We start from the raw sequence: 57117 nt of genomic DNA on the forward strand, positions 1-57117 counted from the left end.
TCGGTGTGCTCGCCACGCTCGTCGTAGCGGCGGGGGAAGTGGTAGATCAGGTCACCCGCGGTGTGCAAGTCGAGGTGGCCGGCCAGCGCCTTGGCGGTCTTCTCACCGACCAGCTTCTTCAGCGGGGTGTCCAGACCGGACGGCTCGGCGGTCATTCGACACCGACCAGCAACGGATGGTGCGGTTGCCCACCCGGGTACGCCTGCACCTCGACGAAGGGCCAGCGGGCCGTGATGTGCGTGCGCACCGCGTCGAGCAGCCCGTCGGGGGCGTCGGCGCCGACGAGCAGGGTGACCAGCTCGCCACCACCGCCGAGCATCCGGTCGACAAGTGCGACGCAGGTGTCCACCAGGTCGACGCCGATCAGGTTCACCTCCCCCTCGACCAGGGCGAGCACGTCACCGGCGTGGCACGGGCCGGCGACGGTGAGCGCGTCCCGGCCGGCCCGGCACACCTCGGCGTACCGGCAGGCGCCGGCCGCCTCGGCCATCGCGATCACGTCGTCGGCGAAGCGACGCCCCGGATCGCGTACGGCCAGCGCCGCCAGCGCCTGCACCGGTGAGCGGGTCGGCACCACGGCGACCTCCACCCCCAGCCGGTGCGCCTCCTCGACGACCTGGTTCGCCACCGCCTGCGCGGCCGGGTCGTTGGGCAGCACCACCACACGGGCCGCGCCGGTGGCGCGTACCGCGTCGAGCAGTTCACCGGTCGACGGATCACCGGGCACCACCACCGCTCCCTCGGCGGCGAGCAGCTCGGCGATCCCGGCACCCGCGGCCACCACCACGGCGGCCCGCCCCTCGGACGACCGGGGCGGTACGGGCTCGGTTGGTCGGCGAAGCGCGTCACCGCGATCTGGTGCGGGCGGCCGGCCACCACGCCCGCCTCGATCGCCGCGCCGACGTCGTTGACGTGCACATGGACCTGCCAGGTGCCGTGGTCACCGACGACCACCAGGGAATCGCCGAGGCCGGCGAGGGTGGCCCGCATCCGCTGCACCGCGGCGGGCTCGGCGTCGAGCAGGAACTGCACCTCGTAGGCGTACTCGGTCGAGCCGGTCTCCCGCGCGACGGTGACCGGCGGCCGCACCGCCGAGAAGCTGGGCGCCGGCCGCACCGGGCTGTCCCCGCCACCACCTCGACCAGCGCGTCGAGCAGCAGGCACAGCCCCTGCCCACCGGCGTCGACCACCCCGGCCCGGGCCAGCGCCGGCAACTGCTCGGGGTACGGGCCAGCGCGCCGGCCGCGGCGTCGGCCGCCGCCCGGGCCACCACGCGCAGCTCGTCGCTGCCGGCCCGCTCGGCCGCGTCGGCCGCGGCCGAGACCACCGAGGCAGGGTGCCCTCGACCGGGCGGGCCACCGCCGTGTACGCCGCGTCGGTCGCCTCGCGCAGCGCCGCCGCCAGCTCCCGGCCCCGTACCTGCGGGGCGGCGGCCAGCGCGTCGGCGAGGCCGCGCAGGATCTGCGACAGGATCACCCCCGAGTTGCCCCGCGCGCCCAGCAGGGCACCCCGGGCCATCAGGCGCAACGCGTGCCCGTGCGCGGTCGCGACGCCGTCGGCGTGGGTGTCGAGATCCATCGCGAGCGCCTGGTGTGCGGAGGTGAGGGTGAGCACCAGGTTGGTGCCGGTGTCACCGTCGGGCACCGGGTAGACGTTCAGCTCGTCGATCTCACCCTGATGCCGCTTGAGCGCGGCCAGGCCGCTGGCGCACCAGCGGCGCACGGCGGCGGCGTCGAGGGTGTCCAGCACGGTGGCAGCCTACTGGCGTACGCTGACACTCGCCCGGCACCGGGTGGGTGCGCCCCGGTCGGGTTTTCCGGCATGGTGCTGCCCGCGTCGGATGCCGAGCCGTCTCGGTGGCCGAGCCCGGTTGGGCGGGCGGTTCCCCCATCGGGTACCCTGGCCAGGTTGCCCGGGCTGCGCCTGGTGCCGACTTCATGAACGTTTCAATCCCAGGAGTATCCCGTGGCTAGCGTGTGCGACGTCTGTGGCAAGGGGCCGGGCTTCGGCCACAACGTGTCCCACTCGCACCGGCGGACCAACCGCCGCTGGAACCCGAACATCCAGTCGGTGCGCACCCCGGCCGGTGGCGGCACGACCAAGAAGCTGAAGGTCTGCACGTCCTGCATCAAGGCCGGCAAGGTCGCCCGCGCCTGACGCGGTAGCACCCGGACATCACGACCGTCACACCGGCGGGCCCCGACGGGCCCGCCGGTGTCGTCGTGTCCGCGGGAGCCGGGGGCTCAGAGCGTGCGGCCGAACGACAGGCAGCCGGGCTCGTCGGCGTAGAAGCCGAAGTTGGGGATCCGCTCGTAGCCGGCCGCCTTGTACAACGCGATCGCCTCGGGCTGGCGGTCACCGCACTCCAGGATGATCCGTCGGCGGCCGTTTTCCCGGGCCGAGCGTTCGATGGCCGCCAGCACCGTGCGGGCCACCCCCCGCCCCCGCGCCTGTGGCGCGGTGTACATCCGCTTCACCTCGGCGGCCTGGTCGCCGTGGCTGCGCCAGCCGCCGCAGCCCACCGGCTGCCCGTCGATCCGGGCGACCAGGAACGCCCCGGCCGGCGGTACGAACTCGCTCGCGTCGACCGGGGTCTCGTCGCCGCTGCCGCCGTAGCGGGCGCCCAGATCGGCCAGGGTCGCAGTGATCAACCGCTGGGCCACCGGAGAGTCGAACGGCACCATGTGGATCTCAATTTCGGGCACCCGTGCAGGGTACGACGCGACCGGCGGCACCCCGCCGGGTGGCCGATGGTCAGCGAAAATGGTCCCAACCGGGCGGGCCGTCGAACGGTCGGCCGTCCACGGTCACGCCGGCACCCTCGGTCACCCGACCGATCGCCCGCCAGCCCGCTGGCAGGGCCGTCGCCGGGGGAAAGGTCGCCGCCAGCGCGTGGTCGTCGCCACCGGCCAGCAGCCAGGCGTACGGGTCGACGCCGAGCGCCTGCGCGGCGTCGCGCATCTGCGGCGGCACCTCGAAGGCGTCCCGGGTGATGTCGACGGCCACCCCGCTGGCCTTCGCCACGTGCCCCAGGTCGGCGAGCAGCCCGTCCGAGACGTCGATCATGGCGGTGGCGCCGAGCCGGGCTGCCTGCGGTCCGGCCCGGTAGGGCACCTCCGGCCGTCGATACGCCTCGACCAGCAGCCGGGGCGTCCGGAAACCACGGGAGAGCACGGTGAACCCGGCCGCCGCGTACCCGGTGCGACCGGCCAGGGCGAGCAGGTCACCGGGTCGGGCACCGGCCCGGGTGACCGGTGACCGACCGCCCAGGTCACCGAGCGCGGTGACCGCGATGGTGAGCGTGGGGCTGGCCGACATGTCCCCGCCCACCACGCTGGCCCCGACCCCGGCCGCCTCGGCGCCGAGACCGTCGGCGAGCTGCTCCATCCATCCGGTCTCCATGTCGGCGGGTACGCAGAGCGCCACCAGCAGGGCCGTCGGCTCGGCCCCCATGGCCGCCACGTCGGCTAGGTTCGCCGCCGCCGCCCGCCGACCGATGTCGTGTGCGCCGGACCAGTCGCGGCGGAAGTGCCGTCCCTCGACCAGCACGTCGGTGGTGGCGACAACCCGGGCGTCCGGCGCGGCGACCACCGCCGCGTCGTCCCCCGGGCCGAGCAGCACCGTCGCGCCGTACGACAACCGGGCGGTCACCCGGTCGATCAGCCCGAACTCGCCGACACCCGCGACGCTCACCACGACACTCCCCCGCGCTCGCTGCGCTCGCTCACGACGGCACTCCGCTCCGCTGCGTACCGCCGTGAGGCACCACCGCCCTGAGCCTGATGGCTCGCTCGCTGCGCTCGCTCACGACGGCACTCCGCTCCGCTGCGTACCGCCGTGAGGCACCACCGCCCTGAGCCTGATGGCTCGCTCGCTGCGCTCGCTCACTGCTTCTCCTTGGCCACCGATCGGGATCAGCCCTGGTCCGTAAGGTACTTTCTCCCTTCGGGCCGCCTTGCCGGCGGCGACGGAGGGAGGTCGAGCGTGGTACAGGCGTACATCCTCATCCAGACAGAGGTCGGCCGGGCACGTGACGTGGCCGGTCTCATCGCGGACCTCGCCGGCGTGGTCCGCGTCGACGCGGTCACCGGGCCGTACGACGTGGTCGTGCTCACCGAGGCGAACACCGTCGACGAGCTCGGCAAGCTCATCGTCAGCAAGGTGCAGATGGTGCCCGGCATCACCCGCACGCTCACGTGTTCGGTGGTGCGCCTGTAAGTGGACGAGCACTCGAACTCCCCTGTCGCCCAGGTCGACCGGCCGGACGCGAAGGCACCCGACCGGACAAACCGCAGCGCGGCGCTGATCGCCACCGCGGTGGCGCTGCCGGTGACCCTGCTGGTGGGCGCGCTCGCGCTGAACCGTCTCTCGCCGGAGGAGCCGGCCGCCGCGCCGCAGCCGTCGGCGAGCACACCCGGCCCGATCTCCACCGCGCCGGTCGAGATGGCCGCTCCCCAACTCGGCGAGCGCCCGACCGTCGTCTGCCGTGCCCTGTTGTCGCAACTGCCCGACTCGATCCGCGACCTGCCGCAACGACCGGTGAGCGCCGGTCCCGAGCAGAACGCCGCGTACGGCGACCCGGCGGTCACGGTGGCCTGTGGTGGTGCCGAGCCGCAGGTGCGGCCCGACGACCACCTCTACCTGGTCAACTCGGTCTGCTGGTACGCGGTGGAGGGGCCTGACGCGACGGAGTTGACCACGGTCGACCGGGAGACGGCGGTGACCCTGCGGGTACCGAACTTCCACGGCGAGGCGTTGCAGTGGGCCTCCCCGGTCTCCGCCACCATCGTCGAGTCGATCCGGTCCTCCGGCACGGCACCGTCCGGCTGCACCTCCTGACGCCCCGGGGCCGGCCCCGTCCGGTGCCGGGGCTGCGCGTCGAGCAGCGCGGCGGGGCTCAGTACTGCCCGGGCCCCCGGGTCAGCGCCGTCCGGATGAGCCGGTCGACCAGCTTCGGGTACTCCAGCCCGGCGGCCGCCCACATCCTCGGGAACATCGACGTCGGCGTGAAACCGGGCATCGTGTTGATCTCGTTGAGGTAGACGTCGAGGTCGGGCGTGACGAAGAAGTCGACCCGGGCCAGGCCGGCGCAGTCCAGCGCGGTGAACGCGCGTACGGCGTAGTCGCGTACCTGCCGGGTGACCCGCTCCGGCAGGTCGGCGGGGATGTCGTACTCGCAGGCGGTCTCCGCGTCAATGTACTTGGCCTCGAAGTCGTAGAAGTCGTAGTCGCCGACCACCCGCACCTCGGCCAGCACGGACGCCTCCGGCGCGCCACCGGCCTCGCCCTCCAGCACGCCGCACTCGATCTCCCGACCGACGATGGCGCCCTCGACCAGCACCTTGCCGTCGATCTGCCGGGCGGTGGCGAGGGCCGCGTCCAGGTCGTCCCAGTCGGTGACCTTGGTGATGCCGAAGGAGGAGCCGGCCCGGGAGGGCTTGACGAAGACCGGTAGGCCCAACCGTCGCTTGTCCGCCTCGCTGAGCGTTGTCCCGCTGCGGAGCACCGCGTACGGACCGACCGGGATGCCCTCGGCGGCGCAGAGCTTCTTGGTGAACTCCTTGTCCATCGCGGCGGCCGAGGCGAAGACCTTCGCTCCGACGTACGGGATGCCGGCCATCTCCAGCATGCCCTGGATGGTGCCGTCCTCACCGTAGGCGCCGTGCAGGACCGGGAAGACGACGTCCACGTCGGCGAGCGCCCGGGGCCCCTCGGTCGGGTCGAGCACCAGCAGTCCACCGCCGGTGGGGTCGGCACGCAGCACGATGTCCGTGCCGGACGCCGCGGTGATCTCCGGTAGCCGGCGGGCGTTGATGGCCAACTGACCGGGGTCACCGCTGGTGAGTACCCACTGGCCGGCTCGGGTGATACCGACCGGTACCACCTCGAACTCGTCCGGGTCCAGCGCGCCGAGCACACTGCCGGCGCTGACGCACGAGATGCCGTGTTCCGGGCTGCGGCCGCCGAAGACGATCGCCACGCGGGTCTTGCCTGGGGTGGTCACTGTGATCACCTTTCCGGGACGCACTGCTGGCGCTCTCCCGGATGACCTTACTGTGCGTGGCGGGTGGAGGTAGTCGATACCCTGCGGCAACGCAGCACGGCCGCAAACGGTCAACCAGTCATATACGCAACGTAACCACACCAGGGTGGTCAGCCGGCCAGCTCGCGCTCGCCGTACGCGTGTCGGCGACCGATGGCGAGCACCTTGACCCGCTGCCGGCCGGCCCGCACCATGCCCAGCGCCATGAAGGCCCCGGCGATCCGGTCGGCCGCCTCGCGGCTGCTCGCGCCGACCACCTGGCGGCGACGCTCGGGTGCCAGCCGCTCGTTGCGGCCGTCCACCTCGTACGGGCGCACGTCGGTCAGCACCACCAGGAAACGTGTCATCGCCGGCCGCCCCGGCGCTCGCCGAAAACCCGCTGACCAGTCCGCACGTCGATTCCCTTCCGGTGGCCGACCAACTGGCGTGGCACGCGGCGGTCAGGTACGGGGGAAAACCCGACCGCCGCGCGCCCCATCCCCTCCGGTCGCTCACCACCACCGTCGCCACGACAACCGGCGGTGAGGACGCGCTAACAGATTGACAGCCTCATGGGCATGAATGCAACTCTCACTGGCGTTCTCTCATGTACAGCTTCCCAAATACGTGCGACTATCTATGTATGGCTCCGAAGACCGCCCGCGCCCGCCGGTTGGGCATCGCCCTGCGCCACCATCGCGAGGCCGCCGGCCTCACCCTGGAGACCGCGGCTGACGAGATCAACAGCACCCGCAGCACGCTCTCCCGCTACGAGAACGCGCAGACCCTGGTCAACCCGGCCACCGTGCGCGCCCTGCTCACCCTCTACGGGGTCGGCGCGGACGAGGTCGCGGCCGCCGTCCAGCTCGCCAAGGACGCGCGCAAGCCGGGTTGGTGGGTTTCCTACTCGTACCTGCTCGACCGGCGCACCATCGACTTCATCGCGTTGGAGGCCGAGGCGGTGGCCATCGCGAACTTCGAGCCGTCGGTGGTGCCGGGGCTGCTGCAGACCGCCGACTACATCCGCGGCGTGATGCGCGGCGGGCCGCACACCCTCAGCGACAACGACGTCGAGGAACGGGTACGCATGCGACTGGACCGGCAGCAGCGGGTCTTCGAGGAGGACCCGCCGATCTTCGACGCGATTCTCGACGAGGCCGCGCTGCTGCGCCCGGTGGGTGACGACGCCGCGCAGCAGGGCCAGCTGAGCCACCTGCTCAAGATGAGCGAGCTGCCGAACATCACCGTGCAGGTGATCCCGTTGGCCGCCGGCTACCACCGGGGCACCCGGGGTTCCCTGCACATCCTCGAATTCGCCGACCCGGAGGATCCGATCATCGCCTCCGTGGAGACGGTCGCCGGACAGATGATCCTCGATCGTCCCGGCGACCTGCGTACCTGCACCAAGATCATGGAACACCTGCGCACCGTCGCACTCAGCCCGACGGACAGTCGCGAGGCAATCTTCGAACTCCTGAAGGGACGGTAACGCGATGACACCGGAGATCAGCGCGGCGGTGGCCGTGACGGGATGGCGCAAAAGCAGCCACAGCGGCGACGAGGGAGCCTGCGTCGAGATGGCGGTCGTCCCCGGCATCGTCGCCGTGCGCGACTCCAAGGACCCGCACGGCCCCCTGCTGAGCTTCCCGCCGGCCGCGTGGCGCGCCTTCACCCAGGCACCGCCAACCCGCTGAGCCTCGGAGGAACCGCACCCCAGTGCCGCTGACCGGGCCGGTAAGGGCACCGCCGGCCCGGTCAGCCCCTCCGCCGTCGCCCGCTCAGTCGCCGACCAGCGGCGGCGGCGACGGCAACGCACGGATCGCCTCCAGCGCCGCCAGCGCCACGCCCCGCGCACCGGCCATGTCGCGGTCCGGCACCAGGGCGAAGGTGGCCAGGGCGGCCTGCTCCGCCCGGAGCAGCGTGTGCTCCCGCACGGCGGCCAGGAACCAGTCGCGGAACGCCGGGTCCGTCTCCACCACCCCGCCGCCGACGAAGTACGCGTGCGGATCGGTGAAGTTCGCCGCGATGGTGAACAGGGCACCGAGCGCCCTGGCCTGCTGGGCGAAGATCTCCCGGGCCAGCTCGTCGCCCCGCTCGCCGTAGCCGCGTACCAGCTTCGCCGCCCGCTGCGGCGACTCACCGGCCAGTGCATGCCCCGGGAAGCGGGTCAACCAGTACGGCAGCAGATTGTGCTCGATCGCGGTCAACGACACGACGCTCTCGACGTCACCGGCGAACCCGCAGGCGCAGGTCGGCACCGGCTGTCCCGGTGCCAACACGGTGGTCAGCGGAATCTGCACGTGCCCCAGTTCGCCGGCCATCCCCGCCGCCCCGGAGATCACCCGGCCGTGCTCGACCAGGCCACCACCCAGTCCGGTGCCGACGATCGCCGACACCGACGAGCGCCGCATCGCGTCGGTCCCGAAATGAACGTGATGGGCGTAGAGCGCGGCCGCGTTGCCGTCGTTGTGGTAGATCACCGGCAGCCCCAACCGACGTTCGAGGGCACCCCGGACGTCGTAGCCGCGCCAGGCCGGCTGGGAGAAGTTCGTGGACCCCTTCGACGAGATGACGCCGCTGGCACTGGCCGGGCCGGGGGTGTCCAGACCGACCGCGCCGACCTGGCCGCGGGACACCCCGGTGAGGGCCAGCACGCCGTCGAAGGCGTCCGCCATCGCCGCCACCGCCGCCTCCGGGCCCTCCTGCACGAGGCTCGGCGTCTCCACCAGGCGATCGACCAGGAACCGTCCGTCGAGCGTGAGCACGGTGGCGTTGTTGGTCGTGCCACCGTTGTCGATCCCGACCACCACCGTCGCGCCGTCCACCCGAGTTCCGCCTCCCACCGTCACAGCCTGACGTGAGGCTAGTTCTCGTACCGCCCGCCCGCCACGTCGTCCGGGCATCGGCCCGTCATCGCGGTGGCGTCGGCGGCGTCGTCACGCACCACCGACGGCACCAGGCCGGCCTCGCTCAGCACCGCCCGGAACCGCTCGACCTGCGTCTGGCCGACCTCGACCACCAGATGCCCGCCCGGCGCCAACCACTGCGGCGCGGCAGCGGCCAACCGGCGCAGCACGGCCAGCCCGTCCGACCCACCGTCGAGTGCCGCGGCGGACTCGTAGCGGCGAGCCTCGGGGGGCAGCAGAGCCATCGCGACCGTCGGCACGTACGGGGCGTTCGCCACCACCAGATCGAGCCGGCCACGCCAGGCCGCCGGCAGCGGATCGAACAGATCCCCGGCGAGGACCGGCACCCCCACCGCCGCGAGGTTCCGCCGCGCACAGGCCACCGCCGCCGGATCCACGTCGACCGCGGCCAGCAGCCGGGGCGCGGCGAGTCGACGCGCCAGCACCCGGCTGATCGCACCGGAGCCGCAGCACAGCTCCACCACGGTCGCCGCCGGCCCGGTCACCGCCACGGCCGTCGACACCAGCAGAGCGGTACGCGCCCGGGGTACGAAGACGCCCGGGTCGACCTCGATCCGCTCGCCGCAGAACTCCGCCCAGCCCAGCAGGTACTCAAGCGGCTCGCCGGCGACCCGCCGGTCGACCAGATCCGCGAGCGTCTCCGGGCCGCCGTCGACGGCCAGCAGCAGGCGAGCCTCCTCCTCGGCCCACACACAGCCGGCCTGCCGCAACCGGGCGACCAGGGCGTCGTACCCGACCGGGAAGACCGACGCCCCCATCAGGCCGCGGCGTCCAGCGCGGCCGCGACGTCGGCGACCAGGTCGGCGGTGTCCTCCACCCCGCAGGAGAGCCGGACGAAACCGGGCGCGGTGTCGTCGCCCCACTGCGCCCGCCGGTCCGCCGTGGTGTGCAGGCCGCCGAAGGAGGTGGCCGCGGCGACCAGCCGGGCCGCGTCGAAGCGGGCGACCCGGTCGGCGCTGCCGAGATCGAAGGAGAGCACGCCCGGCATCCGCCGCAGTTGCCGCACCGCCACCGCGTGCGCCGGGTCGTGCGGCAGGCCGGGCCAGCGCAGCCCGGCGACGTCGCCGCGCTCGGCCAGCAGCCGGGCCAGCGCCTGCGCGTTCGCCGTCTGCCGGGCCAGGCGCAGGTCGAGGGTGGCCAGCGACCGGTGGGCCAGCCAGGCGTCGAACGCGCCCGGCACGGCACCGGTCGCGGTACGCCAGGCGGTGACCGTCGACAGCAGCTCCGCCGACCGGGTGGCGACGTAGCCGAGCAACAGGTCGGAGTGCCCGGTCAACGCCTTGGTGCCGGAGGCCACGACCACGTCGGCACCGAGGTCCAGCGGTCGCTGCCCGAGCGGGGTGGCGGTGGTGTTGTCCACGGCCAGCAGGGCACCGGCGGCGTGTGCCCGCTCGGCGAGCGCCGGCAGGTCCACCACGTCGAGTCCCGGGTTCGCCGGCGTCTCCACCAGCACCAGCCGTACCCCGTCGAGGTCCGGGTACGGGCCGGCGGTCGGTGCGAACAGCACCCGTACGCCGTTGCCGGCGAGGGTGTCGGTGGCGAACGCGCGTACCGGGAAGTACCCGTCGGCGGGCAGCACCACCACGTCACCCGCCCGCAGCACCGCCAGCAGCAGGCCGGTTATCGCCGCCTGGCCGCTGGCGAAGACCCGACAGTCGCCGCCCTCCAGCTCACCGATCGCTGCCTCCAGCAGCCGGCGGGTCGGGTTGTCCGGACGCCCGTACCCGTTCGGGGCCGCCGCCGGGCCCTGCCACGGGTCGAGGTGGTACGGCGCGGCGAACACCGGCCCGGGCAGGAACGGCGCGCCGGGGGTGGGCTCGGGCAGACCGGCGTGCACGCACCGGGTGCCGTCCCCCGTCGACGGGTGGTCATGCGGCTGCGGGGCGTCGCGCTCGCTCATGGTGCTGCTCACTCCGGCTTCGTGGTGCGGCTCATCAGGGCCTGGACCGCCAGGCGCGGGTCCACCCCCTCGTGGCAGACCAGCTCGACCTGCTCGGTGATCGGCATCTCCACGCCGTGCGCGCGGGCCAGGTCCCGGATCGCCAGCGCGCTCTTGACCCCCTCGGCGGTCTGCCGGGTGGCCACCCGCGCCTCCTCCAGGGTGGCACCCCGGCCGAGGTGCTCGCCGAAGGTGCGGTTGCGGGCCGACGGCGACGAGCAGGAGGCCACCAGGTCACCCATCCCGGCCAGGCCGGCGAAGGTGAGCGGGTCCGCGCCGAGGGCGACCCCGAGCCGGGCGGTCTCGGCCAGGCCACGGGTGACAAGCATCGCCCGGGTGTTGTGGCCGAAGCCCATCGCGGTGGCGATGCCGTACGCCAACGCGATCACGTTCTTGACCGCGCCGCCCAGCTCACAGCCGATCACGTCGTCGTTGGTGTACGGGCGGAAGTAGGGCGTGGTGATCGACCGCTGCACCAGGGTGGCCCGATCGGAATCGGTGCAGGCCACCACGGTGGCCGCGGGTTGCTCCGCGGCGATCTCCGGTGCCAGGTTGGGGCCGGAGACCACCACCACCCGATCCGCCGCGACCCCGGCGGTCTCGACGATCACCTCGCTCATCCGTTTGGTGGTGCCGAGTTCGATGCCCTTCATCAGCGACACCAGGGTGGCCTCGGGGTGCAGGTGCTCCACCCACTCGGCGAGGTTGCCGCGCAGGGTCTGCGACGGCACCGCCAGCACCACCATCTCGGCGCCCTTGATCGCCTCGACCGGGTCGCCGGTCGCGGTGACCCGCTCCGGCAACACCACACCGGGCAGGTACTCCGGGTTACTCCGCTCGGCCCGGATCGCGTCGGCGATCGACTGTCGCCGCGCCCAGAGCGTCACCTCTCGGCCGGCGTCGGCGAGGATCTTCGCGAACGCCGTACCCCACGACCCCGCCCCCAGCACCGCCACCTGCCCACTCACGCCGCCGCCTCCCTACGGTCGGCGCCGCCGTGAGGCACCACCACACAGCACCGATGATTCACTCGCTGACGCTCGCTCATGCCGGCACTCCGCTGACGCTCCGTGCCGCCATGAGGCACCACCGCACCGCACCGATGATTCACTCGCTGACGCTCGCTCATGCCGCCGCCTCCGGGCGCTGGCGGTCGGGCTGGGGGCGGGTGGTGCGCTGCCACAGCGGCGGGGGTGTCCCGCCCCGGATGTCGGCGAGCATGTCCCGCAGCCGCAACATGATCACGTCGGTCATCTCCTCCAACACCTGGCGGCTCGGGGTGGCGCCGGCCCAGCGACTCAGGTCGATCGGCGGCCCGGCCACCACGGTCACCGGGATCCGGGGCCGCAGGTTGATCCGGGCCCGACGCGGATCGAAGATCCGCTCCGGTCCCCACATCGCCAGCGGCACCACCGGTGCGCCTGTGGCCAGCGCCAGCCGGGCCGCGCCGGTCTTGCCCTTCATCGGCCACAGGTCCGGCTCCCGGCTGGTGGTCCCCTCCGGGTAGATGATCACGGCGCCACCCGTGTCCAGCGCCTTGATCAGGGCGTCCAGCGACTTCACCGCGTCGACCGAGCCCCGCTCGACCGGAATCTGCCGGCACCGGTGCAGGATCCAGCCGATCACCGGCACCTTGAACACGCTCGCCTTGCCGAGGAACTGCGGCCATCGCCCGGCGTCGTAGACGAAATGCGCGGAGACCAGCGGATCGGCGTGCGAGATGTGGTTCGGCACGATGATCACGGGACCGTCCTGGTCCAGATGTTCCATACCCCGCCAGGTACGCCGGGTCCAGACGGTCATCACCGGCTTCACCAGCACCACGGCGAACCATTGCCAGAATCCCAGCCTCCGCCGACCCACCGTGCCTCCTCATGCCCACCCCGACCCGCCACCGGAGGAGCCCGGTGAGGTCCGCAGCGGAAATCATGCCTGCTCGCCCCGGGTACGGCCAGTGAGGGTACCGCCGCCCGGCTGGCAGGATGGCAGGCGTGACACAGCCCTGGACCGTGGTGGTGCCGGTCAAGCGCCTGGCAGCCGCGAAGACCCGGCTGCGTGGCGGGCTGCCGGGCGTACCCCACCAGGATCTGGCTCTGGCGCTGGCCGCCGACACCCTGGCGGCGGTGCGGGCCTGCCCGGTGGTGTCCGAGGTGCTGGTGGTCACCGACGATGCCCGGGTCGCCGGCGAGGCCCGGTCCGGTGGTGCCCGGATACTGCCGGACGTCGCGGACGCCGGGCTCAACGCCGCGTTCCGGCACGGCGCGGCGGGCGTCGTCGGCTGGGTGGCCGGGCTGACCGCCGACCTGCCGCCCTGCGGCCGGCCGAGCTGGCGGCGGCGCTGCGTGCGGCGTTCACCGGACCGCGCGGGGTACGCCGGTTCGTGGCCGACGCCCCGGGCACCGGCACCGTGCTGCTGGCCGCCCCGCCCGGCGTACCCCTGGACCCCCGCTTCGGACCCGACTCGGCCGCCGCGCACGCGCCAGCGGCGCCCGTCCACTCGCCGGTGACTGGCCGAGCCTGCGGCGCGACGTGGACACCGCCGACGACCTGGCCGCCGCGGCGCGGCTCGGACTGGGGCCGCGCACCACGGCGCTGACCGTCGGCTGCCTCACCGAGTCCTTCTCCACCTGACGGTGCGGGCGGACACGCACCGCCGGAGGATTCGGTACGGTGCTGGCATGCAGGGCACGGTGGCGACCTTCGACGCGGCGACCCGCAGCGGACTGCTGCTGCTGGACGACGGCACCGAGCTGCCCTTCCCGTCCCGGGCGTTCGATGCCTCCGGGCTGCGCCTGCTCCGCCTCGGCCAGCGGGTCCGGGTGGAGACCGACGCCGCCGGCGACGTCGTACGCGTGACGCTGCCGACGATGTCCTGACAACCCGCCCCAAGTTCATTTTGCGTTAACCGAGTTCGGGTGATTATGGGCGGGTGAGCACCCCTCGCGAACACCCCGCCAGCCCCGCCGCCACCGACGACACCACCAGCCGCAACGGAGGTCGCCCCCGGGGGACCGACGGCCGGTTCCGCAGCGCTCGCCCAGCCCCCGAGGACGTCTCGGACAACGAATTGGCGGCGGCCTCCGCCGGCCTGGAGGAGGTGCTGGACCCGGTCTCGGAACCGGGGCTGCCGCAGCCCGCCGACGAGCCGCCGTCCGCCCACCCGCTGCCCGAGGACCGGTTCCTCAACCGGGAGCTGTCCTGGCTCGACTTCAACGCCCGGGTGCTCGCCCTGGCCGAGGACCCGCACACCCCGCTGCTGGAACGGGCCAAGTTCCTCGCCATCTTCGCCAGCAACCTGGACGAGTTCTACATGGTGCGGGTGGCCGGGCTGAAGCGCCGGCTCTCCGCCGGCCTACCCGTGCGGGGCGGTGACGGACTGCCCCTGCGTACCCAACTTGCGTTGATCTCCGAGAAGGCCGCCGCGCTGGTGGCCCGGCAGGCCGCCTGCTACGTCGACGACCTGCTGCCCAAGCTCGCCGCCGAGGACATCCGGGTGCTGCGCTGGTCCGACCTCGGCGATGCCGAGCGGGAACGGCTGCGTACCTACTTCCGGGAGAAGATCTTCCCGGTGCTCACCCCGCTGGCGGTCGACCCGGCCCACCCGTTCCCGTACATCTCGGGCCGATCGCTCAACCTGGCCGTCGCGGTACGCGACCCGGACGGCGGGCCGGAGCTGTTCGCCCGGGTGAAGGTGCCGAACAACGTGCCCCGGTTCGTCCGGGTCGACCGGGACCGGCCCGGGGTCCGCATGCTGCCGGTGGAAGATCTCATCTCGGTGCACCTCGGTCAGCTCTTCTCCGGCATGCAGGTGGTCGAGTGCCACCTGTTCCGGGTCACCCGCAACGCCGAGGTGGAGGTCGACGAGGACCGGGACGAGGACCTGCTCCAGGCGCTGGAGCGGGAACTGGCCCGCCGCCGTTTCGGCCCGCCGGTACGTCTGGAGGTGGCCGCCTCCATCTCCGACCACATGCTGGAACTGCTCGTTCGGGAACTGGACATGGACACGCAGGACGTGCTGCGGGTCCGTGGCCTGCTGGATCTCTCCGCGCTGTGGCAGCTGTACGGCGAGGCCGACCGGCCCGACCTGAAGGACCCACCGTTCGTCCCGGCCACCCATCCCCGTCTCGCCGAGGGCGAGGTGCCGAGGAGTGTCTTCGCCACCCTGCGCGACGGCGACGTGCTGGTGCACCACCCGTACCACTCCTTCGCCACCAGCGTGCAACGGTTCATCGAGCAGGCCGCCGCCGATCCGAACGTGCTGGCGATCAAGCAGACGCTCTACCGCACCAGCGGCGACTCACCGATCGTGGACGCCCTCGTCGACGCCGCCGCCGCCGGCAAACAGGTGGTGGTGCTCGTCGAGGTGAAGGCCCGCTTCGACGAGGTGGCGAACATCGGCTGGGCCCGCACGCTGGAACGAGCCGGCTGCCACGTGGTGTACGGCCTGGTCGGTCTGAAGACCCACTGCAAGACCGCCCTGGTGGTACGCCAGGAGGGCAACCAGATCCGCCGCTACTGCCACATCGGCACCGGCAACTACCACCCGAAGACCGCCCGGCTCTACGAGGACTTCGGCATGCTCACCGCCGACCCGGAGATCGGCGCCGACCTGACCGACCTGTTCAACGTGCTCACCGGGTACAGCCGGCAGACCGCGTACCGGCGGCTGCTGGTGGCGCCACAGGGCATCCGCAGCGGGCTGATCGAGCGGATCGAACGGGAGATCAACCATGTCCGGTTGGGCATGCCGGGACTCGTCCAGTTCAAGGTGAACTCGCTCGTCGACGAGGAGATCACCGACGCGCTGTACCGGGCCTCCCAGGCCGGCGTGCACGTGGACCTGATCATCCGGGGGATGTGCACGCTGCGACCGGGGGTGCCCGGGCTGTCGGAGAACATCCGGGTGCACTCGATCCTCGGTCGCTTCCTGGAACACTCGCGGGTCTTCCGCTTCGGCAACAACGGCGACGCGGAGTTCTGGATCGGCTCCGCCGACCTGATGCACCGCAACCTGGACCGGCGGGTGGAGGCACTGGTCCAGGTCACCGACCCGGTGGCCCGGGCCGAGTTGGACCACGTGCTCGGTGCCGCGATGAGCCCGGACGTGGACGCGTTCGAGCTGGCCGGCGACGGCACCTGGAGCCGCCGTGCCGGCCGGCCGGAGGCACCGCTGAGCCACCTTCAGCACCTGCTGCTGCGTCGCGTCGGCAGCACGGCCGGTTGACCGGGTCGGAATAGGCTGGGCAGATGGTCGAGGAGGAACGGAAGTTCACGGTGGAGGCCGGGTGGCTGCTGCCCGACCTCTCCCCCGCCGTGCCGGCCTCGGGGAGCGTCCGGGCGCTGGCACCGGCGACCCTCGTGGCCACGTACCACGACACCGTCGACCTGCGGCTGGCCCGGGCGGGTGTCTCGCTGCGCTACCGCGAGGGCGACGAGGTGCCGTGGACGGTGAAGTTGCCGACCGGCAGCCCCGGCGTCCGCCACGAGATCTCCCGTGCCGGCCCGGCCGACGTGCTGCCGGCGGAGCTGGTCGAGCTGGTCACCGTGTTCCACCGGGGTGCCGCGCTGACCCCGGCGGCGGTGGTGCGTACCGTCCGGCACGCCCAGGAGATCGTCGACGAGGCCGGCCGGGTGCTGGCCGAGGTGGTGGACGACCAGGTCACCGTGCTCGACGCCGAGGGCGCCACCACCGGTGCCTTCCGCGAGGTGGAGGTGGAACGCAAGGCCGGTGACGGCGCTCTGCTCGACCGGCTCACCGAGTTGCTGCGCGACGCCGGTGCCCGGGGTGGCGACTTCACCCCCAAGCACGTACGCGCCCTCGGCCGGGCGGCCACCGCCGAACCGGACCTGGTCGCCCCGGACGAGTTGCCGGCCGATCCCAGTGCCGCGGCGGTGGTCACCGAGGCGGTACGCCGCGAGGTGGCCCGGTTGTTGGCGCACGACCCGCTGGTCCGGCTGCGCGCACCGGTCGGCGACGACGACACCGCCGTCCACCAGATGCGGGTGGCCTGCCGGCGGTTGCGCAGCGACCTGAAGACCTTCGGCCCGCTGGTCCGCCCCGCGTGGGCCCGGCCGCTGCGCACCGAGTTGAAGTGGCTGGCGGACGCCCTGGGGGCGGCCCGGGACGCGGAGGTGCTGCGGGAGCGGTTGCGCCGCACCGCCGCCGCCGACCCGGTCAGTCCGGTGGATCCGGCGGCGGTCGACCGGCTGGACGTCGTCCTCGCCGAATGGCAGGAGGAGGCGCTGACCCGGGTGGACGAGGCGCTGCGCGCACCGCGGTACCTCGCCCTGGTCGACGCGCTGGTGCTGGCGGCCCGGGCACCGCGACTCACGCCCCGGGCGGACGCGCCGGCCAAGCGGGTGCTGCCTCGACTCGTGGCCCGCCCGTGGCGACGGCTGGCCGGCACACCGAAGAAGCCGGGCGGCGTCGCGACGCTGCACCCGGCCGGGCCCGACGAGCAGTGGCACACCGTACGCAAGCAGGGCAAGCAGGCCCGCTCGGCGGTGACGGCGGTCGCGCCGGTGCTCGGCGGGGACGCGGCGAAGCTGGCCCGGGCACTGGCGAAGGTGCAGAACCTGCTCGGTGAGCACCAGGACGCGGCGGTGGCCGCCGAGACCTGGCGCGCGGTGGCCGAGGCTCGGCCCGACGACCACCAGTTGGCGATGACCGCGGGCCGGCTGTTGGAACGGGAGCGGGCGGCCGTACGACGAGCGCGGGCGGACTTCCCGTACGCCTGGCGGCGCGCCAGCCGGCGACGCCGGACCCGGTGGCTGGCGTGACCGCGATCCGGGCGGCCGGCGGGGTGGTGTGGCGTCCCGCCGGGGTGGACCACGTCGAGGTGTGCCTGGTGCACCGGCCCCGGTACGGGGACTGGACCCTGCCGAAGGGCAAGCTGGAGCCGGGCGAGCATCCGCTGCTCGCCGCGGCCCGGGAGGTCGCCGAGGAGGCCGACGCGCAGGCCGCGCCGCAACTGCGGCTGCCGTCGGTGCGCTACCTCAGCGAGGGTCGGCTCAAGGTGGTCGACTACTGGGCGATGCGGGCGGTGGGCACCGGCGGATTCCAGCCGGACACCGAGGTCGACGAGGTCCGTTGGTTGGCCGTCGACGACGCGATGACGCTGGTGAGCTATCCGCACGACGTGGAGGTGCTGGCCGCGTTCGCGGCGCTGCCGCCGGTCACCGCGGCCCTGGTGCTGGTGCGGCACGGCCACGCCGGTAAGCGGCTTACCTGGCCCGGCCCGGACACCGGGCGGCCGCTGGACGCCCGGGGCTGGTCCGAGGCGCAGGCGTTGGCACCGCTGATCGGGCTGATCCGCCCGGCCCGGCTGCTCTCCGCGTCACCGCGCCGGTGCGTGCAGACCCTCGATCCGGCGGCGGCGCTGCTGGACCTGCCGATCGAGATCTGCGGCGACCTGGACGAGCCGAACGCCGGCCAGCAGCCCGACGAGTGCGTACTGGCCGCCGCCGCACGCCTGGCCGCGCTGGCCGCCGCCGGGGAACCGGCGGCGGTGTGCAGCCAGGGAAAGGTGATTCCCGGCGCCCTGGAGCGGCTGGCGGGGCGGTGTGGTGACTGGGCCACCGGCAAGGCGGCGGCTGGCTGCTCGCCTTCACCGGCGACCGTCTGGTCGCCGCCGACCGTCTCTGACCGGGTGCCGCACCCGTCAACGGTCGGGCAGGGTGAGGGTGACGGCGACCGGCAGGTGGTCGCTGGCGGTGCCCGGCACCGCGACCGCGTCGGCGGCGACCAGGTCGGGTGAGACGAGGACGTGGTCGATCTGCTCGCGCGGATCGTCCGCCGGGCTGGTCGGCAGCGGGCGGGCGGCGGCGAGCGCGTCGACCAGCCCGGCATCGGTGAACGCGGTGAACGCCGGGTCGCCCGGCTCGGTGTTGAGATCACCGGCGACCACCAGCGGCGCGCCGTCGGCGTACCCGGTGGCGAAGTCCGCGACGGCGCGGGCCTGCACCACCGGGTCCGCACCCGGCGGCGGTTGCAGGTGGTGCTCACCACGGCCAGGCGTACGCCGGCGCTGAAATCGACCGTCACGCCGAGCGCCTGCGCCCCGGTGGGCGCGCCGACGGCGGGCAGCGCACGCGTTCGGGCCCGCTGCACCGGCCAGCGGCTGAGCACCGCGTCCCCCACAGCGGGTCGGCGGCCGGCGCGAAGACGTACGGCATCCCCAGCCGGGCGGCGAGCAGGCCCAGCGTGTCGTGGCCACCGTTGAGCAGCCAGCCCCGGTCCACCTCGCTGAGCACCACCACGTCGGCCCGGCCGACCATCCGGTCCAGGGCGGTGAGGTCGAAGCGGCCGTCGAGGCCGAAACCCATCCGGATGTTGTACGCCACCACCCGCACCCGCTCCGGCGGCCCGGGCCGGTTGCTGGCCACCAGCCATGGCCCGTGCAGCCAGGCGGCGGCGAGGGCGACGACGGCGGCCAGCACCGCCAGCCGCCACGGGGTAGCTCTGGCGAACGGTCCGCCCGTGGTGGCCGGTGCCCGTCGGACGCGGCCGCGCCGCGCATCGCGACCACCCCGGTCAGGGCGGCCACCACGGCCGGTACCCACTGGTTGGGGTAGCCGAGGTCGTAGGCGGCGTAGTAGACGAGCGCGGCGACGGCGAAGACGAGCATCCCGCCCACCGCCGCGTACGCCGGTCCGGTGCCGCTTCGGCCGGTCGGCTGCGGCGTCGCTCCGCCGCTGGCCAGGGCGAGGCAGCCGCCCAACCCCGCCGCGCCGGCCAGGATGGCGACGGTGAGCAGCGTCGGCGGACCGTATCCGAACAGCAGCGCCCCGGCCACCAGCAGCACCGGCGGCAGCGCCCGCCAGCGCGGGTGCCACGGGGTCAGCGCCCCGAGCAGGAACAGCGGTGCCGCGGCACCAAGCGGCGCCAACGCGAACGGCGGCGGCGCGGCGGTGCCCGCCTCGCCGTACCAGTAGGACATCGCGCTGATCGCCACCGCGGGCGACAGCGCCACCATGTTGCCGAGCAGCAGGGCCGGACCGACGAGCAGCCAGCCCCGGCGGTTCGGCGACGGCCGGTCGTCGACCGGCCGGGCGGCGACACGGCCGGAGACCGTCTCGGCGGCCAGCAGCGCCGCCACCACCGTCACGCTCGCCACCCACGCCGGCCAGCGCTGCCACCACACCAGGTCGTACGTGCCGAGCAGCGCGTGACCCAGCGCGCTCGCGGTCATCCCCAGCACCAGCCCGGGCACCGGGTACGCGACCCGGGCGGCGGTGGCGGCCAGCCAGACCAGACCGGCGAGCAGACCGGCGCTGGCCAGCCACAGTTGGGCCCGCCCGCCCGGCGCGGCGGTGAGCGACAGCCGGGCGGCACCGAGCACCAGCACCGCCGCGACCCCGACGGTGGCGGAGCCGACGCGCGCGACGAGGGCCGGCGCGACGAGCGCCAGCACGAACCAGCCGACCGCGAACGCGCCGAGCAGCTCGGCCGGGGTCGACGCGGCCTGACCGAAGATGGTGATGACCGACGGCAGGAAGACCCGCAGCACGTCGGTCAGGACGACAAGTCCCAAGGCCAGGGTGGCGGTGCCGAGACGGCGCTGACTCAACACGGTTCTCTTTCCGGCGAGGGGTGGTGCGGCGATTCTGCTGGCCGGGTCCCGGGCCGGTCAACGGTTCACCACCGTCGGGGTGGACCGTCGGAGGCAATGGCGAGGGCGCCCGCCGTGCCGGCGGGCGCCCTCGTCGTACGACCGGCTCAGCGCCGGGTCGCGGTCTTCCTGGCCGACGCCTTCTTCGCCGGCGCCTTCTTGGCCGTCGCGGTCTTGCGAGCCGCCGTCGCCTTGGTCGCCGCGGCGGTCTTCTTCGCCGGGGCGGCCTTCTTGGTGGCGGCCTTCTTGGCCGGAGCGGCCTTCGCGGTCGTCTTGGTCGCGGTGGTCTTCTTGGCCGCCGCGGTCTTGCTCGCCGCGGTCTTCTTGGCTGCGGTGCTCTTCGCCGCGGTCGTCTTCTTCGCCGCAGTCGCCTTGGCACCGGTGGTCTTGGCGGTGGCTCCGGCGGTCTTCTTCGCCGCAGCCGTGGCCTTCGGCACCTTGCCGCTGGCCACCATCTCCTTGAACCCGGCACCGGGGCGGAACGTCGGCACCGAGGTCTTCTTGACCTTCACCGCCTCCCCGGTACGCGGGTTGCGGGCTGTTCGTGCGCCCCGGACCCGCTTCTCGAACGCTCCGAAACCGGTGATCGCCACCTTCTCGCCCTTGGTGACCGCCGCCTGGACCTCAGCGAGGACCGCGTCGAGCGCGGCCGTCGCCGTTTTCCGGTCCCCCAGGCGAACGGCGAGCGCCTCGATGAGCTCGGCCTTGTTCACGACTTCCTCCTGATTGTGCAACTGACTCGACGCGAGCCATTCTGCGCGCACGGTATGCCCTGTGCTGGCGGGACACAAACATTCGGCGGAAAAAAGCCCTTGTGTCGTAACGGATTCGCCCCCACCGGTGGCACCGGTGGGGGCGAAATCGGCTGCGGATCGGGGCGTTCGGGCTACGCGACCCGGGGCAGGAAGGTCGGTCGGTCGGCCTCGAAGGCACTGATCCGGTCCTCGTGGCGGAGGGTGAGTCCAATGTCGTCCAAGCCCTCCATCAGCCGCCACCGGCTGAAGTCGTCGAGCGGGAACGACCAGGTAGCGGTGTCGACCCGCACCTCACGCGCGGTCAGGTCGACGACCACCGGGGTGGCCGGGTTCTCCTCGACCAGGCTCCAGATTTCTTCGACGGCTTTCAATTCCAGCTCTACCGGAAGCAGCCCTTCCTTGAGGGCGTTCCCGCGGAAGATGTCACCGAAGCGCGGTGAGATCACCACTCGGAAGCCGTAGTCACGCAACGCCCACACGGCGTGCTCCCGCGATGACCCGGTGCCGAACTCGGGACCGGCCACCAGAATCGACGCTCCCGAATAAGCTTGATCGTTGAGCACGAATGCCGGGTCCTCCCGCCACGCGCTGAACAGCCCGTCGGCAAAACCGGTACGGGTCACCCGCTTGAGGTACACGGCGGGGATGATCTGGTCAGTGTCCACGTCGGAGCGACGCAGCGGCAGGGCGGTGCCGGTGTGCACGGTGAACTTGTCCATGTCGCAGCCCTTCTACAGGTCGGCGGGAGCGGCCAGCCGGCCGACGACGGCGGTGGCGGCGGCCACCGGCGGGCTGACCAGGTGGGTACGCCCACCCCGGCCCTGGCGGCCCTCGAAGTTCCGGTTCGAGGTCGAGGCGGCGCGCTGCCCCGGCGAGAGCGTGTCCGGGTTCATGCCCAGACACATGGAGCAGCCGGCGAAGCGCCATTCGGCGCCGGCGTCGGTGAAGACCTTGTCCAGCCCCTCCGCCTCGGCGGCCTCGCGTACTGCGGCCGAGCCGGGTACCACGAGCATGCGTACCCCGTCAGCAACCCGATGGCCGCGCAGCACGTCGGCGGCGGCGCGGAGGTCCTCCAGGCGCCCGTTGGTGCACGAACCCACGAACACCACGTCGACGGCGAGGTCGCGCAACGCGGTGCCGGGGTTCAGGTCCATGTACGCCAGGGCGCGGCGGGCGGCGGCCCGCTCCGGCTCGGTGACGAACTCGTCCGGGTCCGGCACGACCGCACCCAGCGGCGCACCCTGCCCCGGGTTGGTGCCCCAGGTGACGAACGGCGTGATCTCGGTGGCGTCCAGGGTCACCTCGGAGTCGAAGGTCGCGCCCTCGTCGGTGGGCAGGGTCCGCCAGTAGGCGAGCGCCGCCTCCCAGTCGGCGCCGCTGGGGGCGTTCGGCCGCCCCTTCAGGTACGCGAAGGTCGTCTCGTCCGGCGCGATCATGCCGGCCTTGGCGCCCCACTCGATGGACATGTTGGCGATCGTCATCCGCCCTTCCATGGACAGCGCCCGGATCGCCTCGCCCCGGTACTCCACGATGTGCCCGCGTCCGCCGCCGGTACCGACCTTGGCGATCAGGGCGAGCACCAGGTCCTTGGCGGTGACACCGGGGCCGAGCCGGCCGTCGACGGTGACCGCCATCGTCTTCGGGCGAGCCTGCGGCAGCGTCTGGGTGGCCAGCACGTGCTCCACCTCACTGGTGCCGATGCCGAAGGCCAGGGCGCCGAACGCGCCGTGGGTGGCGGTGTGCGAGTCGCCGCAGACGATCGTCATGCCGGGCTGGGTGAGGCCGAGCTGCGGGCCGATGACGTGGACGATGCCCTGGTTGGCGTCGCCGAGCGGATGCAGCCGTACGCCGAACTCGGCGCAGTTGCGCCGCAGCGTCTCGATCTGGGTACGGGAGGTGGGGTCGGCGATGGTGAGCAGGTCGCCGCGACGCTGCTGGAACGAGGGATCGGCGTACCCGGTCGGGGTGTTGTGATCCTCGGTGGCCAGCGTGAGGTCGGTACGCCGCACCCGACGGCCGGCCATGCGCAGGCCGTCGAACGCCTGCGGGCTCGTCACCTCGTGCAGCAGGTGCAGGTCGATGAAGAGCAGATCGGGCTCACCATCAGCGGACCGGACGATGTGTGCGTCCCAGACCTTCTCGGCCAAGGTTCTCGGCTCTGGAGTGACTCCCACCATCTGGACATCCTAAATTCTGGGAGGTAAATTTCGGCTTGTGGGACACAGTATGAGCGGTGTCGGCGTTCTCGACAAGGCGGTGGTCATCCTGGCCGCCTGTGTCGACGGCGCCAGCCTTGCCGAACTTGTTGAACGCACGAAGCTGCCCCGAGCCACCGCGCACCGGCTGGCACAGGCGCTGGAGATCCACCGGATGCTGGTCCGGGACACCCAGGGTCGCTGGCGTCCCGGCCCACGCCTGGGCGAGTTGGCGAACGCGGCGCCGGATGTGCTGCTGACCGCGGCCGAGCCACTGCTGGCCGCCCTGCGGGACGCCACCGGCGAGAGCGCCCAGCTCTACCTGCGTCGGGCGGACGAGCGGATCTGTGTGGCGGCCGCCGAGCGGGCCAGCGGGCTACGCGACACCGTGCCGGTCGGCTCGGTGCTGCCGATGACCGCCGGCTCGGCGGCGCAGATCCTGCTCGCCTGGGAGCCGCCGGAGGCGGTGATGCCGCTGCTGCCCCGGTCGAAGTTCACCGGCCGCACCCTCGCCGAGGTCCGCCGTCGAGGCTGGGCGCAGAGCGTCGCCGAACGCGAGGCAGGTGTGGCGAGCGTCTCGGCCCCGATCCGCGACCGCACCGGCCGAGTCATCGCGGCCATCTCCATCTCCGGCCCCATCGAGCGCCTGGGCCGCCGCCCCGGCGAACGCCACGCCATGGCCGTGGTCCGCGCCGGCCAACGCCTCTCCGGCCTCTGACCCCCCACCCACCCCACCCCCACCCCCGCTTCACCCGTTGATCATGAAGTTATTGTCACGCCACGCCGGACGGCCGGACAACAACTTCATGATCAACGCGGCGGAGCGGGCCGGGCGGAGGGGGAGATGGGAGATGGGAGATGGGGAAAGCCCGTCTCGGCGGGGGAGACGGGCTTTGGTGTGTGGTAGCCCCGACCGGATTCGAACCGGCGCTACCGCCTTGAGAGGGCGGCGTCCTGGGCCGCTAGACGACGGGGCCAGGCACTTTTCCAGTTCACCAGCCCTTGTGGGCGGTGCGGCAGTAGTCTAGCGGCGCCGCCGCCGAGTGCCGCACAGGGGTGGCGCGTGGGTGACCCAGCCGACCGGACCCCAGTGCGGGGAGTCGGCGCGCGGGCCCGATCCACGGGCGACAGCTGCGGTAAAGCAAACGGCTCGCTCCGCAGCAGCGGAACGAGCCGTGAACATCTGTAGCCCCGACCGGATTCGAACCGGCGCTACCGCCTTGAGAGGGCGGCGTCCTGGGCCGCTAGACGACGGGGCCAGAACACATCGCGGCACCACCCTTTCGGGCGGTGCCGCCGAACTCTACCAGACCCCGCCACCGGAGCCCCTCGCGGTGCCTCGGTGCCGAACTCCACCAGAATCCAGCGGCCTCGATTCGGGACGAATCTCGGCTGCGCTGGGGTACCAGGACTCGAACCTAGACTAACTGAACCAGAATCAGTCGGGCTGCCAATTACCCCATACCCCATTGGCCCCTTGCGGCGCCGGGAACAAACTCTACCCTCCCGGCACCGACAGGCCAAATCGACTTCCCCAAACCACTCCTGAGCTGCCAAAACGGCGATCAGGTCGCCGACACCACCGGGTTCGTCAGCTCGCCGATCCCCTCGATCCGGACGCTCACCGTATCCCCGTCCGTGAGCGGGCTAACCCCTGCCGGCGTACCGGTCAACACGACGTCGCCGGGCAGCAACGTCATCACGTGTGACACATACGACACGAGGGCCGGCGGGTCGAAGACCATGTCGCCGGTGCGGCCGAGTTGCCGCACCTCCATCTCCTCCGGATCGCGACCGACCTCGCAGCGGATCTCCAGGGCGGTGACGTCGAGCCCGGTGGTGATCCACGGCCCGATCGGGCAGAACGAGTCGAACCCCTTCGCCCGGGTCCACTGGCTGTCGGACCGCTGAAGATCCCGGGCGGTGACGTCGTTGGCGCAGGTGTAGCCGAAGATGGCCCGTTCCGCGGCGGCGCGGTCGGCCCGGCGGGCGCCGGGTGCGCCGATCACCACCGCCAACTCGGCCTCGTGCTCGACCTGCTTGCTGAACTCCGGTAGCCGGATCGCGTCCCGGGGACCGATCACCGAGGTCGAGGGCTTCAGGAACAACAGCGGCTCCTTCGGCACCTCGGCGCCGTGTTCGGCGGCGTGCTCGGCGTAGTTACGGCCGACGCAGACCACCTTGCTGGGCAGGATCGGCGAGAGCAGCCGGACGTCGGACAACGCCCAGCGGACCCCGCTGAACGTGATCTGGCCGAACGGGTGGCCGGAGATCTCGGCGATGGTGAGCCCCTGGGGCCCCGCCTCCGGCTCTCCCTCGACGACACCGAACGACATTCCCTTGGCATGAGCAAAACGAGCGATACGCACCAGGCCAACTGTAGTGCGGCCGGCGCACGGTCGGCGCAGCTTACCCGCGCCGCGCACCGTCCGGGCCGGATTCACCGCTTCGTACCCACCCGGCGCGCGCCCGCACCTAGCGTCGGCTGCGGAGGTTCGTTCGTATGCCTGCATCGACACGACACCACAGGACCCTCGCGGCGATCGTGCACTGCGTCGGTCTGCTGACCGCCCTGCCGGTGCTGCCGACCGCCACCGCCCCGCAAGCTCCGGCGGTCACCGCCCCGCACGCTCCGACGGCTGGGCTCACGCCGGCGGCGGCCGCACCTGAGCCCAGCATGCCGGCGGCACCACCGGCGGTACCGACACCCACCCGGGTGGTCTCGCCGGCCGCCAGGCCGGAGGTGAGCGTACGGGTCGCGCCGGAGCAGAGCAGTGCGCCCGGGTACCGGATCGAGGTCCGTAACGCCGGCAGCACCCCGGTGGAGACGACTGTGCGTCAGGAGTTGCCCCAGGGGGTCTCGGCGACCGCGGTGAGCGACGGTGGTCGGGTGCTACGCCCCGGCGGTTCGGCGGCGACCGAGGTGACCTGGCGGCTGAGGCTGGCGCCGGAGAGCACCACCACACTTGGCACCACGCTCACCACGACCGGCTCCCGACAGCCGGTGACCGCTCCGACGTGCGCCTTCGCCAGCGACGGCCGACAGCCGTACGACTGTGCCAGCGCCACCTGGACGGCGCCGGGGATGGCGGCGTCGCAGTCGCCGGAAGCCACGGGCTGGCGCCGCCAGACACCCGCGCTGGTGGCCGCCGGCGCCGGCTGCTGGTGCTGGGCGTGGTGGGCCTGCTCACCTGGAGACGCCGCCGACGGCCGGTCGCCGCGGCACTGGCCTCGGACGGGCCAGGCACCATCTACCCACGCCCGGCCGCGCCCCGGCCGCCGGCCCGGCGCCGCAAGCCGCCGGTGTGGGTCGTGGTGCCGGTGGCCGCGATCGTGCTGGCCGGGACGCTGGGCGCCGCCGCGTGGTCGGCCACCCGCCGGGTCACCGCGATCGACACGGACAGCCAGCCGACCAGCGGCGCCTGGACCGGCACCGGGGTCAGTGGCGCCTTGGGGATGCCGCTACGCGAGGACGCCTTCGAGTTCACCGTCTACCGGATGAGCTGCGAACCGGGCCGGGGCGCGCGGCAGTGTCAGGCGACCGTCGGGGTCCGCAACCTCACCCGGGAGCACCAGAGCTGGCACGGCAAGCTGCAACGGGCGTACCTGGCCGACGGCAACTGGGTCACCACCGACGAGCCGGCCACCCGCCGGGCGAACCAGGGACGCGACGTGTTCGCCGACCCGCTGGCCGCCGGCAGCCGGGTGGTGCTGCCGCTGGTCTTCACCATCACCGGGCGTGAGGCGCCGCAGCGGCTGGAGCTGCGCAGCGGGGTCTTCTCCGCTGGTGTCCGCGTCGACGTGCCCTGACCGGCTACCGGACGGCGGTCGTACCCTTGGCTCCGTGAGCACCGTTCCCGCCTCCGTCGTCGGTGGTGTCGACGGCGGACGACCGGCCAGCCTGCCGGCCACCGCCTGGCGGCCCCTGCTGGCGGGGCACGAGCGACGCGCGGATTCGCTCACCGCGGGACACCGGGCCCGCCGGGCCGCCGGGGCACGCCACGCCATCGACGACTTCCTGTACGACTACTACGGCACCCGACCGTCGGTGCTACGCCGCTGGCACCCGGGCGTCGGTGTCCGTCTGGAAGCCGGTTCGGACGGTCCGGCGCCGCAGCACCGGTGGCGCTGGTACGCGACGGACGCCGACGGCTCGGTACGCCTCGACGTCGACGCGTTCCTGACCGACCGGGGCGACTCGGTGCGCTTCATCCACCGACTGCTGACCGCGATCGCGTCCCGACCGGCGTTCACCGGCTGCTTCGGGCTGCACGAGTGGGCGATGGTGTACCGCCAGGCTGAGCACCGGCACCCGCTGCCCCTTCGACTCGGTCAGCGGGGCACCGACGCGGTGGTCGAGTCGCACCAGATCCGGTGCACGCACTTCGACGCGTACCGGTTCTTCACCCCCGACGCGGTCGAACTCAACCATCTCCGACCGACCCGGGCCGGTCAGGTGGACCTCGACCAGCCCGGCTGTCTGCACGCCTCGATGGACTGCCACAAGTGGGCCACCAAGCTGGGTCCCGCCGTTCCCGGTGCGCTGGCGCTCGACTGCTTCGAGCTGGCCGGCGAGATCCGGCTGCTCGACATGCGGGCGTCGCCGTACGACTTCTCCTCCTACGGTGAGCCGCCGGTGGCGATCGAGACGCCGGAGGGCAAGGCCGAGTACGTGGCGCGGCAACGCGAGTTCGCGCAGCGGGCCGGTCGGCTGCGGGCCCGGCTGATCGAGGTGTGCTCGGCGCTGCTCGACCGCGGTTGACGGGGCTACTCGCCGTCCACCCGACGGTCGCGCTTGCGCTGCCCCCGACGCTTCTTCTCGGCCAGCCGCCGCTCCTTGGCCGCCCGCGACGGGCGGGTCGGACGACGCGGTGGCGGTGGCGGGGCGACCGCCTCGCGCAGCAACGACACCAGGCGTTCCCGCGCCGCCTCACGGTTGGCCAACTGGGCCCGGTGCTCGCTGGCCGCGATCGTCAGCACGCCGTCGACCAGCCGTCCGGCGAGCCGGTCCAGCGCCCGGGTACGCAGCGACTCGGGGATGCTCGGTGAGCCGGCCAGGTCGAAGCTCAGCTCGACCCGGGAATCGGCGGTGTTGACGCCCTGTCCGCCCGGTCCGGACGATCGGGAGAACCGCTCCCGCAGTTCGGCGGCGGAAACCACCCACCGGTCGGTCACCCGCAGTCCGTCGTCCACGCCCTGAGGCTAGCGCGGGGTCCGCAGCGCCTTCGCGCCAACGCCGCGAGCGCACATCCGGCTCGGCGATCCGGTGGTCAGCGGTCGGGCCGCTCGTCGGCGGTGCTGCTCGGCGTCGGCGTCGACGGTGCCGGATCGTCACCGCCGCCGGTGGCGGCGTACGCGACCGCTCCGATCAGGAGCAGGGCGATGACGCCGACCTTCGTGGTGACGACTTTGATCAGCATCCAGGCTGCGCGACGCGCCCCGGGCACGGTCTTCTTCGCCGCCTGGTAGTCGTTCCAGCCCCGTCGGGCGCGCGCGTACGACGACCCGACGCCACTTCCGATGATGAGGCCCACCAGCAGGAGGGCCGCGATGAGAGGACGCTCCACCCACGCCAGTATTCATACCGAGCGTAATATTTCCATTCTCCGATCATCGGGCGCCGGAATCCGACAGTTGCCCCGATCTCCCCGTAATCGGACAGTCACTCTCAGCAATCAGCCACCTTTTCCGATGATCGTGTCGGCGGTCTGCTGCACCTGCTCGATCGGGATGGCGAACCCGATGCCGATGGAGCCGTTGCCGTCGATCGTCGCGATCGCGGTGTTCACCCCGACCACCTCGCCCCGGGCGTTGACCAGGGGTCCCCCTGAGTTGCCGGGGTTGATGGAGGCATCGGTCTGCACCGCACGGTGCCGGTTGTCACCGAGGCGCACCTGCCGGTCCAGCGCGCTGACGATGCCCGCGGTGACGGTGCCGGGCAGCCCCAGTGGCGATCCGACGGCCAGCACCGGTTCGCCGACCCGGGTCGCACCCGGCTTGGCCAACGGCAGCGACGTCAGGTTGGCCGACGACGGCACCTTGAGCACCGCGAGATCACTGTCCGGCTCCCGGCCGACCACCTCCGCCGCGTACCGCCGGCCGTCCGGCAGTTCGACGGTCACCGGCCCGCCACGGCCTCTGGCGATGATGTGGTCGTTGGTGATGATGTGTTGTTCGGAGTCCACCGCGAAGCCGGAACCGCTCGCCGAACCCCCCGCCGCCCCACCCACCAGCACCGACACCACACCGGGCACGGTCTTCTCGGCAGCGGTCACCAGCTCGGCCGGTACCGGGGCGGCGGACGCGGCGGCCGGCCCCGGGATGCCGTCGCGACCGGCCACCCAGCCACCGGCGACCGCTCCCGAACCGGCGGAAATCGCGATCATCGCCAACCCGGCGAGCAGCCGGCGCCGCCAGCCGCCCAGCAACCGCTCCCGCTCCCGCGCCGCCGGGTCCGTCCCGCCCCGCCCGTCCGGGTCGAGGTCGGGCGAGACGAACCAGGGTCCACGCGGCTCACCCAGTCCGGTCTGCACTGCCATACGTACGCTCCTCACGTGTGTGGCCTCGGCTGCGGCCGCCGTCGCGGATCGGACGGTCGGAACTCAGGGCAGGCGGGAGAACCAGCGCATCGAGCCGACCGCCGCGCCCATCGCGAAGACCAGCCCGAGCCCGATGAACCGGGCCGAGACGTCCTGCCGCACCGTGCGCCAACCCACCGAGCTGCCGATGTCGTCGTAGACGGCCCGCAGTTCGGCGCTCGTACCCGCCTCGTGGAAGCCGCCCCCGGTCTGCTCGGCCACAGCCCGCAGCGTCTCCCCGTCCACCGGCACCTGGATCGGTCGCCCGCCCCGGTCGACGAAGCCACCCGGCGTACCGAACGAGATGCTGTGCACCGGCACGTCGAGGGCCACCGCCTCGGCGGCGGCGTCCACCGGATCCATGCCCGAGGTGTTCGCCCCGTCGGAGAGCAGGATGATCCGGGCCGGTGGTGGCTCGGTCGAGGCCTTGTCGTCGAGCGCCTTCACCGCACCCAGCGAGGTGCTGATCGCCTCGCCGATCGCGGTGCCCTGCACCCCCGTCGCGCCCTCGGCCAGCCGCTCGATCCCGTCGTGCAGCGCTTCCCGGTCGGTGCCCGGTGGCACCAGTACCGCCGCACTACCGGCGAACGCGACGAGTCCCACGTTGAACTCGCGGGGCAGACCGTCGGCGAAGCGCCGAGCGGCGCTCTTGGCCGCGCTGAGCCGGTCCGGCTCGACGTCGCCGGCGAGCATCGAGGTGGAGACGTCCACCGCCACCATCACGGTGGCGCGTTCCCGGGGCACCCGGACCTCGGCGGTGGGTCGGGCGAAGCCGACCACGAGCAGGGCCAGCATGGCCAGGAAGAGGCCGGCCGGCAGGTGCCGACGCCAGGTCGGGCGCCGGGGCGCCACCCGGTCGAGCAGCCGCAGGTTGGTGAAGCGGACCGCGTACCGGGTGCGGCGCCGCTGCGCCACCAGGTACGCCGCCGCCAGTGCGAGCACGCCGAGCAACAGCCAGAGCCGCACAGGTGACTGCCAGATCACGCCGTACCTCCCCGGTGCGACGTGGCCGCGGCGGCGACCAGCCGGCGTTGCGCGTGCACGTGCCGGACGATGTCGACGGTCCAGTCCCGGTCGGTGCGTAGCGCCAGATGGGTCGCACCGGCCCGGCGCAGCGCGTCCCGGACCTGCTCACGTTGGGCGGCAGCCGCCGCCGCGTAGCGCTCGCGCAGGTGTCGGTCGCCGGTCCACACCTCGCGGTGTTCACCGGTCTCCGGGTCGACCAGGGTGATCAGACCGACGTCCGGCAGTTCCAGCTCACGAGGGTCGGTCACCTCGACCGCGAGCACCTGGTGGCGAACCGTGAGCTGACGTAGCGCACGCTCCCAGCGGGCCGGGCACCGTGGGTCGTCGGGCAGGCCGTCGAGGAAGTCGGAGACCACCACCACCAGACCACGCCGGTGGGCGACCCGGCGCACCTCGGCCAGCGCGTCGGGCAGCGCGTCGGGCAGCCCGGCGACGGGCGCGGCCCGGGGCCCGACGTCCGGGTCGTCGCCGGCCCGGGGCGCGGCCAGCAACGCACGCAGCAGCCCGAGCAGGTGGGTACGCCCACCCCGGGCCGGCACCCGGTGCAGCCCGTACGGTGTGAGCACCTGCGCGCCGAGCCGGTTGCCGGGCCCGGCGGTGAGGAAGCCGATGGTCGCGACCGCGGCGACGGCCAGTTCCCGCTTGTCCAACTCGGCGGTGCCGTACTCCATGCTGGGGCTGGCGTCGACGAGCAGCCAGGTGGTCAGCTCCCGGTCGGCGTCCACCTCCCGTACGTGCGGCACGGCGGTGCGGGCCGTCACCGACCAGTCCATCCGGCGCACCTCGTCCTCACCCGGCCGGTACTCGCGGCTGCCCGCCGGTTCGCTGCCGGGACCGGGCAGCAGACCGTGCCGCTCGCCGTGCAGCAGGCCGTCGAGACGTCGGGTCACCGTGAGTTCCAGCCGCCGCAACCGCTGGCCGGGGGTGAGATCGGTGAGCACCGGGTCCGCCGCCACCGGCGGCACGGGGTTCCGGCGGCCCATCAGGCGACTGCCAGGTCGGTCGCGTACGCCTGCCTGGCGGTGGCCACCCGGGGCGGCGGTACCGCCTCGACCAGCCGGTGGACCACCCAGTCGGCGCTCACCCCGTCGGCGACCGCGTCGAAGGAGAGCACCAGCCGGTGGGCCAGGACGTCCGCCGCGAGTTCCCGGACGTCGTCGGGCAGGACGTAGCCGCGTCCCCGGAGCAGGGCCTGGGCCCGAGCGGCCGAGACCAGCCCGAGGGTGGCGCGCGGGCTGGCACCGTAGGCCAGCAGCCCGGCCATCTCCGGCAACCCGAACCGGCCGGGATCACGGGTGGCGAGGATGAGCCGGACCACGTACTCGGCGATGGCGTGATGGACGAAGACCTGCCTGGCCTGACGCTGGAACTCGCGCAGCCGCTCCGGGTCGAGCACCCGGTGCGCCCGGGGGCGGTCGGCGCTCATCCGGTAGAGGATGGCCAACTCGTCGGCGACGTCCGGGTAGTCGACGATGATCTTCATGAGGAAGCGGTCCCGCTGCGCCTCCGGCAGCTGGTAGACCCCTTCCGACTCGATGGGATTCTGGGTGGCCAGCACCAGGAACGGCTCCGGTACCGGGTGGCTGCGTCCGCCGATCGACACCTGACGCTCGGCCATTGCCTCCAGCAGCGCCGACTGCACCTTGGCCGGTGCGCGGTTGATCTCGTCCGCCAGCACCAGGTTCGCCATCACCGGGCCCAGCTCGACGTCGAAACTCTCCTTCGAGGCGCGGTAGATCCGGGTGCCGACGATGTCGGAGGGGACGAGGTCGGGGGTGAACTGGATGCGGGAGAAGCTGCCGCCGACCACCGTCGCGAGGGTCTGCGCGGCGAGCGTCTTGGCCACTCCCGGTACGCCCTCCAGCAGGCAGTGCCCGTCGGCGAGCAGCGCGACCAGGAGGCGTTCGACGAGCCGGTCCTGCCCGACGATCACGCGTTTGACCTCGAAGAGCGTCTGGTCCAACTCCGCCGCGGTCGCGTCCGGATCGGCCGGGCTGGGCAGGCTGGCCATGGTGTCCGAGATGTCCGTCACGGTGCTTGCTTCCCGAGCCGACCGGCGGACAAACGTCGGAATTTCCGGCCCTGCGCCGCCCAGACCACGTGATCGGCACCCTTACCGGACAGTGGGCAGGAGGGGCTCCCTCCCACGCGGCACCGGCCTCCGTCGTGGGACGGAGGCCGGCGACAGTGGACGGATCAGCGGTGCACGAGGAGGTAGAACGGCAGGTCGGCGGGGGTGCCGGCGGAGTCACGGGTCTGGACGAAGACCGCGTTCGGGGTGAGCAGCCGCCGCGCGACGGAGATCTCACCGGCGGGCGGGATGCAGCACGAGTCCGGCCGCCCGATCGTCGCGACGTAGATGCCGTTCGTGACGTTGCTGCCGAACTGCACCTCGTACTCGCCGACGCCGTACTTGATGACGACGCCGGCACCGCGGGCCTTGGTGCCGTTGGCGTTGACCGCCGTGGCGTAGAAGCCGCTGACGGCCTGGGTGCTCATCCCGTCGCCCTTGGCGAGGGTGGCCTTCGCGCTGTTCAGTGAGGCGGTGGTGACGGCCGGCTGCTGGGCGCTGCGGGCGGTGGGCTGGGCGGATCCGCTGGTCGGCTTCGCCGCGGCGATTCCGCCGCCGGCCAGTGCGAGCGCCAGGGCCGCGATCGCCACCGCAGCCGTCTTACGTCGGAATAATCTGGTCATGACGGGTCTCCCTTTTCAGGCGTGGAGATACGGCCGACCCGTGACACACGGGGCGGTTGTTGCCTTTTCGAGTCGGGCGGCAATGAGCGATCACCGCCTGCGCACCCCATCCGGGAGCGCACCCGCGGACGCATCCAACCCACCAATTGACATGCACTCTGAGCTGGTGATTCCTTGCCTGAGCGCGACCTCCCGAGCAGCTGAAACGTAGCACTGAAAAATGCCGGGGGTCAATAGCGACAATGCCGTCGGCGAGTTGTCGGATCAACGCCAGCAATTGCGAAAGTGAAGCCGTGAACAATTCATGAAATCGTTCCCGGGAACCGATTTCTGGGATCTTCGTCGAGCCGCCGTACGGGATCCGGTCGGGCCGGGTGTTCGTGGCCGGACGGTGCACACCGGGCGAGGTTCAGTAGCCTGCCTGACGTGGAGATCACCATCGGCCACCGGACCTGGCGGCCGTCCCGGGTCGGCCTGCTCTGCTGGTTGGCCGTCGCGCCCGGCGTCGGGTGGGTGCTGGTCCGGTCGATCGGTTTGGACCGGGGACCACTGGTGCAGGCGTTGGCCTTCACGCCGTACGTGACGATCGGCAGCCTGGTCCCGCTGGTCCTCGCGCTCGCCCTGCGCCGCCGGGCCCCGGCGATCGTCGCGGCGCTGACCACCCTCGCCCTGGTCGCGCTGGTGGCACCCCGCGCCCTGCCCGCGCCGCAGCCGGACGCTGCCGGACCGACCGTACGGGTGCTCACCGCCAACCTGCTCGCCGGTGCCGCCGATCCGGCGGCGGTGGTGGAGGTGGTCCGCGCACGGCAGGTCGACCTGCTGCTCGTGCAGGAGTTGACCCCGACGGCCCAGGCCGAGCTGGATCGGCTCGGCCTCGACATGGTGCTGGTGCACCGGCAGCTCAACCCGATCGTCGGCACCCCGGGCTCCGGCCTGTACGCCCGACACCCGCTCAGCGACGGTGGCGTCCGCCAGCTACGCGGCGCCTGGGCCTTCACCCAGGCGTACGCGACCGTCACGGTGCCCGGCGCACCCCCGGTACGCGTCGAGTCGGCGCACCCGGCGGCTCCGTACGCGGTCGACCAGGTGGAGTTCTGGCGTGACGACCTGGCGGCCCAGCCGGCGGCCACCCCCGACGGACCGCTGAGCATCCTCGCCGGGGACTTCAACGCCACCCTCGACCACGGTCCGCTGCGCACCCTGCTCGACACCGGCTACGTGGACGCCGCCGCCTCGGTCGGCGCCGGGCTCACCGGCACCTGGGGACCGTACGACGGTGGTTTCATCCCGCCCGTGGTGATCGACCACGTGCTGGTGGACCGGCGCATCGCCGTACGGGACGTGACGGTCCACCCGCTACCCGGCAGCGACCACCGCATGGTCCTCGCCGAACTACGCCTGCCGGCGCAGCGCTGACCGATTCGCCGGGTGGTCGCCCACGGCCTGGCGAGCGGCAGGCCGAATGCTCACTCAAAACGATGGTCAACTGATGAGAGGGTGATGAGAGCTCTCGCCATACTCCGGTCGTCCCCTAGTCACAGGAGCAACAATGAAGCGACTGTTACGGATGTCCGGGCTCGCCTCCGCCCTCGCTCTGAGCCTGCTCGTGGCACCCGCCTCAGCCCAGGCCGCACCCGACCACGCCGCCGCCGAGGTCCAGGCGGAGATCGCTGCCAGCGAGGCCGCCATGATCGACGAGGTGACGCTCGCCGCGTCCGGCTGCGGTTCCGTCTGCGACGGCAAGGACCCGGCAACCTTCAAAATCTACACCAGCTACGGCAACTACTACACCTGCGGTCAGGACGCCATAACCCCGACGTCCGGCAGCTACACGTACCGGGTGTCCGACCCGACGGGCAGCGTCGAGCTGCGGTACAGCCCGCGATGCCGCACCGCGTGGGCGCGAACCACCGCGAGCTACGTCGGGATCAAGGTGGTCAGCCGCTACCTCAACGGAAACCACCGCACCACGATGACCGAATACTCCAACAACCACCTCTGGACCGCCATGGTCAACGACGCCGACCTGGAGGCACAGGCCTGCTACTCGGGGACCATCTGTACCCGCTGGTGGTGAGCCCCCACCACGCGCTGCCGGTGACCACGACCGTGGTCGCCGGCAGCCGTGCTCAGACCCGCGCCCGATCCAGGCCGTAGGTGAGCGCGTCGACCAGGGCGTGCCAGCTCGCCTCGACCACGTTGGGATGTACGCCGACAGTGGTCCAGCCACCGCCCCGCCCGTCGGCCGTCTCGACGAGCACCCGGGTCACCGCGCCGGTGCCGTGGCTGCCCTCCAGGATCCGCACCTTGTAGTCGGCCAGCTCGAAGTCCCGCAACTCCGGGTAGTGGCGGCCGAGACCGACCCGCAGCGCCTCGTCCAACGCGTTCACCGGACCGTTGCCCTCGGCCGTGGCGATCACCCGTTCCCCGCGTACCCGGATCTTGACGGTCGCCTCGGAGACGACCGAGCCGTCCTCGCGGTGCTCGACCAGCACCCGGTACGACTCCAGCGCGAAGGGCCGCACCGGCGCGGCGTCCGGCAGCTCGGAGCGGACCAGCAGCTCGAACGAGGCGTCGGCGGCCTCGAAGGACCACCCGCCGGCCTCCAGCTCCTTGACCCGGTTGGTGACCCGGGACAGGGTCTCCGGATGGCCGGCCAGATCCAACCCCAGCTCGCGGCTCTTCAGCTCGATGCTGGCCCGGCCGGCCATCTCGGTGACCAGGATCCGCATGTCGTTGCCGACCACCTCGGGCTCCACGTGGTTGTAGAGCAGCGGATCCACCTTGATCGCGCTCGCGTGCAACCCCGCCTTGTGGGCGAAGGCTGCGGCCCCGGCGTACGCCTGGTGGGTGTCGGGGGCGATGTTGGCGATCTCGGCGATGGCGTGGGAGACCCGCACCATCTGCTCCAGGCAGCCCTCCGGTAGGACCGGCAGCCCGAGCTTGAGTTGGAGATTCGCGACGACCGCGAAGATGTCGGCGTTGCCCGGCCGCTCGCCGTACCCGTTGGCGGTGCCCTGCACGTGCCGGACCCCGGCCTCCACGGCGGCGATGGTGTTGGCCACCGCGCAGGCGGTGTCGTTCTGGGCGTGCATGCCGAGCAGCTCCGGCGCGACACCGATCCGGTCGGTGAGGTCGACGATGGCGGCGGTCACCTGGGACGGCAGCATCCCGCCGTTGGTGTCGCAGAGCACGAACCGCTCGGCGCCCGCCGCGAGGGCGGTCTCCACCACCGACGCGGTGTACGCCGGATCGTGCCGGTAACCGTCGAAGGTGTGCTCACCGTCGACGAAGACCCGACGCCCCTCGGCGACCAGGTGGGCCACCGTGTCGTGGATCATCGCCAGGTTCTCCTTGGCGGTCGTGCGCAACGCCCGCTCGACGTGCCGCAGGTCGGCCTTGGCGACCAGGGCGACCGCCGGGGTCTGCGCGTCGAGCAGGCCACGCACCTGCGGATCGTCGGCGGCTACCGTGCCGGCCCGGCGGGTGGCGCCGAACGCGACGAGCACCGCGTGTCGGAGGTCGAGTTCGGTACGCGCCCGGCGGAAGAACTCGGTGTCCTTCGGCACCGCGCCCGGCCAGCCGCCCTCGATGAACCCCACACCGAACTCGTCGAGCAGCCGCGCCACGGCGAGCTTGTCGACCACCGAGTAGCTGAGCCCCTCCCGCTGGGCGCCGTCGCGCAGCGTGGTGTCGTAGACCTGAAACGTCATGGTGATCCCTTCGTCAGGCACCGGCCGGCGCAACAAAAAGACCCCCCGCGGATGCGGGAGGTCTGCGCGCTCGGCGAGGGGAAGGCCGGCGCGCTAGTTGCCAATAATGCGGGCGGTGCTGGTCACGCCCGGTACTCTGCCACCTCCGGGTCGCTTCTGGGAGGCACAATCCACATCTCGGGACGGCGGGTGGTGGCTGTGCCGGATGGTTTTCCTGGTGTAGAGCGCCCGTGCCGGGGTAGGAGTTTTCGGGACAACGAAACACGTTCCTCCGAGACGGCCCAACCACGGGCCGGGGCAGGAGAATCCCATGGACAGGCTCGACCCCAACACCACGCACACCACGCCCGACCCGGAGCTGCGTGCCGTCGACCAGAGCGTCGTCGCGGGCGGCGCGCCCGCCGGCGCCTTCGACCCCTGGAGCTACCGGGACGAGGCCGGGGTGGCCGGCGCGAACCTGGTCGGCTACAAGGTGGAGGCCAGCGACGGCTCGATCGGCAAGATCGACAGTGACAGCACCGAGGTCAACGCCAGCTACCTGGTGGTGGACACCGGGCCGTGGATCTTCGGCAAGAAGGTGATGCTCCCGGCCGGCACGGTGAACCACGTCGACCACGAGGAGCAGAAGGTCTTCGTCGACCGCACCAAGGACCAGATCAAGGCCGCGCCGGAGTACGACGAGACGGCCACCGACCCGGCCTACCGGGACAAGCTCGGCGGCTACTACAACGACACGTACAGCGCCATGCCGCCCGGTGGCCCGCTCCGGTAGGACACCTGACGACGTGACGGCCGGTGGGACGCTGTTCCACCGGCCGTTACCGTGTCCGGATGGACGCCATTGAGCAGACTCGCAGGATCCCCTTCACCAGGATGTTCAACTTCCGGGACGTGGGCGGCTACCGCGGCCTGGACGGGCGTGCCGTCCGCACCGGACGGCTCTACCGCTCCGACTCGCTGCACGGGATGGATGAGGCCGACCGGGAGGCGTTCGCCGCGCTCGGCGTCCGGACCGTGGTCGACCTGCGCCGCCCGCAGGAGGTCGAGCGATACGGCCGGGTCCCCGACTTCGACGGCCTCACCTACCGGCACATCCACCCGGAGCACGCGCACTGGGAGGAGCGGCCGTACCAGCCTGACACCGATCTGGCCCGCTACCTCGCCGACCGGTACGCCGATCTGGCCCGCACCGGCACCGCCGGTCTCGCCGAGGCGATCGGCCTGATCGCCGACAGCGCGAACGCGCCGGTGGTGGTGCACTGCGTCGCGGGCAAGGATCGCACCGGCATCGTCTGCGGCCTGACCCTCGCGGTGCTCGGCGTCGAGGACGCCGAGATCGCGGCGGACTACGCGCTGAGCACCGAGGCGTCGCAGCGCTTCGCCGCCTGGGTGGCCACCGCCCATCCCGAGGTGCCCGAGCTGCCCGTGCCGTACCTGTCCTCACCGGCCGAGACGATGCTGCTCTTCCTGGCCGAGATCCGGGAGGGGCACGGCTCGGTCGACGACTACCTGCGGCATGCCGGGGTCACCGACGAGCAGCTCGACGCCCTGCGTGACCACCTGCTGACCTAGGCCTGGTTGTCCCAGACCGTGCCCGCGCGAGCTTCATGAGCACGGCAGGACGGTGCAGGGGCCCCGCGCCACGCTCGGCGTGACGACGGGGCCCCGACGAACCGCTCAGAAGACGCGGTGGACCCAGTTGTGCGGGTCCTCGGCCTTGCCCCGCTGGAGGTCCACCAGCTGTTGGCGCAGCGCCATGGTGACGGTGCCCGGCTCTCCGCCGGCGACGGTGAACTCCCCGTCCGGGAAACGCACCTGCCCGATCGGGGTGATCACCGCAGCGGTGCCGCAGGCGAAGACCTCGCGGAGTCGGCCGCTGGCGGCGTCGGTCCGCCAGTCGTCGAAGGTCACCGGCCGCTCCTCGACCCGGTGACCGGCCGCCGCGGCCAGGGTGAGCACCGACTCGCGGGTGATGCCGGGCAGGATCGTGCCGGTGAGCGGCGGAGTGGCGATCGACCCGTCGTCGTAGACGAAGAAGACGTTCATGCCGCCCAGTTCGTCGACGAACCGACGCTCCACGGCGTCGAGGAAGACCACCTGGTCGCAGCCGTGTTCGAGGGCCTCGGCCTGGGCGGCCAGCGAGGCGGCGTAGTTGCCGCCGCACTTGGCCGCGCCGGTGCCGCCGGGCGCGGCGCGGGTGTAGTCGGGCGAGACCCAGACCGTCACCGGCTTGACCCCGCCGGAGAAGTACGCCCCGACGGGCGAGGCGATCACCGAGTAGAGGTACTCGTTGGCCGGACGGACGCCGAGGAAGACCTCGCTGGCGAACATGAACGGCCGCAGGTAGAGGCTGCCGCCGTCGTCGCCGTCGGGAATCCACTCCCGGTCGATCTCGATCAGCCGGTGCAACGAGTCCACGAAGGTCTGCTCCGGCAACGCCGGCATGGCCATCCGGGCGGCGGAGGTGTTGAACCGGGCCGCGTTGGCGTACGGGCGGAACATCGTCACCCCACCGTCGGCCGCCCGGTACGCCTTCATGCCCTCGAAGATCTCCTGCGCGTAGTGCAGCACCGCGCTGGCGGGATCCATCGGGATCGGTGCGCGGGCCTCGACCCGGGCGTCGTACCAGCCCTTGCCGTCGGCGTAGCGGATGGTGACCATGTGGTCGGTGAACACCCGGCCGAACCCGGGGTTTGCCAGCAGCGCAGCCCGGTCGGTGGCGGATACCGGTGCGGGGTTCGGACGGATCTCGAAATCGATCTTGTCACCACCGCTCATCGCGCTGACCTCCCTGGGGACGACGGCATGCGCCGACCGCACGCCGGAAACATGGTTGTGCCAGAAACCTACCCCGAACGGTCGTTCAGCGGATAGGTCCACCGGTGGACAGGTGGCACACCACCGGCGAGTCGCCACCGCCACCCTGGTTCCGCCGAAGCGGCGAGGTGGCCGTGGCCGGTGGGACGCGAACGGTTCAGCCGGCGGCCTGCGCCGCGATCCGGTCGCCCACCTCGGCGGTACGTACCGTTACCTCGGGGCTCCGGCCGGCCAACTCCGCACTGACCGCGGCGGTGATCCGCGCGGCGGCGTCGGCATGCCCGAGTTGGTCGAGCAGCAGGGCCGCCGAGAGTACGGCGGCGACCGGGTCGGCGAGGCCGCGACCGGCGATGTCCGGGGCGGAGCCGTGCACCGGCTCGAACATCGACGGGTACGCCCCGTCGGGGTTGATGCAGCCGCTGGCGGCCAGCCCGATGCCACCGGTCACCGCGGCGGCGATGTCGGTGAGAATGTCGCCGAACAGGTTGTCGGTGACCACCACGTCGTACCGCTGCGGCTGGGTGACCAGGAACATCGCCGCGGCGTCGACGTGCTGGTACTCGGTGGCGATGTCGGGGTGCTCGGCGGCGACCGTCTCGAAGGTGCGCGACCACAGGGAGCCGGCGTGGGTGAGCACGTTCGTCTTGTGCACGAGCGTCACCTTGCGCCGTTCGCGCCGGGCGGCGCGGGCGAAGGCGTCCCGGATCACCCGCTCGACACCGTGCCGGGTGTTCAGGCTCTCCTCGGTGGCGATCTCGGCCGGGGTGCCCCGGTGCAGCGAGCCGCCGGCACCTGCGTACAGGCCCTCGGTGCCTTCCCGGACGACCACCAGGTCGACCTCGCCCGGCTTGACCGCCGCGAGCGGACTTGTCACTCCCGGCCAGAGCCGCGACGGGCGCAGGTTGACGTACTGGTCGAAGGCGAAGCGCAGCTTCAGCAGCAGACCGCGCTCCAGCACGCCGGGCGGCACGGTCGGGTCGCCGACCGCGCCGAGCAGGATCGCGTCGTGTCCGGCCAGCTCGTCGAGCACCGAGTCGGGCAGCACCTCGCCGGTGCGGTGGTAACGTGCCGCACCGAGGTCGTACTCGGTCACCTCGACACCGGGCAGCACCGCGTCGACGACCTTGCGGGCCTCCGCGACCACCTCGGGGCCGATGCCGTCCCCGGCCACCACCGCGATCCGTGCCACGTCCGTCAGCTCCTTAGCTCGAATGGCTCGACGGTACGCCGCCGTCCCGCCCCCCGGTACGAATGTTCCACCTTTCGGGAAATTGGTGACGCACAGCAGCTTCCCAGGCGGCATTCATGGCTCGGTCATCTCCGCTGCCTAGCGTGAGCGTGACGGGCCGGGGGCCCGGGCGAGCGCCGCGACGGGGCGGCACGCGCCGAGGAGAGGGCGGACGCGATGTGGACCGACGAGCAACCACGAACCCGCTGGGTCGATCCGGCGGTCTTCCGCCTCCGCCGGCCCGACCTGCGACTGGGCGCCCGGGAGCAGCGGCCGGACCGCACCGACCTGGTGGCCGGGGACCGGATCGCCGTCCGGCACACCGTTCGCACCTCGACGGCCGCCTACACCCTGCTGCTGAACGCTCCCGAGTGGTTGGGCCGGCGCGGCACCGGCGCGGCGCTGCGTGACGCGGTGGCCGAACTGCGGGCGATCGACCTGACCTACGGCCCGAACCGCCCGGAGAGCCTGGTGTCCCGGCTGCGCCGGGGTGAGATCAGCCCCGAGTCGTACCCGCCGCTGCGCACCTGGTGGACCGCTGCGCCGCGATGCGCGCGGCCACGGACGGCTGGTTCGACGCCTGGGCGGTGCCCGGCGGCTTCGACCGGGTGGCCTGCTCGGCGGGTGGGCGGTCGAGCGGGCCGCAGCCCGGTTGCGCGACGCCGGCATCCACGACTACGCCGTGCTCACCGGCGCCGACCTGGTGGTACGCGGCCAGGCCGGACACGGCGGCCCGTGGCGGATCGCGGTGCACCACCCCACCGATCGGAGCCGGGCCCCGCTGCTGCTGGAGATGACGGCCGGCGCGGTCGGCACCTCCGGGGTGACCGGACGGCAGCGCCACGTGGTGGACCCGCACACCGGCGAGCCGGCCGGGCAGTTGGTCGCCGCGACCGTGGTCGGGCCCGACCTCGCGGTCGCCGACGCCTACGCCACCGCCCTGTACGCCGCCGGGCCGGCGGGACTGGCCTGGTTCCGCCCCGGGTCGGACTACCGGGTGCTCTTCGCCGCAGAGCGCTGAACCGCGCGACCCCACCAGGGGCGTGGGAAAGCAGAGGGCAGAAACACGGATCGGCCTCCACGGTCGCGGCAACGACCGTGGAGGCCGGTCGGCGACGAGTGCGCGTGGCTCGCGCAATCGAGGGGTGCGGGCCGCTCGGCCGGACGTCGACCTCGCCACCCGAAGACGGGCCGGCGCCACGTGCTCGGCAGGTGACCGCACCGGTACGTTATCGAATTGACGCGTTTCGCGGCAAGGGTTCCACAGGGGAGCATCTGCGCAATGCCGGTACCCCAGGCGTTTGCCTGCGGCAGGGTCGTTTTCGACAAGGTGAACCGCAGATGGCACGCTGTCCGCCGTGAGTTTCGATCTGAGCGTGTGGGCCCTGGCGGACGGGGCGACGCCCGAGGACGTACGAGCGGCGGTGCAGCAGTGCCGTAGCGGCCGGCACCACCAGCGTCAGCCGGACCCACGATGCGTGGGCTTCTACCGGGCGATCACCGCCAGCTACCCCGACCAGCCGGCCGGCCCGAACACTCCCTGGGCGGTCGCACCGCTGCACAAGGCGGCCGACCACATCGAGCTGAACCTTGACCCGGCCTGCCCGGACCAGGTGCTGCTCGACATCGAGCGGCTGGCCGGCGAGCACCGGCTGATGCTGTTCGACGCCCAGGACGGTTCGGTCTACCCGCCGCCCGGGTCCGGCTGCCCGGCTGACCTGCCCGCCGGTGCCGGGCGACGGGCCCGACCGCGCAGGCGGGCGCGATGCGCCGACCGAAGCCGGCTCGGTGACCGGACTACGAGGGGCCCGGCCAGTGGCCGGGCCCCGTCGTGGCGTGCCTGCGGCGCGCTACTCGTCGCGCAGGTCGGCGGCGCTGGCCGACGTCGCGCCGATCGAGTCCGCGGCCGAGGTGAGCAGATCGGCACCGAGCGCCTGGTCCACGGTGAGGGTCATCAGCGTCTCACCGCCGGCCTCCCGACGAGCCACCTGCATCGCCGCGATGTTGATGCCGGCCTGACCGAGCAGGGTGCCGACGATGCCGACCACGCCCGGGCGGTCGGCGTAGCGGAGGAAGAGCAGGATGCCCTCGGCGCCGATCTCCACGTCGAAGCCGTCCACCTCGGTCAGCTTGATGACGTCGCGGGGGCCGGCCTGCGCGACGGTGCCGGAGACACTCACCGTCCGACCGTCGGGCAGCGCGCCGCGCACGGTGACCAGGACCGGGTGGTCGACGGTCTCCGCCTGGGTGTTCAGCGACATCTCGACACCGCGCTGCGCGGCCAGGTGCGGAGCGTTGACGTAGGTCACCTGCTCCTCGACCACCGAGCTGAACAGGCCCTTGGTGGCGGCGAGCTTGAGCACCGACACGTCGTGGTCGACGATCTCACCGCGTACCTCGACGGTGACGCTGGCGGCGATCCCGCCGGCCACCGCGGTGAAGGCGCGGCCGAGCTTCTCGGCAAGCGGCAGCAACGGCCGGACGTCCTCGGCCACCACGCCGCCGGCCTGCACGTTCACCGCGTCCGGCACGAACTCGCCCTGCAGGGCCAGCTTCACGCTCTTGGCGACCGCGAGGCCGGCCTTGTCCTGCGCCTCCGCGGTGGAGGCCCCCAGGTGCGGAGTGGCCACCACGTTGTCGAAGGCGAACAGCGGCGAGGAGGTGCACGGCTCCTTGGCGTAGACGTCCACCCCGGCGCCGGCGACCCGACCCTCGGCGAGCGCGTCGGCGAGTGCCTGCTCGTCGATCAGCCCGCCCCGGGCGGCGTTGACGATGCGTACGCCCGGCTTGACGATGGACAGCTCCTTCTCCCCGATCAGGCCCACGGTCTCGGGGGTCTTCGGCAGGTGGATCGAGATGAAGTCGCTCTCCCGCAGCAACTCCTCCAGCCCGACCAGGCGTACGCCGAGCTGCGCGGCCCGGGCCGGCTGGATGTACGGGTCGTACGCGATGAGCCGGGTGCCGAAGGCGGCGATCCGGGAGGCGAAGAGGACGCCGATGCGGCCGAGGCCGACCACGCCGACGGTCTTGCCCTGAAGCTCCACACCGGTGTACTTCGACCGCTTCCACTCCCCCGCCTTCAGCGCTGCGCTGGCGCTGGCGGTGTTGCGGGCGACGGCCAGCAGCAGCGCGACGGCCTGCTCGGCGGCGGAGACGATGTTGGAGGTGGGTGCGTTGACGACCATGACGCCCCGGGCGGTGGCGGCCGGCACCTCGACGTTGTCCAGGCCGACACCGGCCCGGGCCACGACCTTGAGTCGGGGGGCGGCGGCGATCGCCTCGGCGTCGATCTGGGTGGCGCTGCGGACGATGACGGCGTCGGCCTCGGAGAGCGCCGAGAGCAGGGCCGGGCGGTCGGTGCCGTCCACGTGCCGGACGTCGAAGTCGTGGGCGAGCACCTCGATGGCGGCGGGGGCGAGTTCTTCGGCGATCAGTACGACAGGAGTCATTGGTCCTCGTAGATGTCGTCAGAGCGGTCGGCCGGGGGCTGGGCGCTGCGCTGCGCCCGGCGCGCTCCCGGGCCATGGCCGTCAGGTGCCGCCTGGAGCACCTACCCGCGATCGTAGGGTGCGGGTCGCCCGGCGCGCCCCGGAGTGTGGGGTGAGTGCCCTCACAAACCGGACGTGACGTGCGTGTTAACGATCGTTTACCACGTGGGGACAGCACGGCACCCGGCCCCGGCGTCGGGGAGAACGCCGGAGTCGGGTGCCGTTGGGAGAAGCGCTCAGGCGGTCTCGGTGATCGGCCGGTCCACCCAGCTCATCATGCCGCGCAGCTTCGCGCCGGTCTCCTCGATCGGGTGCGCCGCGCCCTCGTTCCGCCACTTGTTGTAGTTGGGCCGCCCGGCCTCATCCTCGGCCACCCACTCGCGGGCGAACTCGCCGTTCTGGATCTCACCGAGGATCTTGCGCATCTCCTCCTTGACCCGGCCGTCGATGACCCGGGGTCCGCGGGAGAGGTCGCCGTACTCGGCGGTGTCGGAGACGCTGTAGCGCATCCGGGCGATACCGCCCTCGTACATCAGGTCCACGATCAGCTTCAGCTCGTGCAGGCACTCGAAGTAGGCCACCTCGGGGGCGTAGCCGGCCTCGGTGAGCACCTCGAAACCGGTCTGCACCAGCGCCGCCGCGCCGCCGCAGAGCACCGCCTGCTCGCCGAAGAGGTCGGTCTCGGTCTCCTCGGTGAAGGTGGTCTTGATCGCGCCGGCCCGGGTGCCGCCGATGCCCTTGGCGTACGACAGGGCCAACGCGAACGCGTCGCCGTTACCGTCCTGCTCCACGGCGACCAGGCAGGGCACGCCCTTGCCGTCGACGTACTGCCGGCGGACCAGGTGACCGGGGCCCTTCGGGGCGACCATCGCCACGTCCACCCCGGCCGGCGGCTTGATCAGCCCGTACCGGATGTTGAAACCGTGCCCGAAGAACAGCGCCTTGCCGGCGCTGAGGTTCGGCGCGATCGACTCGGCGTAGATGTGGCGCTGCGCGGTGTCCGGGGCGAGGATCATGATGACGTCGGCCTCGGCCGCCGCCTCGGCCGGGGTGAGCACCCGCAGCCCCTGCTCCTCGGCCTTCGGTCGGCTCTTCGAGCCCTCCGGCAGGCCGATCACCACGTCGACACCGGAGTCGCGCAGCGACAGCGCGTGCGCGTGCCCCTGGCTGCCGTAACCGATCACGGCGACCTTCTTCGACTGGATCAGGCCCAGGTCGGCGTCGTCGTCGTAGTACACCTCAACGCTCATGACTTCCCTTTCGTACGGCGGCCGCAGCGGCCCGTCGTGGCTGGTGGCCGGCCCCGGTCACCCGGACCCGGGCCGTGGTGGGGTCAGGCGGCCCGCAGGGCCGGGCCGGCGGTGATCGCACGCGAGCCGCGCCCGATCGCCACCAGACCCGACTGGACCATCTCCTTGATGCCGAAGGGCTCAAGGTCGCGCAGCAGCGCGTCGAGCTTGTCCGGGGTGCCGGTCGCCTCGACGGTGAGGGTGTCGGCGGCCACGTCTACCACCCGGGCCCGGAACAGGTTGACCGTCTCCAGGACCTGGCCCCGGGCGTTGCGGTCGGCGCGCACCTTGACCAGCAACAGCTCGCGGGCCACCGAGGTGCCCGGATCCAACTCGACGATCTTCAGTACGTTCACCAGCTTGTTGAGCTGCTTGGTGACCTGCTCCAGCGGCGAGGACTCCGCGTTGACCACGATGGTGATCCGCGAGACGTCCGGGTTCTCGGTCTCGCCGACCGCCAGACTGTCGATGTTGAAGCCGCGCCGGGAGAACAGCCCGGAGACCCGGGCCAGCACGCCGGGCTTGTTCTCCACCAGGACGGAGAGGGTGTGGATGGTCATCAGATATCGTCCTCGTCGAAGGCCGGGCGGACGCCGCGGGCGAACATGATCTCGTCGTTGCTGGTGCCGGCCGGGACCATCGGCCAGACCATGGCGTCCTTGCCGACCACGAAGTCGATCACCACCGGTCGGTCGTTGATGGACATGGCCATCTCGATGGTCCGATCCACGTCCTCGGCGGTCTCGCAGCGCAGCCCCACGCAGCCCAGCGCCTCGGCCAGCTTGACGAAGTCCGGAATGCGGTGCTTGTGGGTGCCGAGGTCGGTGTTGGAGTAGCGCTCGTCGTAGAAGAGCGTCTGCCACTGCCGAACCATGCCGAGGTTGCCGTTGTTGATGACCGCGATCTTGACCGGGATGCCCTCCAGCGCGCAGGTGGCCAACTCCTGGTTGGTCATCTGGAAGCAACCGTCGCCGTCGATGGCCCAGACCACCGTGTCCGGTCGGCCCACCTTGGCGCCCATCGCCGCCGGCACCGCGTAGCCCATGGTGCCAAGTCCACCGGAGTTGAGCCAGGTCTGCGGCTTCTCGTACGAGATGAACTGGGAGGCCCACATCTGGTGCTGTCCGACACCCGCGACGTAGATCGTGTCCGGTCCGGCGATCTCCCCCAGTCGCTTGATCACGTACTGCGGGGAGAGGGTGCCGTCGGACGGCTCCTCGTAGCCCAGCGGGTAGCGCTCGCGCAGGTCGTCGAGCTGCGTCCACCAGTCACTGAGGTCGGTGGTACGGCCCGCCGCGCGCTCGGCGGTGACCGCCGCCAGCAGCTCGTCGATGACGTGCCGGGCGTCGCCGACGATCGGCACGTCCGCGTGCCGGTTCTTGCCGATCTCAGCGGGATCGATGTCGGCGTGCACCACCGTGGCGTCCGGCGCGAACGAGTCCAGCTTCCCGGTGACCCGGTCGTCGAACCGGGCGCCCAGCGCCACGATCAGGTCCGCCTTCTGCAGCCCGTAGACCGCGGCGACGGTGCCGTGCATGCCCGGCATGCCCAGGTGCTGCCGGTGCGAGTCGGGAAACGCGCCGAGCGCCATCAGCGTGGTGATCACCGGGATGCCGGTCATCTCGGCCAGCTTGCGCAGACCCTCGGTGGCGCCGGCCTTGAGCACGCCGCCGCCGACGTAGAGCACCGGTCGGCGGGCGGCGCTGATCAGCCGTGCCGCCTCGCGGATCTGCTTACCGTGCGGGTGCAGGGTGGGCCGGTAGCCGGGCAGGTCCAGGGTGGGCGGCCAGGCGAAGGTCGTCGACGCCTGGAGAACGTCCTTGGGGATGTCCACCAGGACCGGGCCGGGGCGCCCGGTCGAGGCCAGGTGGAACGCCTCGGCCAGCACCCGGGGAATCTCGCTGCCGTCCTGCACCAGGAAGTTGTGCTTGGTGATCGGCAGGGTGATGCCCTGGATGTCCGCCTCCTGGAAGGCGTCCGTGCCGATCGACGGGCGGGCCACCTGACCGGTGATCGCCACCAGCGGCACCGAGTCCATGTACGCGTCCGCGATCGGGGTGACCAGGTTCGTCGCGCCCGGACCGGAGGTGGCGATGCACACCCCGACCCGGCCGGTGGCCTGGGCGTAACCGGTGGCGGCATGACCGGCGCCCTGCTCGTGCCGGACCAGGATGTGCCGCACGGTCGAGTCGTAGAGCGGGTCGTACGCCGGCAGGATCGCGCCGCCCGGGATGCCGAAGACGACGTCTACGCCGAGTGCCTCCAGGGAGCGCACCAGCGAGCCGGCACCGGACACCTGGGCCGGGGCGGGACGGGCCGCCGGAACGGCCGGCGAGGCGGCGCGGGTGCGGTCGGCGTCACTCGGCGCCTCGGCGGCGGTGCGGGCGCGCCGGGCGGAGTGGGCGAGCGTCTCGGGCGTGGGTCTCGTCATGGCGGTTGGCCTTCGGCTGAAGTGGGTGGGGCTGCTCACACTGTGGAACGCGGGCGAGGCCGGCGTTCGATTGGTTCGACGGCAAGAAAAAGGCCCACGTGCCAGATGCACGGGGCCAGCGCACTCTCAGTCAGGGAGAGTGCGCTCAGGTAAGTACTCGCAGCGACCGGTACGACGACATGGGCTCAAGACTGACGCATCTCATGCGATGAGTCAACTGATCCCACATTTTGGTTCACGGACCTCGGCGCGTCGCCGCCCGGCGCGCCGATCCGACCGGGCATGACCTGGCCGGGGACGCCCTCGCCCCGACGCTGAAGGGGCGGTCCGACGGGTCGAGCAACCGCGCTGTCAGCCGCCGGACGGGCCGGGCGGGCACCCGGCGACGTCGCCGCGTCCAGCATCGCCTCCAGGTGCTCCGCCGGTACGCCCCAGCCGAACAACGCACCCTGGCCGAACCGGCAACCGGCGGCCACCACCGCGGCCAACTCTGTGGGAGTGGTCACCCCCTCGGCGATCACCTCCAGGCCGAACTGGTGGCCCAACCGCATCACGATGTCGACCATCGGGGCGAAGGCCGGACCGTCGCGCCCTTCCGGCTGGACCGGCTCGTGCTCCGCCACCAGTCCGTGATCGATTTTGAGAATGTCGATCGGCAGCCGGCGGAGCTGGTTGAGCGAGGAGTAGCCGGCGCCGAAGTCGTCGAGGGCGATCCGCACACCGGTCAGCCGCAGCGCGGTCAGCCGCCGGATCAGCTCGTCGAGGTCGGTGGCGACCGCGTGCTCGGTGATCTCCAGCACCAGCCGCTGCGGCGGCACGTGATGGGCGCGCAGCGCCTCGGCGACCTGCACCACGTACTCGGGGGCGTGCAGCTCACGCGGGGAGACGTTCACCGACACCCAGACGTCGTGACCCTCGGCCAGCCAGCGGGACAGCTGGTAGCAGGCCTGGTGCAGCACCCAGGCACCGAGCCTGGCGATCATCCCGCTCTCCTCGGCGAGGGGGATGAACTCGTCCGGTCGTACGTTGCCCAGCTCCGGGTGACGCCAGCGCAGCAGCGCCTCCGCGCCGACCGGGCGTACCGACGGCAGGGAGGCCACCGGCTGGAACACCAGCCGCAACTCGTCCCGCTCGATCGCACCGCGCAGCTCGTGCTCGAGCGTGGTGCGGCGGCGCAGCAGCCGGTCGTACGCGCCGTCGTAGCGCTCGATCCGGTTCTTGCCACGTTGCTTGGCGTAGCGCAGCGCCAGATCCGCGTGCCGCAGCAGCAGCTCGACGTCGGGCTCGTCGGCCCAACCCGCCAGGCCGATGCTGACCGACAGGAAGACGGGTGCCTCTGGCTGCTCGTAGGCGCCGCCGAGAACCCGCAACAGTCGTTCCGCGACCACCCCAGCTCCCGCCGGGCCACCGTGCATGAGCACCGCGAACTCGTCGCCACCGAGCCGGGCCGCCAGATCACCGGGGCGAAGGTTGCCCCGCAACCGCCGGCCCACCTCGGCGAGCACGGCGTCGCCGACGTCGTGCCCCCGCATGTCGTTGACGTTCTTGAAGCCGTCCAGGTCCAACCCGAGCAGCACGCACGGCACCCGTTCCTCCGCGCTGCGGTGCAGGGCCCGCAGCAGGCCGCGACGGTTGGCCAGCCCGGTGAGCGCGTCGGTGTGCGCGAGCTGCCGGAAGTGCGCCTCCCGGTCGGCCAGCCGGCGGGCGTAGGCCCGCACGTCGTGCAGGGTGAGGTACTGCCGGGCGACCAGGGCGAACCCCTCGACGCTGCCGGCCGCGATGGCCAACCCGTCGAACCGGCCGTCCTGCAGGAGGTGGTACATCGCCGAGGCGGCCATGGCGCCCATCGGCACGAAGGCGTACTCGCCGTCGCGACGGATCACGTCGATGGCGAGCTGGCCCGGCGGATCGATCCGGTACGCCGCCACCGCCGCGATCAGCAGCCCGACGGCCAGGATCACCGCGCCGGTCAGCGCCAGGCCGGGCCCGGCCTGGCAGAGCCCGGCCGCGACACCCAGCCCGCCGACCGACGCGGCGGTGATCCCGGTGCCGAGCACGGCCAGGCAGCGTCGGGGCGGGGGCGCCCGGAGCACCATGATCGCGGAGAGGCCGGCGCTCAACGCCACGCTGACCGAGGCGAGCAGGATCGACGGGCAGGCGGTCGGCGTCGCGTCGCCGAGCAGCCGGGTCGGCTCGGAGAACAGCACCCAGCCGACGAACCAGAGCGCTGCGCCCACGATCACGCCGTCCAGCGCGAGCCGGGCCGCCGAGGGCACCGACCCGGTCACCCCGGGCAGGCGGAGCAGGCCGAAGCAGAACAGCAGGCCGCCGGTGGCCGTGCCGAGCGCCACCAGGGTGGCCCACGTGCTGCGATGCTGCTGCTCGTGCGCCCAGTGCTCGCTCGCGGTCACCGCGACCGCCGCACCGACCAGCATGGTCACCGCCGCGAACGCGCCGCCGACGGCCAGCACCACGTACGCCGGACGATGCGGCGCGGCCCGGCGCCGGACGGCGGCGGCGAGCAGCACGCCGGCCGTCAGGGCGATGAGCGCGCTCAGCACCGCAGCGCCGATCATGGCCGGGGGTGTGTGCACACCCTCAACTGTGCCGGATCGACGCCCGCTGTGGGGATCGGGTGTGCATCTGTTGGGACACGGCGCGACGCCCGTGTCCGGACCGGCTGACCGGTGTCAGACTGGTACGCATGCCTGAGCTGCGGTCGAAGACCTCCACGCACGGTCGGACGATGGCCGGCGCCCGGGCCCTCTGGCGGGCCACCGGGATGACCGACGACGATTTCGGCAAGCCGATCGTCGCCATCGCGAACAGTTTCACCCAGTTCGTGCCGGGCCACGTACACCTCAAGGACATGGGCGGCCTGGTCGCCGACGCGGTGGCCGAGGCCGGCGGGGTGGGCCGGGAGTTCAACACGATCGCGGTCGACGACGGCATCGCCATGGGCCACGGCGGCATGCTCTACTCCCTGCCCAGCCGCGAGTTGATCGCCGACGCGGTGGAGTACATGGTCAACGCGCACTGCGCGGACGCCCTGGTCTGCATCTCCAACTGCGACAAGATCACCCCGGGCATGCTGCTGGCCGCGCTGCGGCTGAACATCCCCGCCGTGTTCGTCTCCGGCGGCCCGATGGAGGCCGGCAAGACGGTGGCGATCGAGGGGATCGTGCACAGCAAGATCGACCTGATCGACGCGATGATCGCCTCCTCGAACGAGGCCGTCACCGACGAGCAGCTCGGCGAGATCGAGCGGTCCGCCTGCCCCACCTGCGGCTCCTGCTCCGGCATGTTCACCGCGAACTCGATGAACTGCCTCACCGAGGCGATCGGGCTGGCGCTGCCGGGCAACGGTTCCACGCTGGCCACCCACGCCGCGCGCCGGGCACTGTTCGTCGAGGCCGGCCGCACCGCCGTGGAGATCGCCAAGCGGTGGTACGACGGCGACGACGCCTCGGTGCTGCCCCGCGCGGTGGCCTCCCGGGCCGCGTTCGAGAACGCCGTCGCCCTGGACGTGGCGATGGGTGGGTCGACGAACACGATCCTGCACCTGCTGGCCGCCGCCCGCGAGGCGGAGCTGGACTTCTCCGTGGCCGACATCGACGCGATCTCCCGCCGGGTGCCGTGTCTGGCGAAGGTTGCCCCGAACTCGCCGCAGTACCACATGGAGGACGTGCACCGCGCCGGTGGCATCCCGGCCATCCTCGGCGAGTTGGACCGCGCCGGTCTGCTGCGCCGGGACGTGCACGCGGTGCACTCCCCCACCCTGGAGCGCTGGCTGGCCGACTGGGACGTGCGCGGCGGGGCGGCCAGATCCGAGGCGGTCGAGCTGTTCCACGCCGCACCGGGCGGGGTGCGCACCACCGAGCCGTTCTCCACCACCAACCGCTGGTCGTCCCTGGACACCGACGCGGCCGGCGGCTGCATCCGGGACCGCGAGCACGCGTACAGCGCCGACGGCGGGCTGGCCATCCTGTACGGCAACCTCGCGCCGGAGGGCTGTGTGGTGAAGACCGCCGGGGTGCCCGAGGAGTGCCTCACCTTCCGTGGTCCGGCGAAGGTCTACGAGTCGCAGGACGACGCGGTGACCGCCATCCTGGCCAAGGAGATCGTCGCTGGGGACGTGGTGGTGATCCGCTACGAGGGGCCGAAGGGCGGCCCCGGCATGCAGGAGATGCTCTACCCCACCTCGTTCCTCAAGGGCCGGGGCCTGGGCCGGGCCTGCGCGCTGCTCACCGACGGCCGGTTCTCCGGCGGCACCTCCGGGCTCTCCATCGGGCACGCCTCACCCGAGGCCGCCTCCGGTGGGCTGATCGCGCTGGTCGAGCCGGGCGACGAGATCGTCATCGACATCCCGGCTCGCTCCATCGAGCTGAACGTGCCGGCCTACGTGCTCGACGCCCGCCGGGTCGCCCAGGAGAAGCGGGACCGCCCGTACACTCCGCTCGACCGGCAGCGCCCGGTGTCGGCGGCGCTGCGCGCGTACGCCTCGATGGCCACCTCGGCCAGCGACGGCGCCTACCGCCGCGTCCCCGAGTGACCGGCCGGATGGCCCGCCCCCGGTGGCGGGTCATCCAGGCCCTCGTAACCGCCCCGTCTCGGGTAGCGTGGAGGCAGCGTCGCGTGTCGGTGGCAGACCGTGTCAGGCATGGAGGCGCCGGACCGAAGGACCACGACGATGACGCAGTCGTTGCCTTCGCCCTGCAGTGACTGAGGGCGAGAAGACCAGGCTCGTCGCCTGGAGCCACGAGCTGCGCAGCGTGCACGATCGGCTACACGAAGCCCTGCGCCTGACCCGCAGCGCACTCGCCGGTGGCGAGGCGGCGGAACCCGCCACCCGTGACCTGCTGCTGTTCTGTCACGGCTTCTGTGCCGCGCTGACCGGGCACCACGAGGGCGAGGATCGCGAACTGTTCCCCGCGATCGCCGCCGCCCATCCGGAACTGCGCGACACCCTGCGCCAACTGAAACAGGACCACTCGATGATCGCGCATCTGCTCGTGGGACTGCAGGCTGCCGTGAACCGGGCCGCCTCCCCGACCGAACTCGACCGCCACGTCGAGGGGATCGCCGCCATCATGGAGAGCCACTTCCGGTACGAGGAACGCCAACTACTGGCGGTCCTCGACACGCTCGCCCTGGAGGCCGACCCGCACGACGTCCTGGGTCCACTGTGAACCAGTTCACCGTCAACAAGACAACCGCGTCGAGCCCGGCGCGGTAAGGCATGCGTCGGGCTCGACGTACGTCGCGCTTGCCGTCACGACCCGAAGCACGCCCGCCCCGGGTCGTTGCTGGTCACGGACTGGTGCAGGTCAACGACGGCGTGGACGGGGAGCCGGAACCCAGGAAGCCGAACGTGGTGGTGCCGGCGGCCGGCAGCGATCCGTTGTAGTCGACGTTCCGCACGGTGACGGATGATCCGCTGGTGCTGAGGTTTCCGTTCCAGAGCTGACTGATTCCCTGACCACTGCTCAGATTCCACCGGACGGTCCATCCGTTGATCGGCGCATTGCCCGCCCGGACGACAACCTCGCCCTGGAAGCCGCCGGACCACGAGCTGACGGTCCGGTAGGTCGCGCTGCACGCTCCGCTCGGCGGATTCGTGGTCGGAGGCGTCGTGGTCGGAGGCGTCGTGGTCGGAGGCGTCGTGGTCGGAGGCGTCGTGGTCGGAGGCGTCGTCGGGTTCGAGAGCTTCGGCCCGGCGCAGTTGCTGACGATGCCGGGTACATCGTTGGCGTTGTCCAGTGCGTAGCTGTAGGGCGGGTTGGTGAACGGGGTGACACCACTGCCCTGCGCTCCGGTGTCCCGCCTACCGCTGGTGCCGTCGTAGACGTTGCCGCGGGCGGTGATGTATGTCGGGTTGGAGTCCTGGAAGCGGTGCGGGTTGTTGACGTTCTTGAAGTAGTTGTTCTCAACCAGGACCGAGGCGTACGAGCCGGTGCCGATTGAGTAGGCGTTCCCGGCGGAGGTGTAGTAACTGTTGTAGATGTGACCCTTGCCGAACAGCATGCGGGGGCCCCGCTGGTCGACGAGTTCGGCGAACCAGTTGTGGTGGTAGGTGGCGTTCAACTTCCCGCTGTCGGTGTCACCGTGGGTCGATCCACCGCCGACCAGGCTCGCGAGTCGGTGACTGTGCGAAGAATTGGTGTACCAGAACTTCGACCAGGACACCGTGATGTAGTCGACCCCGCGGGTCAGGTCCAACAGACCGTCGCTGGCGTCCCAGAGGTTAAGGTGGTCGAACCAGAGGTGGTGGGCGTTGCGCGCGGCGATCGTATCCGCCGGACTGCTGCCCTGGCCACCACCCTGCACGTTCAGGTTTCGCACAATGATGTTGCCACCACCGTTGATGTTGATCCCGCCACGGATCGTGGCATTCGCGTCCGCCCCGACGAGCGTCTTGTTGCTACCCACCTCCACCGGCGACGATCCGGTGCTGATGGTGCCGGAGATACGCAGTACCCGGGGCGTGGAACCACCCGCGTACTGACGCAGATCAGCCAGTGATGTGATGTTTTGCGTCGGAGCATTGCCGCCGCCGGTCGTCGTGCTGACCCCGTTGGCGGACACCGCCGCCCAGCCGTACAGCCGGTCGTCGCAGGCGACTGCGGCGGCCACGCTCGCGCCGTGCGGCGTCGGCACCGCCGCTGACACGCTCGGAATTGCCAGGGCTCCTGCCACGGTGAGGGTTACTGCCGAGGCGACGATCGCGGACATCCGCAGGCGTCGTGGCCGGACAGAATTGCCAGACTGAATCACTGCATTGCCTCCGTGTTCGGTGCGCGGCCGGTCAGCCGGCCGTGCACGACCAGTGCGGGTCAGGGGCAACCGCCCCACGAACTGGCATCACGCGCAAGGCAACTCCGCCCGGCTTGTCGCATTGCCAGCGGCCTTACATCACTGCGTGCCCTACCGCTTGATGTTCGGCGCGCACCATGGCGGATCCACGTGTGACGCTCGAATCGGTGACCCGGTGACCGGCTGGGGCTGCCCGTGCCCGACGGCCCGTGATTCCGCCTCCGGCTCACTGCGGAACCCGATCGAGACTATCCATAGAACTCAATATAAGGCAAGCGGTTTCCTCGCCCACTGTCACACTGCACGCTACTGAGAACACGTCGTCCACGTGTGGCTTGGTCCCGATCTTGAGTCACACGTCGCCGGGCGGCGCACCGGGGAACGAACCTGTCGACCATGGTTCACCCGAACGCCATGTCACCCCCGGTAGCGTGGCGCTGGTCGATCGAGATCAGGGAGGATGTCGATGGGTGCGAAACGGATGGCATGCGCCGCGGCCATGGCGGGAGTGCTCGCGGTGGGGGCCGGGATCACCGCCGCTCCGGCGAGCGCGGGCGGACAGCGACCCGGCAACCTACGGGTGGCGACCTTCAACTCCTCGCTGAACCGGGGTGTCGCCGGCGGGCTGGTCGCCGACCTGTCCGGGCGGGACGACGCGCAGGCCGGCAACGTCGCCGAGGTGATCCAGCGGGTACGCCCGGACGTACTGCTGATCAACGAGTTCGACTACGACCCGGCCGGGCGGGCGTTGGCGTTGTTCCAGGACAACTACCTCTCCGTGCCGCGCAACGGCACCCGCGCGATCCGCTACCCGTACCGTTACGCGGCCCCGTCGAACACCGGTGTCCCCTCCGGACACGATCTCAACAACGACGGGACCGTCGGCGGGCCCGACGACGCGTACGGTTTCGGGCTCTTCCCCGGCCAGTACGGCATGGCGGTCTACTCGGCGTACCCGATCGACCTGGCCCGGGTGCGCACGTTCCAGACGTTCCGCTGGCGGGACATGCCCGGCGCGCTGCTGCCCGACGACCCGGCCACCCCCGCGCCCGCCGACTGGTACTCCCGGCAGGAACTCGCCGACGTGCGGCTCTCCTCTAAGAGCCACTGGGACGTGCCGATCCGGCTGCCCGGCCGTACCGTGCACCTGCTGGCCAGCCACCCCACGCCACCGGTCTTCGACGGGCCGGAGGACCGCAACGGCCGCCGCAACCACGACGAGATCCGCTTCTGGGCCGACTACATCTCGCCGTGGCGGGCCGGCTACATCTACGACGACACCGGGCGACGCGGCGGGTTGCGGCCGGGGGCGGCCTTCGTGATCGCCGGGGACCTCAACTCCGACCCGTACGACGGTGACAGCCTGCCCGGCGCGGCGCTGCAGCTGCTCGACCACCCCCGGGTCAACGACCGGGTCGTGCCGGCCAGCGCGGGCGGCACCGCCGCGGCGCGACGGCAGGGCGGCGCCAACCTCGACCACCGCAGCGATCCGCGTTTCGACACCGCCGACTTCGCCGACACCAGCCCCGGCAACCTGCGGGTCGACTACGTGCTGCCGAGCCGGGGCCTGCCGGTCCGTGCCACCGGAATC

The 57117-nt window shown here is 72.1% G+C and carries 48 protein-coding genes, 3 tRNA genes and 6 pseudogenes (2 of these 57 cut by a window edge); 22 read left to right on the forward strand and 35 right to left on the reverse strand.

Annotated elements, in window-relative coordinates; translation table 11 throughout:
• Nucleotides 1-155, reverse strand: partial view of an ATP-dependent DNA helicase RecG gene (recG, locus tag ENC19_RS03975; RefSeq protein WP_164445731.1) — the start only. The gene continues 2050 nt to the left of window position 1, outside the view; the window shows 155 of its 2205 coding nt (coding positions 1-155); its start codon is at nt 153-155; its stop codon lies beyond the left edge, outside the window.
• Nucleotides 152-1749 (reverse strand): annotated as a pseudogene (locus tag ENC19_RS03980) (DAK2 domain-containing protein). Before ENC19_RS03980 ends, recG begins: the two are co-directional and overlap by 4 nt.
• 216 nt (nt 1750-1965) lie before the next feature.
• Between ENC19_RS03980 and rpmB the strand changes: the two are divergent.
• Entirely contained in the window at nt 1966-2157 is a 192-nt protein-coding gene (gene rpmB, locus ENC19_RS03985) for a 50S ribosomal protein L28 (RefSeq protein WP_093401721.1), read from the forward strand.
• A gap of 86 nt (nt 2158-2243) precedes the next feature.
• On the opposite strand, the gene ENC19_RS03990 is transcribed toward rpmB, so the two are convergent.
• Together ENC19_RS03990 and ENC19_RS03995 are read right to left on the reverse strand one after the other, a co-directional pair.
• Nucleotides 2244-2684 (reverse strand): GNAT family N-acetyltransferase, encoded by a 441-nt coding sequence (locus ENC19_RS03990; RefSeq protein WP_166458085.1) that lies wholly within the window; start codon nt 2682-2684, stop codon nt 2244-2246.
• 70 nt (nt 2685-2754) lie between these two features.
• Nucleotides 2755-3693 carry a thiamine-phosphate kinase gene (locus ENC19_RS03995; RefSeq protein WP_164445733.1) on the reverse strand — a complete coding sequence of 313 codons (939 nt, stop codon included), beginning with the start codon at nt 3691-3693 and terminating at the stop codon, nt 2755-2757.
• A gap of 291 nt (nt 3694-3984) precedes the next feature.
• On the opposite strand from ENC19_RS03995, the gene ENC19_RS04000 reads away from it, so the two are divergent.
• Nucleotides 3985-4218, forward strand: coding sequence for an Lrp/AsnC ligand binding domain-containing protein (locus ENC19_RS04000; RefSeq protein WP_013284547.1), 234 nt, complete (start codon nt 3985-3987; stop codon nt 4216-4218).
• A complete protein-coding gene (locus ENC19_RS04005) occupies nt 4219-4839 on the forward strand; it encodes a DUF3515 family protein (RefSeq protein WP_164445734.1) in 621 nt (206 codons plus the stop codon).
• 58 nt (nt 4840-4897) lie between these two features.
• Here ENC19_RS04005 and ENC19_RS04010 read toward each other — a convergent pair whose 3' ends face one another.
• Both ENC19_RS04010 and ENC19_RS04015 read right to left on the reverse strand, forming a co-directional pair.
• Nucleotides 4898-6004 carry a D-alanine--D-alanine ligase family protein gene (locus tag ENC19_RS04010; protein ID WP_164445735.1) on the reverse strand — a complete coding sequence of 369 codons (1107 nt, stop codon included), beginning with the start codon at nt 6002-6004 and terminating at the stop codon, nt 4898-4900.
• Between the two features lie 149 nt (nt 6005-6153).
• Nucleotides 6154-6390: a hypothetical protein gene (locus ENC19_RS04015; RefSeq protein WP_164445736.1), complete on the reverse strand. Its 237-nt coding sequence runs from the start codon at nt 6388-6390 to the stop codon at nt 6154-6156.
• 275 nt (nt 6391-6665) lie between these two features.
• On the opposite strand from ENC19_RS04015, the gene ENC19_RS04020 reads away from it, so the two are divergent.
• Nucleotides 6666-7511 carry a helix-turn-helix domain-containing protein gene (locus tag ENC19_RS04020; protein ID WP_164445737.1) on the forward strand — a complete coding sequence of 282 codons (846 nt, stop codon included), beginning with the start codon at nt 6666-6668 and terminating at the stop codon, nt 7509-7511.
• Between the two features lie 4 nt (nt 7512-7515).
• A complete protein-coding gene (locus ENC19_RS04025; protein WP_164445738.1) occupies nt 7516-7716 on the forward strand; it encodes a DUF397 domain-containing protein in 201 nt (66 codons plus the stop codon).
• Nucleotides 7717-7800: 84 nt separating this feature from the next.
• Here the strand turns inward: ENC19_RS04025 and ENC19_RS04030 are convergent, their stop codons facing one another.
• The 5 genes from ENC19_RS04030 to ENC19_RS04050 all read right to left on the reverse strand — a co-directional run bounded on the left by ENC19_RS04030 (nt 7801) and on the right by ENC19_RS04050 (nt 12751).
• The gene (locus ENC19_RS04030; RefSeq protein ID WP_281601888.1) at nt 7801-8865 is read right to left on the reverse strand and encodes an ROK family protein; all 1065 of its coding nucleotides are present in this window, start codon (nt 8863-8865) and stop codon (nt 7801-7803) included.
• 20 nt (nt 8866-8885) lie between these two features.
• On the reverse strand, nt 8886-9707 hold the full coding sequence (locus ENC19_RS04035; protein ID WP_164445740.1) for a putative protein N(5)-glutamine methyltransferase: 822 nt from the start codon (nt 9705-9707) through the stop codon (nt 8886-8888).
• Nucleotides 9707-10849, reverse strand: coding sequence for a cystathionine gamma-lyase (locus ENC19_RS04040; RefSeq protein WP_164445741.1), 1143 nt, complete (start codon nt 10847-10849; stop codon nt 9707-9709). The genes ENC19_RS04035 and ENC19_RS04040 overlap by 1 nt, the downstream gene beginning before the upstream one ends.
• A gap of 8 nt (nt 10850-10857) precedes the next feature.
• Nucleotides 10858-11856, reverse strand: a complete 999-nt coding sequence (locus ENC19_RS04045) for an NAD(P)H-dependent glycerol-3-phosphate dehydrogenase (RefSeq protein ID WP_164445742.1) — start codon at nt 11854-11856, stop codon at nt 10858-10860.
• 157 nt (nt 11857-12013) lie between these two features.
• A complete protein-coding gene (locus ENC19_RS04050; protein ID WP_164445743.1) occupies nt 12014-12751 on the reverse strand; it encodes a lysophospholipid acyltransferase family protein in 738 nt (245 codons plus the stop codon).
• A 128-nt stretch (nt 12752-12879) separates the two neighbouring features.
• Between ENC19_RS04050 and cofC the strand changes: the two are divergent.
• The 5 genes and pseudogenes from cofC to ENC19_RS04075 form a co-directional block, all read left to right on the forward strand.
• Nucleotides 12880-13483 (forward strand): annotated as a pseudogene (gene cofC / locus ENC19_RS04055) (2-phospho-L-lactate guanylyltransferase); the annotation flags it as partial.
• Between the two features lie 83 nt (nt 13484-13566).
• Nucleotides 13567-13764, forward strand: coding sequence for a cold-shock protein (locus tag ENC19_RS04060; protein ID WP_164445744.1), 198 nt, complete (start codon nt 13567-13569; stop codon nt 13762-13764).
• A 53-nt stretch (nt 13765-13817) separates the two neighbouring features.
• A complete protein-coding gene (locus ENC19_RS04065; RefSeq protein ID WP_164445745.1) occupies nt 13818-16112 on the forward strand; it encodes an RNA degradosome polyphosphate kinase in 2295 nt (764 codons plus the stop codon).
• Between the two features lie 23 nt (nt 16113-16135).
• A complete protein-coding gene (locus ENC19_RS04070) occupies nt 16136-17668 on the forward strand; it encodes a CYTH and CHAD domain-containing protein (protein WP_164445746.1) in 1533 nt (510 codons plus the stop codon).
• Nucleotides 17656-18533, forward strand: a pseudogene (locus ENC19_RS04075) (NUDIX hydrolase). The gene ENC19_RS04070 and the pseudogene ENC19_RS04075 overlap by 13 nt, the downstream one beginning before the upstream one ends.
• Nucleotides 18534-18549: 16 nt before the next feature.
• Here ENC19_RS04075 and ENC19_RS04080 read toward each other — a convergent pair.
• The 4 genes from ENC19_RS04080 to leuC form a co-directional block, all read right to left on the reverse strand.
• The gene (locus ENC19_RS04080) at nt 18550-20457 is read right to left on the reverse strand and encodes an endonuclease/exonuclease/phosphatase family protein (RefSeq protein WP_235944370.1); all 1908 of its coding nucleotides are present in this window, start codon (nt 20455-20457) and stop codon (nt 18550-18552) included.
• Between the two features lie 149 nt (nt 20458-20606).
• Nucleotides 20607-21212 carry an HU family DNA-binding protein gene (locus ENC19_RS04085; protein ID WP_164445747.1) on the reverse strand — a complete coding sequence of 202 codons (606 nt, stop codon included), beginning with the start codon at nt 21210-21212 and terminating at the stop codon, nt 20607-20609.
• A gap of 173 nt (nt 21213-21385) precedes the next feature.
• Nucleotides 21386-21973 (reverse strand): 3-isopropylmalate dehydratase small subunit, encoded by a 588-nt coding sequence (gene leuD / locus ENC19_RS04090; protein WP_164445748.1) that lies wholly within the window; start codon nt 21971-21973, stop codon nt 21386-21388.
• 12 nt (nt 21974-21985) lie between these two features.
• Nucleotides 21986-23431, reverse strand: a complete 1446-nt coding sequence (gene leuC, locus ENC19_RS04095) for a 3-isopropylmalate dehydratase large subunit (RefSeq protein WP_164445749.1) — start codon at nt 23429-23431, stop codon at nt 21986-21988.
• Between the two features lie 49 nt (nt 23432-23480).
• On the opposite strand from leuC, the gene ENC19_RS04100 reads away from it, so the two are divergent.
• The gene (locus ENC19_RS04100; protein ID WP_013284529.1) at nt 23481-24167 is read left to right on the forward strand and encodes an IclR family transcriptional regulator; all 687 of its coding nucleotides are present in this window, start codon (nt 23481-23483) and stop codon (nt 24165-24167) included.
• Between the two features lie 183 nt (nt 24168-24350).
• On the opposite strand, the gene ENC19_RS04105 is transcribed toward ENC19_RS04100, so the two are convergent.
• The 4 genes from ENC19_RS04105 to ENC19_RS04120 all read right to left on the reverse strand — a co-directional run bounded on the left by ENC19_RS04105 (nt 24351) and on the right by ENC19_RS04120 (nt 25818).
• Nucleotides 24351-24426 (reverse strand) — tRNA-Glu (locus ENC19_RS04105).
• Between the two features lie 209 nt (nt 24427-24635).
• Nucleotides 24636-24708 (reverse strand) — tRNA-Glu (locus ENC19_RS04110).
• Nucleotides 24709-24846: 138 nt separating this feature from the next.
• Nucleotides 24847-24918: transfer RNA gene (locus ENC19_RS04115), tRNA-Gln, on the reverse strand.
• A gap of 96 nt (nt 24919-25014) precedes the next feature.
• Entirely contained in the window at nt 25015-25818 is an 804-nt protein-coding gene (locus ENC19_RS04120; protein WP_164445750.1) for a fumarylacetoacetate hydrolase family protein, read from the reverse strand.
• 134 nt (nt 25819-25952) lie between these two features.
• Here ENC19_RS04120 and ENC19_RS04125 point away from each other — a divergent pair.
• A pseudogene (locus tag ENC19_RS04125) lies at nt 25953-27259 on the forward strand (LPXTG cell wall anchor domain-containing protein).
• A 34-nt stretch (nt 27260-27293) separates the two neighbouring features.
• The gene (locus ENC19_RS04130; RefSeq protein WP_164445751.1) at nt 27294-28211 is read left to right on the forward strand and encodes a 3-methyladenine DNA glycosylase; all 918 of its coding nucleotides are present in this window, start codon (nt 27294-27296) and stop codon (nt 28209-28211) included.
• 5 nt (nt 28212-28216) lie between these two features.
• Here the strand turns inward: ENC19_RS04130 and arfB are convergent, their stop codons facing one another.
• The 7 genes from arfB to ENC19_RS04165 all read right to left on the reverse strand — a co-directional run bounded on the left by arfB (nt 28217) and on the right by ENC19_RS04165 (nt 33747).
• Entirely contained in the window at nt 28217-28642 is a 426-nt protein-coding gene (gene arfB, locus ENC19_RS04135; RefSeq protein WP_164445752.1) for an alternative ribosome rescue aminoacyl-tRNA hydrolase ArfB, read from the reverse strand.
• 77 nt (nt 28643-28719) lie between these two features.
• A complete protein-coding gene (locus ENC19_RS04140) occupies nt 28720-29016 on the reverse strand; it encodes a hypothetical protein (protein WP_164445753.1) in 297 nt (98 codons plus the stop codon).
• 108 nt (nt 29017-29124) lie between these two features.
• Nucleotides 29125-29988 (reverse strand): S1C family serine protease, encoded by an 864-nt coding sequence (locus ENC19_RS04145; RefSeq protein WP_164445754.1) that lies wholly within the window; start codon nt 29986-29988, stop codon nt 29125-29127.
• Nucleotides 29989-30051: 63 nt separating this feature from the next.
• Nucleotides 30052-31011 (reverse strand): VWA domain-containing protein, encoded by a 960-nt coding sequence (locus ENC19_RS04150; RefSeq protein WP_164445755.1) that lies wholly within the window; start codon nt 31009-31011, stop codon nt 30052-30054.
• Nucleotides 31008-32009 carry a DUF58 domain-containing protein gene (locus ENC19_RS04155; RefSeq protein WP_408058051.1) on the reverse strand — a complete coding sequence of 334 codons (1002 nt, stop codon included), beginning with the start codon at nt 32007-32009 and terminating at the stop codon, nt 31008-31010. Before ENC19_RS04155 ends, ENC19_RS04150 begins: the two co-directional genes overlap by 4 nt.
• A gap of 26 nt (nt 32010-32035) precedes the next feature.
• Nucleotides 32036-33085, reverse strand: coding sequence for an AAA family ATPase (locus tag ENC19_RS04160; protein WP_164445757.1), 1050 nt, complete (start codon nt 33083-33085; stop codon nt 32036-32038).
• A gap of 164 nt (nt 33086-33249) precedes the next feature.
• Nucleotides 33250-33747 (reverse strand): hypothetical protein, encoded by a 498-nt coding sequence (locus tag ENC19_RS04165; RefSeq protein ID WP_164445758.1) that lies wholly within the window; start codon nt 33745-33747, stop codon nt 33250-33252.
• A 432-nt stretch (nt 33748-34179) separates the two neighbouring features.
• Between ENC19_RS04165 and ENC19_RS04170 the strand changes: the two genes are divergently transcribed.
• Together ENC19_RS04170 and ENC19_RS04175 are read left to right on the forward strand one after the other, a co-directional pair.
• Nucleotides 34180-35163, forward strand: coding sequence for an endonuclease/exonuclease/phosphatase family protein (locus ENC19_RS04170; protein ID WP_408058052.1), 984 nt, complete (start codon nt 34180-34182; stop codon nt 35161-35163).
• A gap of 133 nt (nt 35164-35296) precedes the next feature.
• Nucleotides 35297-35824, forward strand: a complete 528-nt coding sequence (locus tag ENC19_RS04175; protein WP_164445759.1) for a DUF2690 domain-containing protein — start codon at nt 35297-35299, stop codon at nt 35822-35824.
• Nucleotides 35825-35876: 52 nt separating this feature from the next.
• On the opposite strand, the gene cimA is transcribed toward ENC19_RS04175, so the two are convergent.
• On the reverse strand, nt 35877-37460 hold the full coding sequence (cimA, locus tag ENC19_RS04180) for a citramalate synthase (RefSeq protein WP_164445760.1): 1584 nt from the start codon (nt 37458-37460) through the stop codon (nt 35877-35879).
• Between the two features lie 310 nt (nt 37461-37770).
• Here cimA and ENC19_RS04185 point away from each other — a divergent pair, with 310 nt between their 5' ends.
• Both ENC19_RS04185 and ENC19_RS04190 read left to right on the forward strand, forming a co-directional pair.
• Entirely contained in the window at nt 37771-38232 is a 462-nt protein-coding gene (locus ENC19_RS04185) for a PRC-barrel domain-containing protein (RefSeq protein WP_164445761.1), read from the forward strand.
• A gap of 59 nt (nt 38233-38291) precedes the next feature.
• On the forward strand, nt 38292-39032 hold the full coding sequence (locus tag ENC19_RS04190; protein ID WP_164445762.1) for a tyrosine-protein phosphatase: 741 nt from the start codon (nt 38292-38294) through the stop codon (nt 39030-39032).
• A 105-nt stretch (nt 39033-39137) separates the two neighbouring features.
• On the opposite strand, the gene ENC19_RS04195 is transcribed toward ENC19_RS04190, so the two are convergent.
• Together ENC19_RS04195 and ENC19_RS04200 are read right to left on the reverse strand one after the other, a co-directional pair.
• Nucleotides 39138-40238 (reverse strand): branched-chain amino acid aminotransferase, encoded by a 1101-nt coding sequence (locus tag ENC19_RS04195; protein ID WP_164445763.1) that lies wholly within the window; start codon nt 40236-40238, stop codon nt 39138-39140.
• 196 nt (nt 40239-40434) lie between these two features.
• Complete coding sequence (locus tag ENC19_RS04200; protein ID WP_164445764.1) at nt 40435-41466, reverse strand: 3-isopropylmalate dehydrogenase; 1032 nt, start codon at nt 41464-41466, stop codon at nt 40435-40437.
• A 216-nt stretch (nt 41467-41682) separates the two neighbouring features.
• On the opposite strand from ENC19_RS04200, the pseudogene ENC19_RS04205 reads away from it, so the two are divergent.
• Both ENC19_RS04205 and ENC19_RS29835 read left to right on the forward strand, forming a co-directional pair.
• Nucleotides 41683-42526 (forward strand): annotated as a pseudogene (locus ENC19_RS04205) (FAD:protein FMN transferase).
• 337 nt (nt 42527-42863) lie between these two features.
• Nucleotides 42864-43202 (forward strand): annotated as a pseudogene (locus ENC19_RS29835) (hypothetical protein); the annotation flags it as partial.
• A 153-nt stretch (nt 43203-43355) separates the two neighbouring features.
• Here the strand turns inward: ENC19_RS29835 and serA are convergent.
• The 5 genes from serA to ENC19_RS04235 all read right to left on the reverse strand — a co-directional run bounded on the left by serA (nt 43356) and on the right by ENC19_RS04235 (nt 51307).
• A complete protein-coding gene (gene serA / locus ENC19_RS04215) occupies nt 43356-44954 on the reverse strand; it encodes a phosphoglycerate dehydrogenase (RefSeq protein WP_164445765.1) in 1599 nt (532 codons plus the stop codon).
• A gap of 275 nt (nt 44955-45229) precedes the next feature.
• Entirely contained in the window at nt 45230-46243 is a 1014-nt protein-coding gene (gene ilvC, locus ENC19_RS04220) for a ketol-acid reductoisomerase (RefSeq protein ID WP_164445766.1), read from the reverse strand.
• An 83-nt stretch (nt 46244-46326) separates the two neighbouring features.
• Entirely contained in the window at nt 46327-46842 is a 516-nt protein-coding gene (gene ilvN, locus ENC19_RS04225) for an acetolactate synthase small subunit (protein WP_093401760.1), read from the reverse strand.
• Complete coding sequence (locus ENC19_RS04230; RefSeq protein WP_164445767.1) at nt 46842-48713, reverse strand: acetolactate synthase large subunit; 1872 nt, start codon at nt 48711-48713, stop codon at nt 46842-46844. The genes ilvN and ENC19_RS04230 overlap by 1 nt, the downstream gene beginning before the upstream one ends.
• Before the next feature lie 185 nt (nt 48714-48898).
• A complete protein-coding gene (locus tag ENC19_RS04235; protein WP_164445768.1) occupies nt 48899-51307 on the reverse strand; it encodes a putative bifunctional diguanylate cyclase/phosphodiesterase in 2409 nt (802 codons plus the stop codon).
• A gap of 110 nt (nt 51308-51417) precedes the next feature.
• Here ENC19_RS04235 and ilvD point away from each other — a divergent pair, with 110 nt between their 5' ends.
• Together ilvD and ENC19_RS04245 are read left to right on the forward strand one after the other, a co-directional pair.
• Nucleotides 51418-53265, forward strand: coding sequence for a dihydroxy-acid dehydratase (gene ilvD / locus ENC19_RS04240; protein WP_164445769.1), 1848 nt, complete (start codon nt 51418-51420; stop codon nt 53263-53265).
• Nucleotides 53266-53431: 166 nt separating this feature from the next.
• Entirely contained in the window at nt 53432-53902 is a 471-nt protein-coding gene (locus ENC19_RS04245) for a hemerythrin domain-containing protein (RefSeq protein WP_164445770.1), read from the forward strand.
• Nucleotides 53903-54023: 121 nt separating this feature from the next.
• Here ENC19_RS04245 and ENC19_RS29840 read toward each other — a convergent pair whose 3' ends face one another.
• On the reverse strand, nt 54024-55445 hold the full coding sequence (locus tag ENC19_RS29840; protein WP_235944371.1) for a cellulose binding domain-containing protein: 1422 nt from the start codon (nt 55443-55445) through the stop codon (nt 54024-54026).
• A gap of 547 nt (nt 55446-55992) precedes the next feature.
• Here ENC19_RS29840 and ENC19_RS04255 point away from each other — a divergent pair.
• Nucleotides 55993-57117, forward strand: partial view of an endonuclease/exonuclease/phosphatase family protein gene (locus tag ENC19_RS04255; RefSeq protein WP_164445771.1) — the 5' portion only. The gene runs 117 nt beyond the window's last position; 1125 of the gene's 1242 nt are visible here — the first part of the coding sequence; it begins with the start codon at nt 55993-55995; the stop codon falls past the right edge of the window.

This window comes from Verrucosispora sioxanthis, from assembly GCF_010560025.1.
GTDB lineage: Bacteria > Actinomycetota > Actinomycetes > Mycobacteriales > Micromonosporaceae > Micromonospora > Micromonospora palythoicola.

Bases quoted from the DNA above. Each gene is read 5' to 3' on its own strand.
- ENC19_RS03990 (WP_166458085.1), bottom strand. From the start codon at position 2,684: ATGGTGCCGTTCGACTCTCCGGTGGCCCAGCGGTTGATCACTGCGACC.
- ENC19_RS04015 (WP_164445736.1), bottom strand. From the start codon at position 6,390: ATGACACGTTTCCTGGTGGTGCTGACCGACGTGCGCCCGTACGAGGTG.
- ENC19_RS04020 (WP_164445737.1), top strand. From the start codon at position 6,666: ATGGCTCCGAAGACCGCCCGCGCCCGCCGGTTGGGCATCGCCCTGCGC.
- ENC19_RS04025 (WP_164445738.1), top strand. From the start codon at position 7,516: ATGACACCGGAGATCAGCGCGGCGGTGGCCGTGACGGGATGGCGCAAA.
- ENC19_RS04035 (WP_164445740.1), bottom strand. From the start codon at position 9,707: ATGGGGGCGTCGGTCTTCCCGGTCGGGTACGACGCCCTGGTCGCCCGG.
- ENC19_RS04040 (WP_164445741.1), bottom strand. From the start codon at position 10,849: ATGAGCGAGCGCGACGCCCCGCAGCCGCATGACCACCCGTCGACGGGG.
- ENC19_RS04060 (WP_164445744.1), top strand. From the start codon at position 13,567: ATGCAGGGCACGGTGGCGACCTTCGACGCGGCGACCCGCAGCGGACTG.
- ENC19_RS04070 (WP_164445746.1), top strand. From the start codon at position 16,136: ATGGTCGAGGAGGAACGGAAGTTCACGGTGGAGGCCGGGTGGCTGCTG.
- leuD (WP_164445748.1), bottom strand. From the start codon at position 21,973: ATGGACAAGTTCACCGTGCACACCGGCACCGCCCTGCCGCTGCGTCGC.
- leuC (WP_164445749.1), bottom strand. From the start codon at position 23,431: ATGGTGGGAGTCACTCCAGAGCCGAGAACCTTGGCCGAGAAGGTCTGG.
- ENC19_RS04100 (WP_013284529.1), top strand. From the start codon at position 23,481: ATGAGCGGTGTCGGCGTTCTCGACAAGGCGGTGGTCATCCTGGCCGCC.
- ENC19_RS04145 (WP_164445754.1), bottom strand. From the start codon at position 29,988: ATGGCAGTGCAGACCGGACTGGGTGAGCCGCGTGGACCCTGGTTCGTC.
- ENC19_RS04165 (WP_164445758.1), bottom strand. From the start codon at position 33,747: ATGACCAGATTATTCCGACGTAAGACGGCTGCGGTGGCGATCGCGGCC.
- ENC19_RS04175 (WP_164445759.1), top strand. From the start codon at position 35,297: ATGAAGCGACTGTTACGGATGTCCGGGCTCGCCTCCGCCCTCGCTCTG.
- cimA (WP_164445760.1), bottom strand. From the start codon at position 37,460: ATGACGTTTCAGGTCTACGACACCACGCTGCGCGACGGCGCCCAGCGG.
- ENC19_RS04185 (WP_164445761.1), top strand. From the start codon at position 37,771: ATGGACAGGCTCGACCCCAACACCACGCACACCACGCCCGACCCGGAG.
- ENC19_RS04190 (WP_164445762.1), top strand. From the start codon at position 38,292: ATGGACGCCATTGAGCAGACTCGCAGGATCCCCTTCACCAGGATGTTC.
- ENC19_RS04195 (WP_164445763.1), bottom strand. From the start codon at position 40,238: ATGAGCGGTGGTGACAAGATCGATTTCGAGATCCGTCCGAACCCCGCA.
- serA (WP_164445765.1), bottom strand. From the start codon at position 44,954: ATGACTCCTGTCGTACTGATCGCCGAAGAACTCGCCCCCGCCGCCATC.
- ilvC (WP_164445766.1), bottom strand. From the start codon at position 46,243: ATGAGCGTTGAGGTGTACTACGACGACGACGCCGACCTGGGCCTGATC.
- ilvN (WP_093401760.1), bottom strand. From the start codon at position 46,842: ATGACCATCCACACCCTCTCCGTCCTGGTGGAGAACAAGCCCGGCGTG.
- ENC19_RS04230 (WP_164445767.1), bottom strand. From the start codon at position 48,713: ATGACGAGACCCACGCCCGAGACGCTCGCCCACTCCGCCCGGCGCGCC.
- ilvD (WP_164445769.1), top strand. From the start codon at position 51,418: ATGCCTGAGCTGCGGTCGAAGACCTCCACGCACGGTCGGACGATGGCC.
- ENC19_RS29840 (WP_235944371.1), bottom strand. From the start codon at position 55,445: ATGTCCGCGATCGTCGCCTCGGCAGTAACCCTCACCGTGGCAGGAGCC.